Origin of the sequence: uncultured Halomonas sp. (assembly GCF_947501415.1) — a bacterium.
Classification (GTDB): domain Bacteria; phylum Pseudomonadota; class Gammaproteobacteria; order Pseudomonadales; family Halomonadaceae; genus Halomonas.
In genome coordinates, this window is sequence record NZ_CANMVL010000010.1 from 1 (window position 1) to 56,089 (window position 56,089).

54 protein-coding genes (1 of these 54 cut by a window edge) are annotated in these 56,089 nt (G+C 65.6%); 44 read left to right on the plus strand and 10 right to left on the minus strand.

Annotated elements, in window-relative coordinates; all coding sequences use genetic code 11:
• Positions 1-179 precede the first annotated feature (179 nt).
• The 6 genes from Q0894_RS07590 (at position 180) to aroQ (ending at position 6,629) form a co-directional block, all read left to right on the plus strand.
• Positions 180-881, plus strand: a complete 702-nt coding sequence (locus Q0894_RS07590; RefSeq protein ID WP_299233216.1) for an SAM-dependent methyltransferase — start codon at positions 180-182, stop codon at positions 879-881.
• A complete protein-coding gene (locus Q0894_RS07595; protein ID WP_299233221.1) occupies positions 815-1,210 on the plus strand; it encodes a multidrug efflux SMR transporter in 396 nt (131 codons plus the stop codon). The genes Q0894_RS07590 and Q0894_RS07595 overlap by 67 nt, the downstream gene beginning before the upstream one ends.
• Before the next feature lie 32 nt (positions 1,211-1,242).
• On the plus strand, positions 1,243-2,682 hold the full coding sequence (gene dacB / locus Q0894_RS07600) for a D-alanyl-D-alanine carboxypeptidase/D-alanyl-D-alanine-endopeptidase (RefSeq protein ID WP_299233224.1): 1,440 nt from the start codon (positions 1,243-1,245) through the stop codon (positions 2,680-2,682).
• Positions 2,683-2,724: 42 nt separating this feature from the next.
• Positions 2,725-3,096 (plus strand): diacylglycerol kinase, encoded by a 372-nt coding sequence (locus Q0894_RS07605; RefSeq protein WP_299233226.1) that lies wholly within the window; start codon positions 2,725-2,727, stop codon positions 3,094-3,096.
• Positions 3,097-3,175: 79 nt separating this feature from the next.
• Positions 3,176-6,175: a bifunctional [glutamate--ammonia ligase]-adenylyl-L-tyrosine phosphorylase/[glutamate--ammonia-ligase] adenylyltransferase gene (glnE, locus tag Q0894_RS07610; RefSeq protein WP_299233229.1), complete on the plus strand. Its 3,000-nt coding sequence runs from the start codon at positions 3,176-3,178 to the stop codon at positions 6,173-6,175.
• Positions 6,176-6,194: 19 nt separating this feature from the next.
• Positions 6,195-6,629: a type II 3-dehydroquinate dehydratase gene (aroQ, locus tag Q0894_RS07615; RefSeq protein ID WP_132041959.1), complete on the plus strand. Its 435-nt coding sequence runs from the start codon at positions 6,195-6,197 to the stop codon at positions 6,627-6,629.
• 4 nt (positions 6,630-6,633) lie between these two features.
• Here the strand turns inward: aroQ and Q0894_RS07620 are convergent, their stop codons facing one another.
• Together Q0894_RS07620 and Q0894_RS07625 are read right to left on the minus strand one after the other, a co-directional pair.
• A complete protein-coding gene (locus Q0894_RS07620; RefSeq protein ID WP_299233235.1) occupies positions 6,634-7,581 on the minus strand; it encodes an AEC family transporter in 948 nt (315 codons plus the stop codon).
• 18 nt (positions 7,582-7,599) lie between these two features.
• Entirely contained in the window at positions 7,600-8,385 is a 786-nt protein-coding gene (locus tag Q0894_RS07625; RefSeq protein ID WP_299233238.1) for an IclR family transcriptional regulator C-terminal domain-containing protein, read from the minus strand.
• A 139-nt stretch (positions 8,386-8,524) separates the two neighbouring features.
• On the opposite strand from Q0894_RS07625, the gene Q0894_RS07630 reads away from it, so the two are divergent.
• The 10 genes from Q0894_RS07630 (at position 8,525) to Q0894_RS07675 (ending at position 17,939) form a co-directional block, all read left to right on the plus strand.
• Complete coding sequence (locus Q0894_RS07630; RefSeq protein WP_299233241.1) at positions 8,525-9,853, plus strand: adenylosuccinate lyase family protein; 1,329 nt, start codon at positions 8,525-8,527, stop codon at positions 9,851-9,853.
• A gap of 175 nt (positions 9,854-10,028) precedes the next feature.
• Positions 10,029-10,859, plus strand: a complete 831-nt coding sequence (locus Q0894_RS07635) for a CoA-transferase (RefSeq protein ID WP_299233244.1) — start codon at positions 10,029-10,031, stop codon at positions 10,857-10,859.
• Complete coding sequence (locus Q0894_RS07640) at positions 10,859-11,632, plus strand: CoA-transferase subunit beta (RefSeq protein ID WP_299233247.1); 774 nt, start codon at positions 10,859-10,861, stop codon at positions 11,630-11,632. Before Q0894_RS07635 ends, Q0894_RS07640 begins: the two co-directional genes overlap by 1 nt.
• Positions 11,633-11,650: 18 nt before the next feature.
• Positions 11,651-12,853 carry a 3-oxoadipyl-CoA thiolase gene (gene pcaF / locus Q0894_RS07645; protein ID WP_299233250.1) on the plus strand — a complete coding sequence of 401 codons (1,203 nt, stop codon included), beginning with the start codon at positions 11,651-11,653 and terminating at the stop codon, positions 12,851-12,853.
• Between the two features lie 13 nt (positions 12,854-12,866).
• Complete coding sequence (locus Q0894_RS07650) at positions 12,867-14,036, plus strand: alpha/beta fold hydrolase (protein WP_299233253.1); 1,170 nt, start codon at positions 12,867-12,869, stop codon at positions 14,034-14,036.
• Positions 14,037-14,084: 48 nt separating this feature from the next.
• Positions 14,085-14,999, plus strand: coding sequence for a pca operon transcription factor PcaQ (pcaQ, locus tag Q0894_RS07655; RefSeq protein ID WP_299233256.1), 915 nt, complete (start codon positions 14,085-14,087; stop codon positions 14,997-14,999).
• Between the two features lie 101 nt (positions 15,000-15,100).
• Complete coding sequence (pcaH, locus tag Q0894_RS07660) at positions 15,101-15,829, plus strand: protocatechuate 3,4-dioxygenase subunit beta (protein ID WP_299233259.1); 729 nt, start codon at positions 15,101-15,103, stop codon at positions 15,827-15,829.
• Positions 15,830-15,842: 13 nt separating this feature from the next.
• Positions 15,843-16,475, plus strand: a complete 633-nt coding sequence (gene pcaG / locus Q0894_RS07665) for a protocatechuate 3,4-dioxygenase subunit alpha (RefSeq protein ID WP_299233262.1) — start codon at positions 15,843-15,845, stop codon at positions 16,473-16,475.
• 150 nt (positions 16,476-16,625) lie between these two features.
• Positions 16,626-17,459: a 3-keto-5-aminohexanoate cleavage protein gene (locus tag Q0894_RS07670; protein WP_299233264.1), complete on the plus strand. Its 834-nt coding sequence runs from the start codon at positions 16,626-16,628 to the stop codon at positions 17,457-17,459.
• 81 nt (positions 17,460-17,540) lie between these two features.
• On the plus strand, positions 17,541-17,939 hold the full coding sequence (locus Q0894_RS07675; RefSeq protein WP_299233267.1) for a nuclear transport factor 2 family protein: 399 nt from the start codon (positions 17,541-17,543) through the stop codon (positions 17,937-17,939).
• Positions 17,940-17,949: 10 nt separating this feature from the next.
• Here Q0894_RS07675 and Q0894_RS07680 read toward each other — a convergent pair whose 3' ends face one another.
• The gene (locus tag Q0894_RS07680) at positions 17,950-19,659 is read right to left on the minus strand and encodes a sigma-54-dependent Fis family transcriptional regulator (RefSeq protein WP_299233270.1); all 1,710 of its coding nucleotides are present in this window, start codon (positions 19,657-19,659) and stop codon (positions 17,950-17,952) included.
• 313 nt (positions 19,660-19,972) lie between these two features.
• Between Q0894_RS07680 and Q0894_RS07685 the strand changes: the two genes are divergently transcribed.
• The 6 genes from Q0894_RS07685 to Q0894_RS07710 all read left to right on the plus strand — a co-directional run bounded on the left by Q0894_RS07685 (position 19,973) and on the right by Q0894_RS07710 (position 26,174).
• A complete protein-coding gene (locus Q0894_RS07685; RefSeq protein ID WP_299233273.1) occupies positions 19,973-20,344 on the plus strand; it encodes a cytochrome c in 372 nt (123 codons plus the stop codon).
• 4 nt (positions 20,345-20,348) lie between these two features.
• Positions 20,349-20,894 (plus strand): hypothetical protein, encoded by a 546-nt coding sequence (locus tag Q0894_RS07690; RefSeq protein ID WP_299233276.1) that lies wholly within the window; start codon positions 20,349-20,351, stop codon positions 20,892-20,894.
• Between the two features lie 32 nt (positions 20,895-20,926).
• Positions 20,927-22,477, plus strand: coding sequence for an FAD-binding oxidoreductase (locus Q0894_RS07695; RefSeq protein WP_299233279.1), 1,551 nt, complete (start codon positions 20,927-20,929; stop codon positions 22,475-22,477).
• 34 nt (positions 22,478-22,511) lie between these two features.
• Positions 22,512-23,978 carry an aldehyde dehydrogenase family protein gene (locus Q0894_RS07700; protein ID WP_299233282.1) on the plus strand — a complete coding sequence of 489 codons (1,467 nt, stop codon included), beginning with the start codon at positions 22,512-22,514 and terminating at the stop codon, positions 23,976-23,978.
• A gap of 74 nt (positions 23,979-24,052) precedes the next feature.
• The gene (locus tag Q0894_RS07705) at positions 24,053-24,964 is read left to right on the plus strand and encodes a transporter (RefSeq protein WP_299233285.1); all 912 of its coding nucleotides are present in this window, start codon (positions 24,053-24,055) and stop codon (positions 24,962-24,964) included.
• Between the two features lie 118 nt (positions 24,965-25,082).
• The gene (locus Q0894_RS07710; protein WP_299233287.1) at positions 25,083-26,174 is read left to right on the plus strand and encodes an NAD(P)-dependent alcohol dehydrogenase; all 1,092 of its coding nucleotides are present in this window, start codon (positions 25,083-25,085) and stop codon (positions 26,172-26,174) included.
• Between the two features lie 56 nt (positions 26,175-26,230).
• On the opposite strand, the gene Q0894_RS07715 is transcribed toward Q0894_RS07710, so the two are convergent.
• Positions 26,231-27,136 (minus strand): LysR family transcriptional regulator, encoded by a 906-nt coding sequence (locus Q0894_RS07715; protein WP_299233290.1) that lies wholly within the window; start codon positions 27,134-27,136, stop codon positions 26,231-26,233.
• 155 nt (positions 27,137-27,291) lie between these two features.
• Here Q0894_RS07715 and salA point away from each other — a divergent pair, with 155 nt between their 5' ends.
• Together salA and Q0894_RS07725 are read left to right on the plus strand one after the other, a co-directional pair.
• Positions 27,292-28,611 (plus strand): salicylate 1-monooxygenase, encoded by a 1,320-nt coding sequence (gene salA, locus Q0894_RS07720; protein ID WP_299233293.1) that lies wholly within the window; start codon positions 27,292-27,294, stop codon positions 28,609-28,611.
• Between the two features lie 60 nt (positions 28,612-28,671).
• On the plus strand, positions 28,672-29,847 hold the full coding sequence (locus Q0894_RS07725; protein WP_299233296.1) for an ABC transporter substrate-binding protein: 1,176 nt from the start codon (positions 28,672-28,674) through the stop codon (positions 29,845-29,847).
• A gap of 101 nt (positions 29,848-29,948) precedes the next feature.
• Here the strand turns inward: Q0894_RS07725 and Q0894_RS07730 are convergent, their stop codons facing one another.
• Entirely contained in the window at positions 29,949-30,419 is a 471-nt protein-coding gene (locus Q0894_RS07730; RefSeq protein WP_299233299.1) for a MarR family transcriptional regulator, read from the minus strand.
• Between the two features lie 250 nt (positions 30,420-30,669).
• Between Q0894_RS07730 and Q0894_RS07735 the strand changes: the two genes are divergently transcribed.
• From Q0894_RS07735 to Q0894_RS07755, 5 genes are all read left to right on the plus strand, one after another.
• Positions 30,670-32,562, plus strand: coding sequence for an FAD-dependent monooxygenase (locus Q0894_RS07735; protein ID WP_299233302.1), 1,893 nt, complete (start codon positions 30,670-30,672; stop codon positions 32,560-32,562).
• Between the two features lie 294 nt (positions 32,563-32,856).
• Positions 32,857-33,888: a TRAP transporter substrate-binding protein gene (locus Q0894_RS07740; RefSeq protein ID WP_299233305.1), complete on the plus strand. Its 1,032-nt coding sequence runs from the start codon at positions 32,857-32,859 to the stop codon at positions 33,886-33,888.
• Between the two features lie 5 nt (positions 33,889-33,893).
• Positions 33,894-34,421: a TRAP transporter small permease subunit gene (locus tag Q0894_RS07745; protein ID WP_299233307.1), complete on the plus strand. Its 528-nt coding sequence runs from the start codon at positions 33,894-33,896 to the stop codon at positions 34,419-34,421.
• Positions 34,411-35,700 carry a TRAP transporter large permease gene (locus tag Q0894_RS07750; protein WP_299233310.1) on the plus strand — a complete coding sequence of 430 codons (1,290 nt, stop codon included), beginning with the start codon at positions 34,411-34,413 and terminating at the stop codon, positions 35,698-35,700. Before Q0894_RS07745 ends, Q0894_RS07750 begins: the two co-directional genes overlap by 11 nt.
• Positions 35,701-35,867: 167 nt before the next feature.
• The gene (locus tag Q0894_RS07755) at positions 35,868-36,311 is read left to right on the plus strand and encodes a hypothetical protein (protein ID WP_299233313.1); all 444 of its coding nucleotides are present in this window, start codon (positions 35,868-35,870) and stop codon (positions 36,309-36,311) included.
• Positions 36,312-36,397: 86 nt separating this feature from the next.
• Here Q0894_RS07755 and Q0894_RS07760 read toward each other — a convergent pair whose 3' ends face one another.
• Entirely contained in the window at positions 36,398-37,297 is a 900-nt protein-coding gene (locus Q0894_RS07760; RefSeq protein ID WP_299233315.1) for a helix-turn-helix domain-containing protein, read from the minus strand.
• A 160-nt stretch (positions 37,298-37,457) separates the two neighbouring features.
• On the opposite strand from Q0894_RS07760, the gene pobA reads away from it, so the two are divergent.
• Entirely contained in the window at positions 37,458-38,642 is a 1,185-nt protein-coding gene (pobA, locus tag Q0894_RS07765; protein ID WP_299233317.1) for a 4-hydroxybenzoate 3-monooxygenase, read from the plus strand.
• Positions 38,643-38,735: 93 nt separating this feature from the next.
• Here the strand turns inward: pobA and Q0894_RS07770 are convergent, their stop codons facing one another.
• Complete coding sequence (locus Q0894_RS07770; protein ID WP_299233319.1) at positions 38,736-39,638, minus strand: LysR family transcriptional regulator; 903 nt, start codon at positions 39,636-39,638, stop codon at positions 38,736-38,738.
• 105 nt (positions 39,639-39,743) lie between these two features.
• Between Q0894_RS07770 and Q0894_RS07775 the strand changes: the two genes are divergently transcribed.
• The 9 genes from Q0894_RS07775 to Q0894_RS07815 all read left to right on the plus strand — a co-directional run bounded on the left by Q0894_RS07775 (position 39,744) and on the right by Q0894_RS07815 (position 48,693).
• Complete coding sequence (locus Q0894_RS07775; RefSeq protein ID WP_299233321.1) at positions 39,744-40,865, plus strand: muconate/chloromuconate family cycloisomerase; 1,122 nt, start codon at positions 39,744-39,746, stop codon at positions 40,863-40,865.
• A 60-nt stretch (positions 40,866-40,925) separates the two neighbouring features.
• Positions 40,926-41,216, plus strand: coding sequence for a muconolactone Delta-isomerase (gene catC, locus Q0894_RS07780; protein ID WP_023007444.1), 291 nt, complete (start codon positions 40,926-40,928; stop codon positions 41,214-41,216).
• 68 nt (positions 41,217-41,284) lie between these two features.
• Positions 41,285-42,259, plus strand: coding sequence for a catechol 1,2-dioxygenase (gene catA, locus Q0894_RS07785; RefSeq protein WP_299233325.1), 975 nt, complete (start codon positions 41,285-41,287; stop codon positions 42,257-42,259).
• A gap of 81 nt (positions 42,260-42,340) precedes the next feature.
• Positions 42,341-43,708: a Rieske 2Fe-2S domain-containing protein gene (locus Q0894_RS07790; protein ID WP_299233327.1), complete on the plus strand. Its 1,368-nt coding sequence runs from the start codon at positions 42,341-42,343 to the stop codon at positions 43,706-43,708.
• A gap of 13 nt (positions 43,709-43,721) precedes the next feature.
• Positions 43,722-44,210, plus strand: coding sequence for a benzoate 1,2-dioxygenase small subunit (gene benB / locus Q0894_RS07795; RefSeq protein ID WP_299233329.1), 489 nt, complete (start codon positions 43,722-43,724; stop codon positions 44,208-44,210).
• A 24-nt stretch (positions 44,211-44,234) separates the two neighbouring features.
• On the plus strand, positions 44,235-45,260 hold the full coding sequence (gene benC / locus Q0894_RS07800; protein ID WP_299233331.1) for a benzoate 1,2-dioxygenase electron transfer component BenC: 1,026 nt from the start codon (positions 44,235-44,237) through the stop codon (positions 45,258-45,260).
• The gene (gene benD, locus Q0894_RS07805) at positions 45,257-46,051 is read left to right on the plus strand and encodes a benzoate diol dehydrogenase BenD (RefSeq protein WP_282038895.1); all 795 of its coding nucleotides are present in this window, start codon (positions 45,257-45,259) and stop codon (positions 46,049-46,051) included. Before benC ends, benD begins: the two co-directional genes overlap by 4 nt.
• 99 nt (positions 46,052-46,150) lie before the next feature.
• Positions 46,151-47,401 carry a benzoate/H(+) symporter BenE family transporter gene (locus tag Q0894_RS07810; protein ID WP_232912463.1) on the plus strand — a complete coding sequence of 417 codons (1,251 nt, stop codon included), beginning with the start codon at positions 46,151-46,153 and terminating at the stop codon, positions 47,399-47,401.
• A 92-nt stretch (positions 47,402-47,493) separates the two neighbouring features.
• On the plus strand, positions 47,494-48,693 hold the full coding sequence (locus tag Q0894_RS07815) for a benzoate/H(+) symporter BenE family transporter (protein ID WP_299233347.1): 1,200 nt from the start codon (positions 47,494-47,496) through the stop codon (positions 48,691-48,693).
• A gap of 3 nt (positions 48,694-48,696) precedes the next feature.
• Here the strand turns inward: Q0894_RS07815 and Q0894_RS07820 are convergent, their stop codons facing one another.
• Both Q0894_RS07820 and Q0894_RS07825 read right to left on the minus strand, forming a co-directional pair.
• Entirely contained in the window at positions 48,697-49,101 is a 405-nt protein-coding gene (locus tag Q0894_RS07820) for a hypothetical protein (RefSeq protein WP_299233350.1), read from the minus strand.
• An 84-nt stretch (positions 49,102-49,185) separates the two neighbouring features.
• A complete protein-coding gene (locus Q0894_RS07825; protein ID WP_299233353.1) occupies positions 49,186-50,181 on the minus strand; it encodes an LLM class flavin-dependent oxidoreductase in 996 nt (331 codons plus the stop codon).
• Between the two features lie 243 nt (positions 50,182-50,424).
• Here Q0894_RS07825 and Q0894_RS07830 point away from each other — a divergent pair, with 243 nt between their 5' ends.
• Together Q0894_RS07830 and Q0894_RS07835 are read left to right on the plus strand one after the other, a co-directional pair.
• Positions 50,425-50,598 (plus strand): hypothetical protein, encoded by a 174-nt coding sequence (locus tag Q0894_RS07830; protein WP_299233356.1) that lies wholly within the window; start codon positions 50,425-50,427, stop codon positions 50,596-50,598.
• 78 nt (positions 50,599-50,676) lie between these two features.
• Entirely contained in the window at positions 50,677-52,032 is a 1,356-nt protein-coding gene (locus tag Q0894_RS07835; protein WP_299233359.1) for an MFS transporter, read from the plus strand.
• Between the two features lie 41 nt (positions 52,033-52,073).
• Here the strand turns inward: Q0894_RS07835 and Q0894_RS07840 are convergent, their stop codons facing one another.
• Positions 52,074-53,291 (minus strand): homoserine O-acetyltransferase, encoded by a 1,218-nt coding sequence (locus Q0894_RS07840; protein WP_299233362.1) that lies wholly within the window; start codon positions 53,289-53,291, stop codon positions 52,074-52,076.
• 115 nt (positions 53,292-53,406) lie between these two features.
• Between Q0894_RS07840 and Q0894_RS07845 the strand changes: the two genes are divergently transcribed.
• From Q0894_RS07845 to Q0894_RS07855, 3 genes are all read left to right on the plus strand, one after another.
• Entirely contained in the window at positions 53,407-53,928 is a 522-nt protein-coding gene (locus tag Q0894_RS07845; RefSeq protein WP_299233365.1) for a TIGR02281 family clan AA aspartic protease, read from the plus strand.
• 119 nt (positions 53,929-54,047) lie between these two features.
• On the plus strand, positions 54,048-55,112 hold the full coding sequence (locus Q0894_RS07850) for a nitronate monooxygenase (protein ID WP_299233367.1): 1,065 nt from the start codon (positions 54,048-54,050) through the stop codon (positions 55,110-55,112).
• Between the two features lie 78 nt (positions 55,113-55,190).
• Positions 55,191-56,089, plus strand: partial view of a YihY/virulence factor BrkB family protein gene (locus Q0894_RS07855; protein WP_299233370.1) — the 5' portion only. Its footprint extends 112 nt past the window's final position; the window shows 899 of its 1,011 coding nt (coding positions 1-899); the start codon lies at positions 55,191-55,193; its stop codon lies beyond the right edge, outside the window.

A 56,089-nucleotide genomic window follows, 5' to 3' on the forward strand; every position in this document is an offset into this window, starting at 1 on the left:
GCGCCGGCCGCCGGAGCCCGGCGCGACCACCCTCAGGCACTTATTGAAAAAAGCCCCGAGCTCATGATGAGTTCGGGGCTTTTTGCGTTGGTGGCGCTGGCGAGACGATGGTGCAGTTCGAGCGGGGGATAGGCGAGGCTGGTAGAATCAGTGTTCGTTTCGTATCACAGCAGGTCGTCATGCAAGCCACTTCTCGCCGCATCGTTACCAATCAGGCGGGGCCTCACCAGGGCCTCGAGACACGCGTGGCGCGTGCCCTGGAGTATCCGTGGCGCAAGCCTGTCGCCGAGCATACCCGCGAAGCCTTCGCCTCGGCCGCTCGCTGGAGAGAGGCGCGCAGCGACTTGCCATTGATCCTGGATGCCGGTTGCGGGGTGGGCATTTCGACTCGTCAGCTGGCGGAAGCCTTCCCCGACCACGCCGTAATGGGGATCGATCGCAGCGATAGCCGCCTCAGTCGCGAGCATGGACCGCTGCCGGACAATGCGCTGCTGGTGCGAGCCGACCTGGTGGATTTTTGGCGGCTTGCCTTTCAGGCCAACTGGCGGCCGGCTCGTCACTACCTGCTCTACCCGAATCCTTATCCCAAGGCGGCGCTGCTCAAGCTGCGCTGGCATGGCCATCCGGTGCTGCCCTTCATCCTGGCCCTGGGGGGGCGTCTTGAGCTGCGTTCCAACTGGAGACTCTATCTGGAGGAGTTCTCGCTGGCCCTACGGCAGGCTACTGGGGTGGAGACCCTCGTGGAGGCGCACGCCCCCGGAACAACCTATCTGACACCATTCGAGAGGAAGTACCACCTCAGTGGTCAGCCACTGTGGCGGCTGGTGGCCGGGTTGTCGGCCAATCCGGCCCTGGTTCCCGCGCAAGAAGGAGAGTCATGATGGCATTCGTCTATCTGGCCCTGGCCATCGTCGCCGAGGTGGTGGGGACTACCGCCCTGAAGGCTTCGGAGGGCTTTACCCGGCTGGGGCCAAGTGTGGCCGTGGTGGTGGGCTATGGCCTGGCCTTCTATCTGCTTGCCCTGGTGCTGCGCACCGTGCCGGTGGGGATCGCCTACGCGATCTGGGCGGGGCTGGGAATCGTGCTGGTGACCGTGGCAGGCGTTCTGCTCTATGGTGAGAAGCCGGATCTACCGGCACTGCTGGGTATCGCCATGATCATTGGCGGTGTCGCGGTGATCCAGCTGTTCTCTACCGTCTCCGCTCACTGAAGGCCCACATTCACTCGCTTATGAGCCCTGTCATGCGCTGTTGCCTGCGTTCTGCCGTTGCCCTGCTGTTGCTGTGTCTTTCCCTGCCCGCCCATGCTTCCGGCTTCGATACTCTTTCGCGTCTACTCGACAAGGGGTTCCGGATCAGCGCCGAAGCCAGGCTGCTGGATGATGATCGCGTGGTGGCCGCCATCGAGCCGCAGCGTCTGCTTTCCCCCGCATCGGTCAGCAAGAGCTACCTGGCCGCGGCCGCGCTGGATCGCTGGGGACCACAGCACCGCTTCACCACTCGTCTGGTCAGTACACGGGAGCCAGATAGTCACGGGGTCTTGCAGGGCGACCTGATCCTCGAGGGTGGTGGTGACCCGGCGCTGACCAGTGAAGACCTGTGGCGTCTGGTGCAGCGGCTGCATCAGTCGGGAGTGCGCAGGGTAAACGGCAGGCTGATGGTCAGCCAGTGGCGCTTCGGCCCCGTGGAGTGCCTCACCTACGACCGTTGTGAGGCGCGAGAGCGTACTCGTCACGCCTATAGTGCGCTGCTCTCCTCGGCCGGGGTCAACTACGGCAACTGGTGTGTCAATGTGGCACCCGCCGATACGCCCGGCGAGCCGGCCAACGTCACCGGCTGTGATAGCCAGGCGGCCATCCTGGCCATCGACAACGGGGTGGTGACCCGCCCGGACAACAGTGGCACCGAGATCAGCGCGGTGCGCATTACCCGTGATGGCCGCGACGTGATGCAGCTGAGCGGCCAGATCTCCACCAATGCCCATCCTCGCGATATCTATCGGGCCAGCGCCGACCCGGCCGGCCAGATGGCGTTGACGCTGCTGGCGATGCTCGACCAGGCCGGCATCGCCGTGAGTGGCGGGGCGGATACGACCGAGCAGGCACCGCCATCCACGGCGACAACGCTGGCCGCCGTGGATGGCAAGCCGCTGCAGGAGCTGTTGCTTCGCACCATGAACTACTCCAACAACTATATGGCCGATATGCTGGCCTTGAACCTCGTCGAGGCGCCACGCGCTGACCTGCGCTCGGCGGGGGCCGCCATCGAGGCCTTCGTGGCCGGCATTCCCGGCCATGGGCCGGTGACTCTGCTCAGCGGGAGTGGACTGACGCCGGAGAATCGCACCTCGGCGCGTGGCGCCAATGCCCTGCTGGATAGCCTTTATCACCGCCCCTCCCTGTTTCCCAGCTTCGTGGCCGCCCTGCAGTCTCCGGACAATGGCGTCATGCGCTTTATCAGGCGTGGCTCCGATACCTTCCAGCGGCATGTGATGCTCAAGACCGGCACCCTCAACCAGCCGGTGACGGTGAGGGCCGTCAGTGGCTATTTTCGCACCTCAAGCGGCCGCTGGGGCGCCTTCAGCGTGCTGATCAACGGCACCGGCAGTACTCCCTATCTGAGCTGGTCCGAGGTCCTGGACCCCCTGGCGATTGACCTCGAGCGCATGATCGATGACCACTGAACGACCTGGTCAACGCGCCAAGGAAAACACAAGGAAGAGACGATGAAACCCGGACATACCGGCTGGCGTCACCTGGTGAACTCTACCCGCTACTCGATAAAGGGGCTGAAGGCTGCCTGGCGCCACGAGGCGGCGTTTCGACAGGAGCTGGCCCTGTTCCTGCTGCTGCTGCCGTTGGCCGGATGGCTCGGCGATGGGCCGGTGGAGTGGATCCTGCTGCTGGGTAGCGGCCTGGTCGTGCTGGCCGTGGAGCTGCTCAACAGCGCCATCGAGAGCATCGTGGACCGCATCGGCCCCGAGCATCACGAGCTCTCCGGGCGTGCCAAGGATCTGGGGTCTGCCGCCGTCATGATGTCGCTGCTGCTGGCCGGCCTGACCTGGCTGCTGCTGCTGGGTCAGAAACTCTTCGGCTGATACATCGACCCGGCGGGTGCCAGCGGGGGCCTCGCTTCGCTATGCTGGGGGTATTCGCCACCCTGGACGCGAGACGCCGATGCCTCTGCCCGAAGACTTCCTGCCACTGAACGACACTCCCGACCCCCTCAGGGCGCCGCTGGAGCACACCCGGGAGCGGCTCGCCGAGGCGCTGGGGGAGGCCGAGCACCTGGCGGAGATGACCGACCGCGACTCCCCCCTGGAGGACTGGCTCGGTCTCGCCGAGCCGCGTCGCGAGCAGCTGGCCCGGGTACTGGCCATATCGGACTTCGTGGCCGAGACGCTGGTGCGCTATCCCGACTGGCTCATGCACCTGGACGCCAGTGGCGAGCTCGATGCCTCCCCGAATCCCGATGCCCTGCGCGGCTGGCTCGAGGAGCGCCTCGAGGAGGTCGAGGACGAAGCCTCCATGCATGCCGTCATTCGACGCTTCCGCCGCGCGCGCATGGTGGGCATCGTCTGGCGTGATCTGACACGGCCCGGGGATACCGACATGTGGGCCACCTCGGCGGCGGTGTCGCGGCTGGCCGAGACCTGCCTGGAGGTAGCGCTGACCTGGCTGGAGACATTCCTGGAGCCGCGCTGGGGGCGTCCCGCCCTGCGTCGCGATGGCAATGAGCAGCGTCTGGTGGTGCTGGGCATGGGCAAGCTGGGGGCCGGCGAGCTCAACCTCTCCTCGGATATCGACCTGGTCTTCGCCTTTCCCGAGAATGGCGAGACCCAAGGCGGGCGCAAGTCCCTCGAGCATCAGGAGTATTTCACCAGGCTGGGGCAGCGCTTGATTGGAGCCCTGGATGCGGTTACCGCCGACGGCTTCGCCTTCCGGGTCGATATGCGCCTACGCCCCCTGGGCGACGGGGGGCCGCTGGTCGGCAGCTTCAACTCGCTCTCGAGCTACTATCAGGACCAGGGGCGCGAGTGGGAGCGCTACGCCATGCTCAAGGCGCGGCCGGTGGCCGGCGATCTGGATGCCGGTGCCGAGCTGCTGGCCGGTCTGCGTCCCTTCGTCTATCGCAGATATCTCGACTTCGGGGCCATCGAGTCGCTGCGCGAACTCAAGGGCATGATCAATCGCGAGGTGCGCCGCAAGGGCATGGAGGGCAACATCAAGCTCGGCCCCGGGGGCATCCGCGAGGTGGAATTCGTGGTTCAGGCCTTTCAGCTGATTCGCGGTGGGCGCGACACTGAACTGCAGGTGACTTCCTTGAAGACCGCACTGGAGCGCCTGCCCGAGCTGGGACTGCTGCCCGTCGAGGTGGTCGAGGAGCTGATGCCCGACTATGTCTTCCTGCGCGACCTGGAGCATGCGCTGCAGGCCCTGGAGGATCGTCAGACCCAGTGTCTGCCCGACGACGAGCTCGATCGAGAGCGGGTCGCGCTGGCGCTGGACCTGGAGGGGTGGCCGGCACTGATGGCGTGCCTCGACGAAGTGCGCGGCCGGGTGCGTCATCACTTCGATGCGGTGATCGCCGAACCCGAGGAGGAGGTGGAGGAGGTCGCCGACGAGACCGCCGGCGGCATTCCCCTGGAACAGTGGCGAGCACTGTGGCGGGGCGAGCTCGACGAGGAGGAGAGGACCGTGCTCCTGGAGGAGGCGGGTTTCAACGATCCCGCCGCCGCGGCACGACGACTCGGTGCGCTCTATCACTCGCGGCAGGTGCAGGGCATGCAGCGCATCGGCTATGAGCGCCTTGAGGCCCTGCTGCCGCTGCTGCTCGATGCCGTCGCCGTGAGTGACGCGCCGGATACTGCCCTGGAGCGCGTGCTGCCACTCATCGAGTCGGTGCTGCGGCGCACCGCCTATCTGGCGTTGCTGCGCGAGAACCCCGATGCCCTGGGGCACCTGATGACGCTCTGCTCGGCGAGCCCGTGGATCGCCGAACAGCTGGCCCGTTACCCGATCCTGCTCGACGAGCTGCTGACGCCCGATACCCTTTATACGCCTGCCGACAAGATGCGGCTCGCCGACGAGCTGCGCCAATCCCTGGGCCGTATCCCCGAGGAGGACGAGGAGGCCCAGCTGGAGGCCCTGCGAGTCTTCAAGCACGCCCAGACGCTGCATGTGGCCGCGTCGGATATCGCCGGGACTCGTCATCTGATGAAAGTGAGCGACTACCTCACCTATATCGCCGAGGTGATCCTCGAGGCGGTGTTGTCCAGGGCCTGGAAACATCTCACTCGCAAGCACGGCTTTCCTCTGCTGGCCGATGGCAGCCGCGCCGATGCGACGCCGGCCTTTCTGATCGTGGGTTATGGCAAGCTCGGCGGCATCGAGCTGGGCTACGGCTCCGACCTGGACCTGGTGTTTATCCACGATGGCGCTCCCCAGGGTGAGACCGATGGCAAGCGCGTGCTGGACAATGCGATCTTCTACACGCGACTCGGTCAGCGCATCATCCATCTGCTCACCGCGGTGACGCCCGCGGGTACGCTGTTCGATGTGGATATGCGGCTGCGCCCCTCGGGCAATTCCGGCCTGCTGGTCACCTCGCTCAAGGCTTACGCGGATTACCAGCGCCGTGAGGCCTGGACCTGGGAACACCAGGCGCTGGTGCGTGCTCGGGTCGTGGCCGGGGATGCACGGCTGGCCGAAGGTTTCGACGACGTGCGTCGCGAGATTCTGGGGCGTGAGCGTGACGTGGCGCTGCTGCGTGAGGAGGTCACCAAAATGCGTCACAAGATGCGCGATCATCTGGGTGGCAAGAGCGCGGAGGGAGAGTTCGATCTCAAGCACGATCCTGGCGGCATGATCGACCTCGAGTTCCTCTGTCAGTACGCCGTGCTGGCCATGGGGCATGAGACACCGGCACTGCTCGAGTGGAGCGACAACATGCGTATCCTCGAGACGCTGGAGGCCAGCGAGCGCCTGCCGGCCGGGGAGTGCCAGCGCTTGCGGGAGGCCTATCTGGCGCTGCGCAGCGCCGCCCATCGTGCCTCGCTTACCCGTGAGCCGGCACGCGGTCGCGACGAGGCCTTCAAGGATCATCGCCGGGCAGTCATCGAGGCGTGGCAGCGGCTGCTGGAACCGCCGGAAGAGGCGGCAGAGCCCAAGGATTGATTACCAAGGATATCTATCAATGAACAAGGCACTGGTACTGCATGGTCCCAACCTCAACCTGCTGGGCACCCGCCAGCCCGAGGTCTATGGCCATGAGACCCTGGACGACATCAATAACACGCTCCATGAGCAGGCGGCCCTGGGGGGCTGGGAGATCACCTGTCGGCAGAGCAATCATGAGGGGGAGCTGATCGACTGGATCCAGGCGGCGCGCCTGGACGGCACCGCGGCGATCATCATCAACCCGGCGGCCTATACCCACACCTCGGTGGCGATCCTCGACGCCCTGAACGCCTTCGACGGCCGGGTCATCGAGGTCCACCTCTCCAACGTGCACCGGCGCGAGAGTTTCCGCCACCACTCCTATGTCTCGCTGCGTGCCGATGGTGTGATTGCGGGGTTGGGGAGCCAGGGCTATCGCGCCGCCCTGGAGGCGGTGATGCGGTCGAACTAGGTGACTAGATGGGCAGCAGGCCGGCCTGGGTCAGCAGCCAGATCGACAGGCTGATGGTAAGAAAGGAGGCCAGGGTGCCGACCATCAGTGCGGCGGCACTGGTATCGCCCTGGTCGAACTGCTTGCCGAACAGCGGATAGACGCTGATCATCGGCGCGCAGGCGAACAGCAGGCCGCCCGCAATCATCATCGGGTCTGGCTCGGGAAGCAGTAGCAAGAAGGCCAGCACCGCCAGGGGGTGCAGCAGCAGCTTGCCGATCACTATCTGCCCCATATCGGCCGCCATGCCACGCACCTTCAAGCCATGCAGCATGCCACCGATGGTGAACAGGGCTGCCGGCCCGGCCGCCTCGGCGAGCATATCGATGGCCTTGGCAAGTGGGGTGGGCAGCTGCCAGCCGGTCAGGGCCAGGGTCACGCCGGTCAGCAGGCCGATCAATACCGGGTTACGGGAGAGCCTGGCGAGCGTCTTGTGGACGACCCGGGAAAGCCCGCCGCCGTTGTGGCGGCTGGCCTCGGCCAGGGTGAGGGCCATGGGAATGATCAGCAGGGTTTCCACGACCATGTTCAGCGCCATGAAGATCGCCGCCGGTGGGCCGATGACCATCACCGCAACCGGATAGCCGATAAAGCCGCTATTGGCCGCCGACATGCCCAGGGCGTGAATGGCCGCGGCATCCAGCGCATGGCCGCGCCAGCGCGCCAGGGCGATCCCCACGGCGAAAACCAGTAACGATCCAAGGCCATAGGCCAGCAGGTAGCCGATATTCAAGGCTTCTTCGAGCGGGGTGGCGGTCAGGGCTCGAATCAGCAGCGAGGGCAGGGCGAAAAACATCACGAAGGTGGCGATGCCCTGCATATTGTCGCGACTCAGCAGCCCGGAAAACGCCGCCAGGAAGCCGGCACCGATCAAGATAAAGATCGGTAGCGTGATCGTCAGAATCTCCAGCATGAGGCCTTCCTTGGCAGATCAGCTGATGGTGGTGCGAATCTCTTGCGCCTTCTGCTGTAGCAGCGGCAGATACTCCTGTATCAGGGTATCGTGATCGATCCGGGCGGCATTGGTGCTGATATTGATGGCGCCCAGTAGCTTGCCATTGGCATCGAAGGCGGGAACTGCCAGTGAGCGTAGTCCGGAGTCGAGCTCCTGGTCGGCGATGGCGTAGCCCTGGCGGCGCACCTCGAGGATGCAGCGCTTCAGTTCTCCCTTGTCGGTGATGGTCTTGTCGGTATGTTTCTCCAGCGTGACGCGGGCGAGCCAGGCATCCAGCTCCGCCTCGGACAGCTGGGCCAGCAGCACACGGCCCATGGAGGTATGGGCCGCGGGCAGGCGGGTACCGACCGACAGGGTGATGGCCATCAAGCGATGTGGCGAAGAGGAGCGGGCCACATAAGTTATCGCCTCGCCGTCGAGCACGCCCAGCGAGGAGGACTCGCCGCACTGCCGGGTGATATCTTCCAGAACCTGCTGGATCACGCTGCGGTAGTTGTTGCTGGACAGGAAGGCATAGCCGAGCTGCAGCACCTTGGGGGCCAGCTCGAAGACGCGCTGCTGCTTGCGCACATAGCCCAGGGCATGCAGGGTCAGCAGGAAGCGCCGGGCGCGGGCCCGGTTCATGCCGGTGCGCGCGGCGACCTCGCTGAGCGTCATCCGCGGATGCGCCTCGTCGAAGGCCAGGATCACCTCCAGCCCGCTGGCCAGGGCGGTGACGAAGTCACGATCATCGGGACTGAGAACCTCTTCCTCGGGTGTCATCGGCGTTCCATCAAGGGCTTGCTGAGTTGCTCATGGTGTGTCTCCAATCTAGCATAGCGTTCGAATCGCGAACACTTGTACGGTATTGGGCTTTCGTCGGTTGGCCCAGCTCTCATCCCCCTGAACCCGGGAGATCACCATGCCTGCCTCCTTGCTGCAGCACCCCTTCATGAGCCAGTCGGCACTCGCCGAGACCGATTCAGAGAACATGGTCCAGGCCATGCTGACCTTCGAGCTGGGCCTGGCGGAGGTTCAGGAGGCGCGCGGTGCCGTGCCCGCCGGGGCAAGTCGTCAGATGCGCGATATCCTCGCCGCGCACGCCTTCGATGTGGAGGCGATCGCCGCGGGCATCGCCAGCGGTGGCAACGCAGCGATCCCTTTCGTCAAGCAGGGGCGGGCGGCATTGCCCGATGAGCTCAAGCGCTACTTCCACCAAGGTGCCACCAGCCAGGACGTGGTGGACTCGGCACTGATGCTGCTGTTGAAGCCGCGCCTGGCGGCACTGGATCTTCTGCTGGTGCGTTGCCGCATCGCCGCCATCACGCTGATGGAGGCCCATGCCGGCACGGCGATGGTGGGGCGCACGCTGATGCAGCAGGCGCTACCCATCACCTTCGGTGTCAAGGTGGCCCACTGGGCCACCGGCCTGGAGCAGGCCCGGCGGCGCCTGGCCGGCGTTGAGTTGCCTGTGCAGTTCGGTGGTGCCGTGGGGGTGCACTCGGGCTGGGATGACGCGGGGCTCGACTTCATGGATGCCCTGGCCGAGCGCCTGGGCCTGAGCGCGCCGGTGTTGCCCTGGCATACCGACCGCCAGCCGGTCCATGCCCTGGGCACGGCCCTGGATGCCGCCGCCGGCGCCGTCGAGAAGTTGGCCCTGGACGTATCCCTGCTGACCCAGACCGAAGTCGGGGAGGTGGCCGAGCCCTCGGCCCCCGGCATGGGTGAATCCTCCTCCATGCCCCACAAGCGCAATCCGGTACGTTGCGCACTGATTCGCGGCGCCGCCCGCCAGGTACACGGCCACGCCTCGGTGCTGCTCAACGCCGCCGCCCAGCCGCTGGAGCGCGGGCTCGGTGAGTGGCATGCCGAGTGGGGGCCGCTGGTCGACAGTGCCCTGCTGCTGGAGGGGGCCCTGGAGCAGGCCGCCGCGCTGCTCGAGGGGCTGGAGGTGCACCCAGAGGCGATGCGGCGCAACCTGGCCGCTACCGGCGGCGGGATCATGGCCGAGCCGGTGGCCAAGTTGCTGGCGCCGACCCTCGGCACCGATGCCGCGAAGCGGATCAGCGCCGAGGCCGCCGAGACGGCGCGCCGGCAGGGCACTCCCTACGCCGAGGCGCTCAATGAGCATCCCGAGGTCCAGGGGCGGCTCGATGCCGAGGCGGTGGCGCAGGCGACGGACCCGGCCTTATACCTTGGTAGTAGCCAGCGTCAGGTCCAGCGTGCCAAGGCCTGGCTGAACGCTGGTTAACACCCTGAGATAAAATAAAAACTGACCCGTGAACACGCAGGGGAGGCATTGCCTCCCCTGCGTGCTATCTGGGCCCTGGATTGACGATGCGGAGTGGTGGGAGTAATTTGTTCGTATCGCAAATCAAAGTACGCTATTCGAACTTTGGCAAGAACAACCGCCAGGAGATAGACCCATGGCTGAGTTCCTGAGCCTGCATGATGCGGTGGCGCGCTACGTCGAGGACGGTGCTACCGTGGCCATGGAGGGCTTTACCCACCTGATTCCCTTCGCCGCGGGCCACGAAGTGATCCGCCAGAAGAAGCGTGACCTGACCCTGATACGCATGACGCCCGACCTGGTGTATGACCAGCTGATCGGCGCCGGCTGCGCCAAGAAGGTGATCTTCTCCTGGGGCGGTAACCCCGGGGTGGGCTCCTTGCATCGCCTGCGCGACGCAGTAGAAAAGGGTTGGCCTCATAAGGTCGAGATTCTCGAGCATAGCCATGCCGCCATGGCCTGCGCCTTCGAAGCCGGTGCGGCGGGGCTGCCACTGGCCGTGTTGCGTGGCTATGTAGGCAGTGAACTGCCGAGCGTTAATGACCAGATCAAGTTTATCGAGTGCCCCTTCACCGGCGAGCGCCTGGCCGCGGTGCCCTCGGTGCGCCCGGACGTCTCCATCGTCCACGCCCAGAAGGCCGACCGCGCCGGCAACGTGCTGGTGGAAGGCATTGTTGGTGTGCAGAAGGAGGCCGTGCTGGCGGCTGCCAAGAGCATCGTCACCGTCGAGGAGATCGTCGACGACCTGCGCAGCGAGCCGGGTTATCACCCTAACGCCTGCATCATCCCGGGCTGGGCCATCGACGCCATCGCCGTGGCCGAGAAGGGCGCGCTGCCCTCCTATGCCCACGGCTACTACCCGCGCAACAACGCCTTCTACAAGGAGTGGGACGCCATCGCCCGGGATCGCGATACCTTCACCGCCTGGATCGAAGAGAATGTCATGAACGCAGGGGGGAACGCCTGATGAGCCTCGACTATACCTCCGCCGAGATGATGACCGTCACCGCGGCCCGCGCCCTGGAGAACGGCACCACCTGCTTCGTTGGTATCGGCCTGCCTTCAGAGGCAGCCAACCTGGCGCGCCTGACCCACGCCCCTGACGTGGTGCTGATCTATGAGTCCGGGACCCTGCAGACCAAGCCCGATGTGTTGCCGCTCTCCATCGGCGACGGCGAGCTGGCCGAGACGGCCCTGACCACCGTGGCGGTGCCGGAGATGTTTCGCTACTGGCTGCAGGGCGGCAAGATCGATGTGGGTTTTCTAGGCACCGCCCAGATCGATCGCTACTGCAACCTCAACACTACCCTGATCGGCGACTACCGAGAGCCGAAGGTACGCCTGCCGGGTGGCGGGGGAGCGCCGGAGATCGCAACGAATGCCGGTGAAGTGTTTATCACCCTGAAGCACTCCAGGCGTGCCTTCGTGGACGAGGTCGACTTCGTCACCACGCTGGGCTTCGGTCGCGACGGCAAGGGCCGTGAGGGCGTACCCAATATCGGCAAGGGGCCGACCCGGGTGATTACCGACCTCTGTGTGATGAAGCCCGACCCCGAGACCAGAGAATTGGTCGTGGTCTCGCTCCATCCGGGAGTCACCCCCGAGCAGGTCCAGGAGGCCACTGGATGGGAGATTCGCTTCGCCGAGGTGCTTGAGAATACCCCCGAGCCCAGCGAGAAGGAGCTTGAGATCCTGCGCGAGCTGAAAGCGCGTACCGAACGAGCCCATGCCGGCCAGTAAGCCGATCAGGAGAGTCATATGAGCGACGTATTCCTCTGCCATCCACGCCGCACCGCCGTGGGCCGCTTCGGCGGTACCCTTGCAAGCGTGCGCCCCGACGACATGGCCGCCACCATCTTCAAGGCGGTATTGGCCGAGGCGCCGGGCCTTGAGCCTGCCGCCATAGAAGAGGTTTTCATGGGTTGTGCCAACCAGGCCGGTGAGGACAACCGCAATGTGGCACGCATGTCCGCGTTGCTGGCGGGCCTGCCGACCTCGGTGCCGGGTACTACCCTGAACCGCCTGTGCGGCTCCGGCATGGATGCGGTGGGCACCGCCTTCCGCGCCATCAAGGCCGGCGAGATGGAGCTGGCCCTGGCCGGCGGCGTGGAGTCCATGTCCCGCGCGCCCTACGTGCTGGGCAAGGCCGACAGCGCCTTCTCCCGGGGCCAGAAGATCGAGGACACCACCATCGGCTGGCGCTTCATCAACCCGCAGATGAAGAAGGCCTACGGCGTCGACTCCATGCCGGAGACTGCCGAGAACGTGGCCGAGCAGTTCAAGATCTCCCGCGAGGACCAGGACGCCTTCGCGCTGCGCTCCCAGCAGAAGGCCGCCGCCGCCCAGCAGGCCGGCCGCTTCGCGCTGGAGATCACCGCCATCGAGATCCCGCGTCGCAAGCAGGAGCCGCTGGTCTTCGACCAGGACGAGCACCTGCGTGAGACCACCCTCGAGAAGCTCGCCGGCCTGCCCACCCCCTTCCGCGAGGGCGGCAGCGTCACCGCCGGCAACGCCTCCGGGGTCAACGACGGCGCCGCGGCGATGCTGGTGGCAAGCCAATCGGCCGTCGAGGCGCACGGTCTGGCGCCCATGGCGAAGATCCTCGGCATGGCCACCGCCGGGGTCGAGCCGCGCATCATGGGCTATGGCCCGGTGCCGGCGGTCAACCGCCTGCTCGAGCGGACCGGTGTGTCGCTTGACGAGATCGACGTGATCGAGCTCAACGAGGCCTTCGCCGCCCAGGCCCTGGCCTGCATGCGCGACCTGGGCCTCGAGGATGACGACCCGCGGGTCAACCCCAACGGCGGCGCCATCGCGCTGGGCCACCCGCTGGGCATGTCCGGGGCGCGCCTGCTGCTGACCGCCGCCCATGAACTGCAGAAAAGTGGCAAGCGCTACGCCCTGTGCACCATGTGCGTGGGCGTGGGGCAGGGCATTGCTACGCTGATCGAGCGGGTATAACAGGAGACTTCCCATGGCATTTCTGACTATCAACGGACGCAGCGTCGCCTATCGCCTGCTCGGCGCCGAGGCCAACCCTCTGGTGGTGCTGGCGCACCCGCTGGGCATGAGCCAGGCGGTGTGGGACGACGTACTGCCGTCGCTGCTGCCGCGTTACCGGGTGCTGACCTGGGACCTTCCCGGCCATGGCGCCAGCCAGGCCTGGGGCGACGCCCCCATCACCCCGGCCGATCTGGCCGCCGAGGCCCTGGCGCTGGTCGAGCATGCCGGTGCCGAGCGCTTTCACTTCGCCGGCACCTCCATCGGCGGTGTGGTGGGCCAGGCGCTGATCGCCGAGCACGGCGAGCGCCTGCTGACTGCCACCCTGACCAACACCGGGGCGGTGATCGGCAACGCCGAGCTGTGGAACACCCGCGCCGGGCGCGTGCGCCAGGAGGGCCTGGCGGCGATGTCCGAGGAGATCGTGCCGCGCTGGTTCGCCCCCGCCTGTTTCGAGGCCGAGCCGGCCCTCAAGGCGGGCTGGTGCACCCAGATGGGGCGCGGTGACGACGAGGCCTACGCCAAGCTTTGCGAGATGCTGGGCCGCGACACCTTCGATGGCAGGCTCGCCGGGAAGGGTGTCAAGGTGCAGCTGCTGGGCGGCAGCGAGGACCTGGCGACACCGCCGGCGACCCTCGAAGCCCTGGCCACCGAGCTCGACGGCGCGCCCCTGGAGATCCTCGAAGGCGTCGGCCACGTCCCCTCCGTGGAGGTGCCGGGCCTGTTCGCCGCGAAGCTGCTGGTGGTGATGGCGGTGGATCTGGGCGATGTGGGCGCCAATGGCGTGGACTACGCCACCGGCCTTGCGACCCGCAAGCAGGTGCTGGGTGAGGAGCATGTGACGCGCTCCACCGAGAACGCCACCAGCCTGGACGCTCCCTTCCAGCAGATGATCACTCGCCTGGCCTGGGGCGAGCTGTGGAGCAACGAGGACCTGACCCGCCGCGAGCGAAGCATGATCACCACCGGCATCCTGGCCGCCCTGGGCCGCGAGGAACTGACCCTGCACCTCAAGACGGCCAAGCGCATCGGGCTGACCGAGGCCGAGCTGCGCCAGGTGCTGATGCATGTGGCCATCTACGGCGGCGTACCGGCGGCGAATCATGCATTCGCGCTGGCCAAGGAGCTGGGCTGGGGCGAGTAGCCCCGTTCAGCCGCCGGCATGATCGATGCCCCTCGGCAGGAGGCCTGAATGCTCAACGCGCGAATCAAGCTCCGTCATATTCAGACCTTCCTGGAGGTGGCTCGCCAGCGCAGCTTTGCCCGGGCTGCCGAGCGGATGTCGATCACACAGCCGGGGGTCTCCAAGACCATTCGGGAGCTCGAGGAGATCACCGATGCCAGTCTCTTCGAACGTACCCCCCGTGGTGTCTCCCTGACCCAGGCCGGCCTGACCCTGCTGAGGCATGCCGGCCCGGCGCTGCGTGCCCTGGAAGAGGGGATTGGAGCGCTAGGCGAGGGGCACGCCGGTAGCTGGTTGCGCGTTGGTGCCCTCTCCACGGTGGAGAGCCGATTACTGCCGGAGGCGATCTTGCGTTGGCAGGCGAGCATGGAGGGGGAGAGTGGTGTCAATGTGGTCACCGGGCCCAGCGCCTTTCTGCTCTCTCGACTGCGCCGCGGCGAGCTTGATTTGGTGGTGGGACGGATGACAGAGGCGCGGGAGATTCTCGACCTCGCCTTCGAGCATCTCTTCTATGAGCGCCTGATACTGGTGGTACGAGTCGGCCATCCGCTCGCCGGCGAGACATATCTGAAACCGCAGCAGCTGATGCGCTTCCCCTGGGTGCTACCGCCTCCTCAGACCACGCTGCGCCAGCGGGTGGACACCTTCTTCGTGCGTCATGGTCTAGAGTCACCGGCGAGCCAGCTCGAGACGCTTTCCCTTCCACTTAGTCGGTACTACGTCCAGGGGAGCGATGCCGTCTGGGTGGCACCGGAGGAGGCTGCATGCGAGGCGCTCGGCTTGGGAGAGCTTGCCGAGCTGGCTCTGCCACTGGAGGAGCGAGGGGGATCGGTGGGGTTATGCATCAATTCCAGCCTGGCGCCCTCGCTGGCGCTGGAGACATTTTGTGAGACGTTGCGAGGAGTGGCATCAGGCGACCCATAACCTATGGGTTATGTGTGGGGCGCAAGGTGTCAATTGGCAGGTCGCGTTACTACCGTCAGACTGGTTTGGGTCAATGTAATCCCCCTTGAGAGAGGAACGAAATGCAATATGACAGCAAGCGATTCGTCGAGCGCGACCGCAACTGGCACCCGCCGGCCTATGCCCCGGGGTACAAGACCTCCGTGGCCCGGTCACCGCAGCAGGCTCTGGTCAGCATGCAGAAGCCCACGGTGTCGGAGCTATCCGGCCCTGACTTTCGTCAGCTGCGCATGGGCCCTCACGATAACGATCTGCTGTTGAACTTTCGTCAGGACCAGAGCCAGGGGCTACCCCAGGGCGAGCGCATCATCATGTTCGGCCGCGTGGTCGACCAGTTCGGCAAGCCGGTTCCTCATACCCTGGTGGAGATGTGGCAGGCCAACGCCGGTGGTCGCTACCGCCACCGGAATGATAGCTACCTGGCGCCGCTGGACCCCAGCTTCGGTGGCGTGGGGCGCACCCTGACCGATGAGCAGGGCTGGTATCGCTTTCGCACCATCAAGCCGGGCCCCTACCCCTGGCCCAACGATCCCAACAGCTGGCGCCCCTCGCACATTCATGTGTCGGTGATGGGACCCTCGATCTCCACGCGCCTGATTACCCAGATGTACTTCGAGGGCGATCCGCTGATCCCGCTGTGTCCCATCGTCCACACCCTCAAGGACCCCGAAGCCGTGGAGACCATGATAGGTCGCTTGGACATGGCCCGCAGCAAGCCCATGGACTGCCTGGCCTATCGCTTCGACCTGGTGGTGCGCGGCGAACTGCAGACCTACTTCGAAAATCAGTAACAGGGGTGACGAGATGAACCAGCCGAATTCCCGACCCACCAGCGAACTGATGCTGCGTGAGACCGCCTCCCAGACCGCCGGCCCCTACGTACATATCGGCCTGGCCCTGGCCGCCGCCGGCAACCCGACCCGCGACGAGGAGATCTGGAACGAGATGGCTCGCCCCGAGGCCGAGGGGGAGCATATCGAGGTGGTCGGCACGGTGATCGATGGCAATGGCGACCTGGTCCGCGACGCCTTTATCGAAGCCTGGCAGGCCGATAGCAACGGCGAGTATCAGCCGGAATTCGACCTCGAGAAGCCGTTCAATAGCTTCGGGCGAACCGCTACCACCTTCGATCATGGCAGCGAGTGGTCACTAACTACCGTCAAACCGGGCCCGGTGGTTCATGCCAGTGGTCAGTCCCAGGCACCGCATATCAATCTGTCGATCTTCGCCCGCGGCATCAACATTCACCTGCAGACGCGCCTCTACTTCGAGGATGAGGCCGAGGCCAACGCCGCCTGTCCGGTGCTGTCGCGCATCGAGTCACCGACCCGCCGCCAGACCCTGATCGCCCGGCGCGAGGAGGTCGACGGCAAGGTGCGCTATCGTCTCGACATTCGCCTGCAAGGCGAGGGTGAAACGGTCTTCTTCGACTTCTGACCCGGCGCCCTGGACCTCCAGGGCTCCGGTCATCCGCGCCGCCCACCGGGGCGGCGTTCGGCGTCTTCGGCGCCGAGCACACGCCACGGGGGGAGGCGCCCCCTGATGATATTGAGCCACGGTACCGCTTCGGTACCAAGAGAGGTCACCATGTCCAACCCCTGCATCATCTGTGTCGCCATCACCGGCAGCCTGCCGCGCAAGGAAAACAACCCGGCCGTGCCGATCACCGTAGAGGAGCAGATCGAGAGCACCCAGGCGGCCTTCGAGGCTGGGGCGACCATCGCCCACTGCCACGTGCGTAACGACGACCAGACGCCCAGCTCCGACCCGGAAAAGTTCGGCCGTCTGCTGGAAGGTCTGAACAAGCACTGCCCCGGCATGATTGTGCAGCTCTCCACCGGCGGTCGTTCCGGGGCCGGCGAAGAGCGGGGCGGCATGCTGCCGCTCAAGCCCGATATGGCCAGCCTCTCGGTGGGCTCCAACAACTTCCCCAACCGCGTCTACGAGAATCCGCCCCAGCTGGTCGACTGGCTAGCCGAGGAGATGCTCAAGTACGACATCAAGCCCGAGATCGAGGCCTTCGACCTGTCGCACATCCATCAGGCGGTCAACCTCTCGAAGCAGGGCAAGCTCAAGGCCCCGCTCTACGTGCAGTTCGTGATGGGCGTGAAGAACGCCATGCCGGCCGACAAGCCGACCTTCGACTTCTACATCGAGACCCTCAAGCGACTGGCGCCCGATGCCCAGTGGTGCGGCGCCGGTGTCGGTTCCAACCAGCTCAAGCTCAACGAGTGGTCCATCGCCGCTGGCGGCCATACCCGCACCGGCCTCGAGGACAACGTGCGCCTCGACCGCGACACCCTGGCGCCCTCCAACGCGGCCCTGGTGGAGCGTGCCGCGGCGCTGTGCGAGAAGTACGAGCGTCCGGTGGCGACCTGGCAGCAGGCCCGTGAGATCCTCGGCCTGCCGCAACCCGCCTGATCCACCTGCATGGGCAGCACGCCGCCTGTCGTCTCACGGCAGGCGGCGTTCATGTGATTGCGATACCCAGAGGAGAAGAGGATGGGCACGACAGCCGACGAACGCACGCCCGATCATGACGAGATCGTACGCGTGGTGCAGTGCTATGTGGACGGCTTCCAGGGCCGTCTGGACAAGCTCCAGGAGGCCTTCCACGAGGATGCCTGGATCCTGGCCCTGGATGCCGAGGGCGGCTTCAGCAAGGACCTGATCAGCGACCGCTTCGCGCGCTGGGCGGCCAGCCACCGGCAGGTGCGCGGGCGCGTCATCCAGGTGACACAGGCCGGCGAGGTGGCCAGCGTGCTGCTCGGCTTCGACAACACCGAGAATCTGGCGGACTCCTGGGTGGACGTGCTGGCCCTGATCAGGCTCGACGGCGTCTGGAAGATCACTCACAAGAGTGCCGTGCACAGCAGCCGGGCGGATTGGGCGAAGCCCTGACCCCTCGGCCTCAGCGCAGGTCGTACTTCTTCAGGCGGTAGGCGTAGGCGGGGCGTGTCATGCCCAGCCGGCGGGCGGCAGCGGCGATATTACCGTCGCTGTCCGCCTGTGCCGCCACCAGCATCTCCCTCTCGATATCTTCCAGGGTCAATCCCGCATCGAACAGCGCCTGGATATGCCGGCGGGGCGTGAACTCCGTGCTCGAGTCGTCTGCCGACGCCGAAAGCCGGCCACGTTCATCCAGCCCCTGGCCCTTCTCCCGCTGCAGCGTCGGAACCCGGTAGTCGCCGAACAGCGCACGTTCGGTGATGTGCTTCTGGTCATCGGTGAGGATGACGCCGCGCTCGATGCAGTTCTTCAACTCGCGCACGTTGCCGGGCCAGGCGTACTGGGCGATGGCCGAGCGCGCCTGGTCGGAGAAGCCCAGGGTGCGACGCTGGTAGTGGTGCTCGCAGCGGGCGAGGAAGTGTTCGGCGAGGGCGGGGATATCCTCACGACGCTCACGCAGGGGTGGCACCGTGAGCGTGAAGGCGTTGAGGCGGAAGAAGAGGTCGCGTCGAAAGTGACCCTCCTCCACGCGCTGGAGCAGGTCTGCGTGGGTCGCCGCCACCACCCGCACATCCACCTCCTTCACTCCCTGGCCGCCGACTCGCTCGATCTGGTGTTCCTGCAGGGCGCGCAGCAGGGCGGCCTGGGCACGCGGCGAGAGCTCCGCGAGCTCGTCGAGGAACAGGGTGCCGCCGTGGGCGCGCTCGAAGCGCCCGAGGCGTGACTGCATCGCGCCGGTATAGGCGCCCTTCTCGACGCCGAACAGCTCCGACTCGATCAGTTCCGGCGGGATGGCCGCACAGTTGATGGCGATGAAGGGCCCCGCGGCTCGCTGGCTCTGCTCGTGGAGCCGGCGAGCGAGGATCTCCTTGCCGGTGCCCGTCTCGCCGAGCAGCAGCACGGGTACCTCCGCGGCGGCGGCGCTGTCGAGCATGGCCAGCATCTCGCGGAAGGCGGGTGCTGCGCCGATGGGGCCCCAGTCATCCTCGTGGCGCCGGCGGGTGAGGTCTCCCTCCAGGGTCGCGACCCGCGCCTGCAGCTCATAGAGCTCGTCGATCAGCGGCGCTTCGCGAAGCACGGCCGAGAAGGCCTGGTGGTCGGGCCACTCCTCGGCAAACTTGCCGATGATGCGACAGCGGGCATCACCACAGCCCAGGCACTCCACTTCCCGATACTGTACCTCGCGTCCCAGCAGCTGTGTGGCATAGCCGGAGGCGTAACCCAGCAGCGTCCAGCATACCGGGCTGCTCTGCGTGTCCCGGCCACGCCAGACCTCCACCTCGAAGGAACCTTTCCAGATGAACTCGCTGTAGAAGCGATCGTTCTCCAGGTCGATATCCAGCTGGCCGGGCACCGCCTTGACGTGCCCCTGCAGGGCGTGCAACTGCGGGCCCGCCAGGAAGCTGTCTCGCAGCCCCAGCCGCTCGCCGCGCAGGGACTCGCCAAGCTCGGCATCCTGCAGGCCGGAGTAGTAGCCCAGGCGGATGAAGACGCCACGGGCGCGCTCCACCCCCAGGGTGGTGACGAGCTCGTTGCGAAAGAAGGCCGATGCCTGCAGCGACATCAGAATCATGCGTTGCTCGCCGAGCCAGATCTGCCCCTCTTCCGGGAGGAAGCGCAGGGCATCCATCAGGTCACGGGCGCTGGGGTACTGGGGGGTACTTGAAGGCATGGAAAGCTCGTCGATAAGGCGCGGCGTCAGGATATCACCCATGCTGAGTCGAGAGGCGACGCCTCGGATGATGATTTGCGCAGGGGTGATGAAATGGTTAATCGATTTTAGCGAACGCGTGTTCGTATCGCGAACGCTGGATGTCGAAAGTTTGCCTAGTGCCTTGAATATCTGGCTTTTTCAAATTCCGGCACGCTTCTTGACAGGTATATTGGGCAGGTCTCCGGTGCTAACCTATTGATTATACTAAAGTCTAAGGGGGCGCCGGCCCTGCGACGACAAGCCCATGACGACCAGACGGGTGACATTGATCATGCAAAACACAACAACGGTGCTTTCCCGGCACCTACCCTCACGTACCCTCGGGGCGCTGGCCCTGTTCGGTGCCCTGCTGCTCCCCCCGGTGGCGGCCAACGCCTCGGACGCCCGCGAGCCCGACGAGGTCTACCGGCAGGTCTGCGCCCACTGCCACGCCCCGGACAAGGCCGTTGGCCCCGAGATCACCATGGCCTTCCCCGAGGCAGCCTGGGAAGCGCGCGGCAACTATATCCGCAATACGGTGCGCCATGGCCGCGCCGCCATGCCGGCCTTCCGCGCGGCCAAGATCAGCGACCCCGAGCTGGAGGCCCTGATCGAGGCTCTGGTGCGCGGTGACATGGCGACCACGGCGGCCAGCGAGGAGTAGTGCCATGAACCTGACGCGTCGACAACTCATGAAGAATAGCCTGCTGCTGGGGGCCGCCATGCCGCTCTCCCTGGGCGCCGCCTGGGCCGCCGACAGCGGGTTCGCCGAGGCCCCGGTGCACGGCCCGATCCGCCTCTACGGCGCCGATCGCTCCACCACCGAGCTGGGACTGGGGCTGCGCCAGCAGGGCTGGGCCCCTAGCTACGAGGGGCGTCTCGATCCGCTGGCACTCAACGCCCTTCCCGCCGGCAGCCTGGCGACCGGCTTCACCGACGAGGCGGGCCTGGTGCTGCTGACCAGCCTGCTGGCCGGTCGCGGCCGCGTGCTGGCACTGGGCCGCCATGAGGCGGGGCGCCACCAGCTGCTGAGCCATCGCGGGCCCCTCACGGCGCCGCTGGCGGGTGAGGCGGGCAGCTGGCAGGCCGCGCTGGGGCGGGAATATGCCCGCCTGGCACAGGCGGCGGGTAGCGCACGCCAGACCCGGGATCTCAGGCGTCCGGCCGGCGAGGCCACCAGCGCCACCGAGCTGAGTTTCCTGGTTCGGCTGTAAGCCCCTGAACATAACAAGCGAGAGACGATTCCATGAGCACCACACAGCGCATTCTTCCCAAGGGCGTGTCCGAGGCAGACTTCGATGCGGCCCTCGCCCGTTTCCGCGAGATCCTCGGGGCCGATAGCGTCCTGACCGAGAGCGACCAGCTGGCGGCCTACAGCAAGATCATGATGGCCGGCGATGACGCGGACTACATTCCCTCCGCGGCCCTGCTGCCGACCACCACCGAGCAGGTGCAGGAGATCGTGCGCACCTGCAACCAGTACAAAGTACCGATCTGGACCATCTCCACCGGCAAGAACCTGGGCTACGGCTCCGCCGCCCCGGGGGAGACCGGCCAGGTGATGCTCGATATGCACCGCATGAACCGCATCCTCGATGTGGACCCGGAGGTGTGCACGGCGCTGCTCGAGCCCGGGGTGACCTACCAGCAGCTCTACGACTACATCAAGGAGAACGACCTCAAGCTGTGGCTGGATCCGCCGGCCCCCTCGGCCATTGCCGGACCGGTGGGCAATACCCTGGACCGTGGCGTGGGCTACACCCCCTACGGCGAGCACTTCATGTTCCAGTGCGGCATGGAGGTGGTGCTGGCCAACGGCGAGGTGATTCGTACCGGCATGGGGGGCATCGAGAACTCCAGCTCCTGGCAGGTCTTCAAGTGGGGTTACGGTCCCTATATCGACGGCCTCTTCACCCAGTCGAACTACGGCATCGTCACCAAGATGGGTCTTTGGTTGATGCCGGAGCCGCCGGCCTATCGTCCCTTTATCATCCAGTACCAGGACCCCGAGGACATCGAGGAGATCGTCGATGTGCTGCGCCCGCTGCGCATCGCCCAGATCATCCCCAACGCCGTGGTGATCGTGCATACCCTGTGGGATGCGGGCACCCATGTAGTGCGCAAGGACTACTACGACGGCAGCGACTCCATCCCGCGGGAGGCCATCGAGCGCATCAAGGCCGACGAAGGCATCGGCGAGTGGAACGTCTATGCGGCCCTCTACGGCACCCCGGAACAGATCGAGGTCAACTGGAAGATCGTCGAGCAGGCCTTCGGCGCCAGCGGCAAGGCTAAGATCATGTACGGCGAGGAGGCCGAGAAGCGCGGCGGCGGCTTCGAGTATCGCTCGGCACTGATGAAGGGCGACATGAATCTTCAGGAGTTCGGCCTCTACAACTGGCGTGGGGGCGGTGGCTCCATGTGGTTCGCCCCGGTCTCCCAGGCCAAGGGCAGCGAGACCAAGGACCAGACCGAACTGGCCCAGCAGATCCTCGGCAAGTACGGCTTCGACTACGTCGCCGAGTACATCGTCGGCTGGCGCGACATGCACCACGTCATCGACCTGCTCTACAACCGTCAGGACCCGGAGGAGACGAAGCGCGCCCACGACTGTTTCGCCGAGCTGATCGACGAATTCGCCAAGCGTGGCTACGGCCTCTACCGCACCAATACCGAGTTCATGGAGCAGGTGGCCGGCACCTTCGGCGAACCGCTGCGCGAGGTGCACAAGACCCTGAAGAATGCCCTGGACCCCAACGGCATCCTGTCACCCGGTAAGTCGGGTATTCGTCAGTAACCCTGGCCCGCGAGTTTTCAGAGGAGAGTGAACCATGAGTACTGCATATCGCGATTTCCACCTCCAGCCGATTGCCGGCGAGTGGCGCGAGGGCTCAAGCGGACGCACCACCGCGGTGACCAACCCCTATGATGGCAGTGAGCTGCTGGATATCCGCCTGGCGGATCGCAGCGATCTGGATACCGCTTTCCTGGCGGCCGAGAAGGCCCAGGCCGCCTGGGCGGCGACCCCGCCCGCCGAGCGCAGCGCCCTGCTGCAGCGGGTGGTGGAGATCTTCGATGCCCGCAAGGAGGAGATCATCGACTGGCTGATCCGCGAGTCGGGCAGCACCCGGCTCAAGGCCAACGTCGAGTGGGGCGCGGCGCGCGGCATCACCCAGGAGGCCGCCAGCATGCCGGGCCGGGTGCATGGCATGACTCTGGCCTCCAACGTGCCGGGCAAGGAGAACCGCGTCTACCGCAAGCCGCTGGGCGTGGTGGGGGTGATCAGCCCCTGGAACTTCCCGCTGCACCTCTCGCAGCGCTCCATCGCCCCGGCGCTGGCGCTGGGCAACGCCGTGGTGGTCAAGCCGGCCAGCGACACCCCGGTCACCGGCGGCCTGCTGCTGGCCAGGATCTTCGAGGAGGCCGGGCTGCCCAAGGGGCTGCTCAGCGTGGTGGTGGGCGCCGGCAGCGAGATCGGCGACGCCTTCGTGGAGCACCGCGTGCCGCGGATGATCTCCTTTACCGGCTCGACCCCGGTGGGGCGGCGCATCGGCGGGATCTGCAGCGGCGGAGAGCATATCAAGAAGGTGGCGCTGGAGCTGGGCGGCAACAGCCCCTTCGTGGTGCTCGACGATGCCAATATCGACCAGGCTGTGAACGCCGCGGCCATGGGCAAGTTCCTCCACCAGGGTCAGATCTGCATGGCCATCAACCGCATCATCGTCGACGAGCGTCGCTACGACGACTTTGTCGCGCGTTTCGTGGAGAAGGTCAGGGGGCTACAGGTGGGCGACCCCGACGACATGGCCACGGTGGTCGGGCCGATCATCAATGCCAAGCAGCGCGAGGGCCTGGAAGCCAAGATCGCTACCGCCAGGCAGGAGGGGGCCACCGTGCTGCTGGAGGGCGAGGTCGACGGCCAGCTGGTGCCGCCCCATGTGTTCGGCGATGTCACCCCGGAGATGGAGATCAGCCGCGAGGAGATCTTCGGACCGCTGGTGGGCATCCAGAAGGCGCGCGACGAGGCGCATGCCCTGGAGCTCGCCAACTCGAGCGAGTATGGCCTCTCCAGCGCGGTCTTCACCGCCGACCTGGCCCGCGGGGCACGCTTCGCTCAGGGCATCAAGGCGGGCATGACCCATGTGAACGACATGCCGGTCAACGACGAGGCCCATGTGCCCTTCGGCGGCGAGAAGAACTCCGGCCTCGGCCGCTTCAATGGCGACTGGGCCATCGAGGAGTTCACCACCGACCACTGGGTCAGCGTGCAGCACACGCCGCGCGGCTATCCCTTCTGAGTCGAACCCCACGTCACGCCTGCCGCCCGCATCGCGCGGGCGGTGGGCCATGCCAACAACAGAGACAAGACGCCATGACACTGCAACACAGCTTCCGGCTGGCGGCCCTGCTGGGCACCACCCTCGTCGCCACGCCGGCACTCGCCGTCAACGGTCACTACGTGCCGGGCATCGAGGGGCTGAGCGCCGCCGCCGCGCCTCCCGCGGGCCTCTACTACCGGGCCTACCTGATGCGCTACGACATCGACAGCTTCCGTGATGCCGAGGGTGATGCCGCGCCGGGCAACAGCGGCTCGGTCAATGCCCTGGCGCATCGCTTCATCTGGATGACCGGCAAGACCTTTCTCGGGGCCGACTACGGTGTCGAGACCATCATCCCGATGCTCGATGTCGAGCTCGATTTGGAGACCCCGGCCGGCCGCCAGAGCTTCGACGACTACGGGGTCGGCGATGTGTTCGTCGGCCCGGTGATCCTGGGCTGGCACGGCGAGCAGTGGGACGCCACCTTCGCCGCTGGTCACTGGTTCGACACCGCCGACTTCGATGCCGACAACCCGGCCTCGGTGGGCAAGGGGTACGGCACCACCATGTTGACCCTGGGCGGCATGCGGCACCTCGATGCCGACAGGACCTGGAGCGTCTCGGCGCTGTCGCGCTACGAGATCAAGACCGAGCAGGACGACACCGGCATCACCCCGGGGGACAGCTGGCTGGTGGAGTGGGGCATCGGGCATCGTCTGGCCAACGGCCTGGAGCTCGGCCTGGTGGGCTACGACGCCTGGCAACTCGAGGCCGATGACGGCGCGGCGACCGACGCCAAGGCCGAGCGTCACGCCGTCGGTGCCGAGGCGGGCTACCTCTGGCCCACGGTCGGGGTGATGCTCAAGGGCGCCGTCTATCACGAGTACGATGCCGAAGGCGGTGGCCTCAAGGGCCTGGAGAGCGAGGGCGACGCCATCCGCCTGCAGTTGACCAAGTTCCTGTGAGCCTTCCCCGGCCGCCAACGGGTGGCGGCCGGTGGCATCACCGGAGCGCTACCAACCCCGCTCGACCATCGGCCGAGCTGGGACTTCGATGAAGGCCAGTCGATAAAGGAGAGTACCCATGCAGATTCAAGCGGCAGTGACTGCCGAACAGGGAAGCGACTTCGAGTGGCAATCGGTCGAACTGGCCGAGCCCGGCCTGGGCGAGGTCCGTGTGCGTATCGTGGCCACGGGGGTGTGCCACACCGACGCGGTGGCCCGGGACCTCGGCATCGCACCGTTCCCCATCGTGCTGGGCCACGAGGGTGCCGGGGTGGTGGAGGCCCTCGGCGAGGGGGTAAGCGGTCTCGAGGTGGGCGACCACGTGGTGCTGTCGTTTGCCCACTGCGGCGGCTGCGGCCACTGCCTGACTGGCCACCCCACCGTCTGCGATACCTTCAACGAGCTCAACTTCGGCGGCGCCATGGATGACGGCGGCCATCGCCTGGCCCGTGACGGCGAGGACCTGGCCACATTCTTCGGCCAGTCATCGTTCGCCAGTCACGCCGTGGTCAACGCCCGCAATGCGGTGAAGGTGGACTCCGAGGTGGACCTGGCGCTGCTCGGCCCGCTGGGCTGTGGCATCCAGACTGGCGCCGGCACGGTGCTCAATCGTCTCAAGCCCGAGTTCGGTTCCAGCCTGGTGGTCTATGGCTGTGGCGCGGTGGGGCTCTCCGCCATCATGGCGGCGCGCATCGCCGGCTGCCAGCAGATCATCGCAGTGGATGTGCATGAAAGCCGCCTCGCGCTGGCCCTCGAGCTGGGGGCGACCCATACGATCAACGGCCAGCGGGAGGAGACCGTCGAACGTGTACGGGAGATCACCGGTGGTGGCAGCCATTACGCGGTGGAGAGCACCGGGGTGCCGGCGGTGGTGCGCCAGTCGCTGAACGCGCTCAAGCCGCTGGGTGTCTCGGCGATCGTCGGCGTCACCCCCGAGGTGACCCTGGACGTGCACCACGACCTGATGGCCGAGGGCAAGTCGATGATCGGCGTGATCGAGGGCGACTCGGTGCCGCGGTTCTTCATCCCGCAGCTGGTGGCCTACCACAAGGCGGGGCGCTTCCCCTTCGATAGGCTGGTGAAGTTCTATGCGCCGGAGCAGATCAACGAGGCCTTCGAGGACTCGAAGAACGGTATCACCGTCAAGCCGGTGCTGAAGATCAGCGGCTGATTCCACGCCTGTGATCATCACGAGGCGGCATCTGCCCCGGCAGGTGCCGCCTCGTACTATTCGGAGAACATCGCGAAGAGCAGGCCGCGCAGCCAGCGGTTGCCGGCGTCGCGATGGTAGCGGCGGTGCCAGAACAGGTTGATGGGGATCTCGGGGAAGGGCAGGGGGTGCTCCTGCACCGCCAGGCCGAAGCGCTCCCGGGTCGCCTCGGCGAACTTGTCGGTCACCGTGACCACCAGGTCGCTCTCGCTGATGATGTAGGGCACCGCAGCGAAGTGGGGCAACTGCAGACGGATCGGGCGCTCGATGCCCGCGCGGCCGAGCCGCTCCTCGACGATGCCGTGTCCGGTGCCCTTCGCCACCACCACCGCGTGGGTGGCGGTCCTGAAATCGCTCATGTCGAATCCGCCCCCTGCCAGGGGGTGGTCACTCCGCATCAGGCAGACATAGCGCTGCACGAAGAGCCCCTGCTGGTAGAAGCCGGCACCCAGCTGGGGGATCAGGCCGACGGCCAGGTCGATCCGCCCCTCCTCCATCTCCCGTTTCAGGTCCTCGTTATGGCTGCGCACCGTGCTGAGCCGGACGCCGGGTGCCTCCCTGGCGAGGTGCTCCAGCAGCCGCGGCAGGAAGACGATCTCGCCGATATCGGTCATCGCCAGCTGGAAGGTGCGCTCGCTGGTGGCCGGGTCGAAGTCATCGCTCAGGTTGAGGGTCTCATGCAGCCTGGCCAGCGCCTCGGCGATGCCCGGGTGAAGCTGGTCTGCCCGCGGCGTCGGCGAAAGCCCCCTGGATGTGCGCTCGAAGAGCTCATCGTCGAGCAGCCGCCGCAGCCGCTTGAGCGCATGGCTGACGGCGGGCTGGGTCACGCCGAGGTATTCGGCAACCCGCTGAGTGCTGCCCTCACGGTAGAGCAGGTCGAACACCACCAGCAGGTTTACGTCGATATCCGTCAGCCGCAGCATGCCTTGTCTCGCTTAGTTGACTGTCTTAAAAGCAATATTACTTTCATTTATTTGAACTATGAAAGTGGCTGCGTTGTGTGAATACCGAAGTGGCTCTAGCCTGCGTCCATCACCCGATGCCATGACAAGAACAGCACCCTGACGGAGAGCACCACATGCCCCATCACAAGACCGCGTCCCCCAGCGATTCCCGCCTGTCCATCGCCATCATCGGTGGCGGCATCGGCGGCGTGGCCTTCGCCGTGGCCCTGTCTCGCTTCTCCGACCTCGACGTGCAGCTCTTCGAGGCGGCGCCCCAGTTTTCCGAGATCGGCGCCGGCGTCTCCTTCGGCCCCAACGCCGTGCGCGCCATCCAGCGGCTCGGCCTGGAGGCGGCCTATCGGCGCATCGCCGACGCCTCCCCGGCGCCCTTCGAGGACGTCTGGTTCGAGTGGCGCCGCGGCCGCGACGATGGCTACCTGACCGCCACCCTGGCGCCCGGCTGCGGGCAGTCCTCGGTGCATCGGGCGGACTTCCTGGATGCCATCGTCGCCCATCTCCCCGAGGGGATCGCGCATTTCGGCAAGCGCTGCGTCGAGGTCACCCAGCAGGGGGAGGGCGCCACCGCCCACTTCGCCGACGGCTCCTCCTTCACCGCCGATATCGTGATCGGCTTCGACGGCATCAAGTCGGCGGTACGCGCCAACGTGCTGCCCGTCGAGACCCATGGCGAGATCGCCCCCTTCTGGAGCGGCACCTATGCCTATCGCGGCATGATCCCCACCGCCCAGCTGGAAGAGGCCCTGGAAGCCAGGGGCGCCGACCGGCGCCTGGCCCTGGTGCCCCAGATGTATCTGGGCACCGATCGCCATATCCTGACCTTCCCGGTCAAGCAGTCGGAGCTGATCAACGTGGTGGCCTTCATCACCGACCGCTCCACCGCCGAGCCGAAGCTGCCCGAGGGGGAGGAGTGGGTCCAGGCCGTCACACAGCAGGAGATGCTGGATGTCTTCACCGACTGGGGAGCGGCGTCCCGGGCGATCCTCGAAAGCATCCCCGAACCGACCCGCTGGGCGCTGCACGAGTTGCCTGAACTGCCCCGCTACCACCGCGACCGGGTGCTGCTCGTCGGTGATGCCGCCCATGCGCTGGTGCCCCACCAGGGCGCCGGTGCCGGCCAGGCGCTGGAAGACGCCCATGTGCTGGCCAGCCTGCTGGGGGACGAGGGTTGCACCCGGGAGAGCGTCGAACAGGTGCTGGCGGCCTTCGAGGCGGTTCGTCATGGGCGCACCTGCCGGGTACAGCGCACCTCCCACGAGGCGGGGAACGTCTACGAGTATGCCGGCGAGGGCATCGGCGACGACGAGGCGAAGCTGATCGAGAACCTCGAGACCCGCTTCGACTGGCTGTGGAACCACGACCCCGAGGATGACGTGACCGAGGCGCGTCGCCGGCTGGGCTGGCAGCAACGGGTGGGGGTGGCACAGGAAGCCTGAGTGATAAGAAAAGAGCGTGCTGCTACGACGCCAACAACATGTCCCTGAGATGAGAGTGTCATGACGAAATCGAAGAACAAGATCCTGATGTCGCTGCTGGGGGCTGGCCTGCTGCTGAACGGCCAGGCCGCCATGGCCGAGGAGCGCACACCGTTCAAGCTGGGCCTGATGCTTCCCTACACCGGTACCTACGCCGCGCTGGGCGAGGCCATCACCAATGGCCTGAAGCTGGCTGTCGATCAACAAGGTGGTCAACTCGGGGGGCGTGACGTCGAGTATGTCGAGCTCGATTCCGAGGCCAACCCTTCCAAGGCGCCCCAGAACATGAGTCGCCTGGTCAAGGGCGATGGTGTCGACGTCGTCATCGGCCCGGTGCACTCCGGCGTCGCCATGGGCATGCTGCGGGTCGCCAAGCAGACCGGCGCCATCACTATCATCCCCAACGCCGGGCTAGAGGCGGCCACCAACCAGCTGTGCATGCCCAACGTCTTCCGAACCTCACACAACATGTGGCAGGACAGCTATCCCATGGGCAAGGTGGCCTTCGATCGTGGCCATCGTCGGGTGGTGACCATCACCTGGGACTATGCCGGGGGAAAGGAGGACCTGGCCGCCTTCGAGAACGCCTTCACCGAGCAGGGCGGCGAGATCGTTGAGCAGATCCTGGTGCCCTTCCCGAGCACCGAATTCCAGAGCTACCTGACGCAGATCGCCAGCCTCAAGCCGGACGCCGTCTATACCTTCTTCGCCGGGGGCGGCGGGGTGAGCTTCGTGCGCGACTATTCTGCCGCGGGCCTCAAGGAGAGCATCCCGCTGTTGGGCTCGGGCTTCCTGACCGAGGGCAATCTCGCGGCACTCGGTGACGCCGGTGAAGGGGTGCTGACCACCCTGCACTATGCCGAGACCCTGGAAAGCGAGGAGAATCGGGCCTTCGTCTCGGCCTATGAGGCGGCTTATGGCGAAACGCCCGACGCCTATGCGGTACATGGCTTCGATACCGGCGCCATGCTGGCTCAGGCACTCGAGGCGGTGGGTGGCGACACCGCGGACCGCGATGCCCTGATCGATGCCTTGGCCGTGGTAGAACTGCAGAGCCCCCGTGGCCCGCTGCGCTTCTCCGATTCGCATCACCCGATACAGAATATCTACCTGCGCGAGATCCGTGACGGCCGCCACGCGGTAGTGGAGGTCGCCCACGAAGGGCTCGAGGCGCCGGATGCCGACTGCCGGATGTGACCGGCCGGCGGACTCAGCATGCTGAAGCGGCGGGCCCTCGGGCCCGCCGCTTCATGATGCATTGACGCTGCTCGGCAGCGGCCGCCGCGGTGGTGGCGGAGTCAGCCCGCCTGGCGCACCGGCACGCGGCTCAGGTGGTTGTTCTCGTCGGCCAGTCGCCGCAGCAGTCGACACAGGATCTCGCGTTCGTCACTTTCGAGCGGGGCCAGGATGGCTTCCTGCACCTCGTCCACGGCCGGCGCGGCAGCATGGCGTAGCCGTACGCCGTCCTCGGTCAGGGTCACCAGCATGGCGCGCCGGTCCGCGGGGTTACGCTGCCGGGTGACCAGGCCGCGCTCCTCTAGCTTGCGCACCACCACGGCCACGGTATTGCGGTCCAGCGCCGTATGGCCGCCGAGGGTGATCTGATCGACCGGCCCCTTCTCCTCGAGGGCGCAGAGGAGGATGTACTGCAGCTGGGTCAGATCATGGGCCTCGCACTTGCGCAGGAAGATCGCGACGCTGATCTGGTGGCAGCGCCTGAGCAGGTTGCCGGGAAACTGACTGGCTTCTGAGAAAGGGGCTGCGGTCATGGTCTGGGTCTTTTCAAGGAGGTAAGGAAGCTGGCCGGCCGGGCGTTACAGTATCCGATGGACCGCCAGGCTGGCGCTAACTTAGCAGACTGCGCGACTCGGGGCGCCCGGCCTTGGCGGAAAGTCGTATTGTTCGTCGCGATATTAATCACAATACTGATTAATATCGCCGTGGCGAATTGCCACAGTAGACACATCCGACCCCCTGATGGACCCCAACAACGACCCGTGACAAACGGGATGGAGCAAAATGATGCAGTACTTCCTCGACGGTTACCGCAGCGGCGACCCACGGATCCAACCCCTGGCCGAAGGACGCAGCGACCCGCAGGGGCCGCTGCCGGAAGAGGTGGATGTGCTGATCGTCGGTACCGGCCCGGCGGGGCTCTTGCTGGCGGCCCAATTGTCGACCTTCCCGGAGATCGTCACCCGCGTGGTGGAGAAGGCCGACGGGCCGCTGGAAGTGGGGCGCGCCGACGGCATCGCCTGCCGCACCGTGGAGATGTTCGAGGCCTTCGGCCTGTCCGAGAAGCTGACCACCGAGGCCTACTGGATCAACGAGACCCACTTCTGGGGACCGGCCCCCGGTGACAAGTCGCGGATCACCCGCCACGGCCGCGTCCAGGACGTGCGTGACGGCCTCTCCGAGTTCCCCCATGTGATCGTCAACCAGGCCCGCCTGCTCGACTTCCTGCTGGAGTACATGCACGACTCCCCCAGCCGCCTGGGGGTCGACTATGGCCACGAGACCCTCGAGGTGAAGGTCCCCGAGAATCCTGACGAGCGCGTCACGGTGCGGCTCAATACCCCGGAGGGCGAGAAGAGCGTTCGTGCGAAGTACGTGGTCGGCTGCGACGGCGCGCACAGCGTGGTGCGCGACTCCATCGGCCGGGTGCCCCAGGGCCACGGCGAGGACAAGGCGTGGGGCGTGATGGACGTGCTGGCGGTGACCGACTTCCCGGACATCCGCTTCAAGTGCACCATCCAGTCCGCCGAGGCGGGCAATATCCTGCTGATCCCCCGCGAGGGCGGCTACATGGTCCGGCTCTACGTCGACATGGGCAACATCGCTCCGGACGCCTGGCTGACCAAGGAGGAGGTGCTGGCCAAGGCCCAGGCGGTGCTGGCGCCTTACACCTTCGAGGTGAAGGAGACCGCCTGGTTCTCCGTCTACCGCGTCGGCCACCGGGTCACCGACAAGTTCGACGACGTCGATGACGATCAGGTGGAGAGCCGCACCCCGCGGGTCTTCATCGCCGGCGATGCCTGCCACACCCACACCGCCAAGGCCGGTCAGGGCATGAACGTGTCGATGCAGGACACCTTCAACCTGGGCTGGAAGCTGATCTCGGTGCTCGAGGGGCGTAGCCCGGCGAGCCTGCTGCACACCTACAACGCCGAGCGGCACGTCATCGCCGAGAACCTGATCGCGATGGATACCCGCTGGTCGCGGGCGATCGGCGCCGCCCAGGACTCCGACGACCCCGAGGCCGCGATGAAGGGGCTGGCCGAGGTGCAGCGCCAGTTCGTTACCAACAGCGAGTTCACTGCGGGGTTCGCCACCCACTACGCGCCGGACCTGCTGACCGGCGACGACACCCACCTGCACCTGGCCACCGGCTTCCCGCCGGGGCGCCGCTTCCACTCCGCCGAGGTGATCCGGCTCGGCGATGCCAAGCAGGTCCACCTGGGGCATGTCCATCGCGCCGACGGTCGCTGGCGGCTCTACGCCTTCGCCGACATGGTCGATCCGCGCAGTCCGGGTTCGCGGTTCAATGCCCTGATGGACTACCTGGCCAGCGACGCCTCACCGATCCGCCGCTTCACCCCGCAAGGGGCCGACCCGGACGCGATCTTCGACGTCCATGGCATCATCCAGCAGTCGCACCTCGAGGTGGACTGGGTCGACATGCACGATGTTCTCAAGCCGCACAAGGGAGCCCTCGGCCTGCAGGACTACCAGAAGGCCCACGCGCCGGTGCTGGGGACGGATGAGGACATCTTCGACCTGCGCGGCATCGACCGCGGCGCCGGCGCGCTGGTGGTGGTGCGCCCCGACCAGTACGTCTCCCTGGTACTGCCGCTGGATGGGTTCGACGAACTCGATGCGTTCTTCTCCGCCTTCATGGTGGAGCCGAGCTGAGCCGCTCCCCCCGGCATTGCCGGGGGCGACTCGGGCAACTGGACCCACGACGCCTCGACAGGATTATTCGAATCGTCCAACTTTACTGGCGGTTTGTCCTGATCGAGGCGTTTTCGGTTGCCCGGGCGTGGCAGAATCTTGAGCAGGCGCCCTATCCTAGACCAAGGTCCATTTTTCAGGGCCAGGCGGGTAGGGTAGCTTGCCTATATCCCGAACGTGTATTCGGGATGCGAACTTTCGATAAGTCCATACAGCGATCGATAAGTCCATACAACAATGCCCCGGAGGACTCCCATGAAACGCGTCCTGACACGTTGCCTTCTGACCGCGTCCATCGCCGGCCTGACCGCCGCTTCCGCCGCCCAGGCCTCCACCACCCTGCGCATGGCGCACTTCTGGCCCGGCGCATCGGGGGTCAACCAGGATATCTTCGAGGAGTGGGCGGCCACCCTGGAGGAGGAGTCCGGCGGTGAGCTCAAGGTGGAGATGTTCCCCTCCGGCACCCTGGCCAAGCCGGACTCCCTCTACGAGGCGGCGGCCAACGGCATCGCCGATATCGGCGCCACCGCCCAGGGCTATACCGCCGGGCGTTTCCCGCTCTCGCAGATCGTCGAGCTGCCCGGGGTGGCCACCACGGCGACCCAGGGCGCCTGCGTGCTGCAGACCCTGTATGACGAAGGGCACCTGGGGAGCGAGTACGAGGATACCCGGCCGCTGTTCTTCTTCACCACCGGGCCGGGCGGCATCCACACCATCGATACCGATGTGCAGGTGCCGTCGGACCTCGAGGGGCTGCGTATCCGCCGGCCCACGGCGGTGGCGGGGGAAATGCTGGAGAACATGGGGGCAAGCCCCGTGGGCATGCCGGCGCCGGACATCTACACCTCCATGCAGCGCGGCGTGATCGACGGCCTGAGCTTCCCCTGGGAGGGGCTGAAGGGCTTCCGCATCAACGAGCTGGTCAGCTACCACACCGAGGTGCCCTTCTATACGCTGATCTTCGTGGCCACCATGAACCAGCGCACCTATGACGGCCTGAGCCCCGAGCAGCAGGCGGTGATCGACGCCAACTCCGGCATGCAGTGGGCCGAGAACGCCGGCGTGGTCTTCGACCGCCTCGACGTGGAAGGCAAGCAGGAGGCCAGGGACGCCGGTCACACCATCCGCGAGATCGAGAACCCCCTGGAGCACCCGGACTGGCAGAAGCCGCTCCAGGATGGCATCGACAGCTACCTGGCCGAACTCGAGGAGCGTGGCCTGCCGGGGCGTGGGGTCTACGAGGCGGCGCTCGCCGCCAGCGCGTCCTGCGCCGCCGATCAGGAGTAAGGGGCGTGCAGTTCACTCTGGAAAGGGCCAGCCACTGGCTGGCCCTTGTCTGTCGTATCGTGGCCGGCCTCGCCCTGGTGGCACTGCTGGGCGTGACCATCGCCGATGTCGTCACCCGCTATCTCTACCGGATCACCGAGGGGGCTATCGCCCTACGTGTCTCCGGCAGCGTGGAGCTGGTCAGCTACCTGATGCTCTGTTCCCTGCTGGCTGCCATGGCGGCCAACGTCGAGAAGAGTCAGGTAGTGGTGGAGGCCTTCTCCCATGGACTCTCACCCAACCTCAAGAACCGCCTGCACGGCGTCTATCTGCTGGGCTTTGCGGCCCTGGGGCTGGTGCTGTTCCTGGGGCTGCTGGACTCTGCCTCCGCCGCCGCACGGCATGGCGAGGTGACCCAGGACCTGCGGATGCCCATGGGGCCCATCTATTACGCCGCCGCCGTGCTCAGCCTGCTGCTGGGGCTGCGCAGCCTGCTGCATGCCGTGCTGAGTGCCGTCTTCGCTGCCGATCAGGAGGCCGCCCATGGGGAGTGAGATGATCGGGGCCATCGGCCTGGGCGCACTGCTGCTGCTGATGGTGCTGCGGGTGCCGGTAGCGCTGGCCATGCTGGTCGTCGGGGTGGTGGGTTTTGCCCAGGTGATCAGCTGGGGAGCGGCAATCGCCCAGCTAAAGACCGTGCCGGTGGAGGTGCTCTCCAACTACAGCTTCAGCGCCGTGCCGATGTTCATCCTGATGGGGGTGCTGGCGGCCCACTCCGGCATGGCCGGCAAGCTGTTCCACTCCACCCGGGTAATCTGCGGCGGCTGGAAGGGTGGCCTGGCCATTGCCGCGGTGGGCTCCTGCGGGATCTTCTCGGCGATCTCCGGCTCGTCGCTGGCCACTGCCAGCACCATGACCCGGGTCGCCCTGCCGGAGATGGAACGCTACGGCTACAACCGGGGTCTGGCCACCGGCGCACTGGCCGCCGGCGGCACCCTGGGGATCATGATCCCGCCCTCCATCGCGCTGCTGATCTATGCCATCCTTACCGAGCAGTCGGTGGGGGACATGTTCATGGCCGGCCTGGTGCCCGGCCTGCTGGGCCTGGTGATGTATGCGCTGACGGTCAGCGCGGTGATGCGCGTGAAGCCCTCGCTTGCCGTGGCCGGCGAGCCCACGGCATGGAAGCAGAAGCTGGCCTCGCTCTCGGGGCTGGTCCCGTTCTTCGCGGTATTTCTGGTGATGATCCTGGGGATCTATTTCGGCGCCTTCACCCCTACCGAGGGGGCCAGCGTCGGTGCCTTCGCCACCCTGCTCTACGCCCTGGCCAAGGGCATGCGCGGGGCCGAGCTATGGCGCAGCGTGCAGGAGACCCTGGCGCTTTCCAGCGTGGTGTTCTTCATGCTGGTGGGGGCCGAGACCCTGGGTTACTTCATCTCGGTGTCGCGGATCTCCTTCTCCATCACCGACGTCCTCTACGGCATGGAGCTGTCGCCCATGGTGGTGGTGCTCTGCATCCTTGCGCTCTACTTCGTGCTGGGGATGTTCATGGACGCCATCGCCATGCTGGTGATCACGGTGCCGGTGGTGTTCCCGATCATCCAGGCGCTGGGCATCGATCCGGTGTGGTTCGGCATCATCACCGTGCTGACCGTGGAGCTGGGCCTGATCACGCCACCGGTGGGGATGAACGTCTTCGTGATCAAGGCGATGGCGCCCCATGTGGGGCTTGGCGAGATCTTCAAGGGGGTGGCGCCCTTCATCGTCTCGGACTTCCTGCGCCTGGCGCTGCTGATCGCCTTCCCGGTGCTCACCACCCTGTTCCTTCTCTAACTGCCGGGAGCCTCACGGCCGCCGGGTCGCGGGGTATGGCATAACCTGGAAGTTATAGGAGTGTGTGAAATCCTCATTTGGCAATCGGCCCGTGCCGTACCATCCTGCAGACAGTGAAACTCGCTTGGTGGCCGGCACTGCCGGTACGACCGACCCGGAGGTGTGACATGAACGACAAGCAGATCGAGTGTCAGGGCTGGCTGGCACGGCTCGAGGAGCGCCTCTTCGAGGCGAGCATGCCCCAGGTGGTGCAGGGCATGCGCCACGAGGCCAACGTCGACTTCCGGGAGCTGGTGCGTGACCTGAATGCGCCGATGGCGCCGGCTTTCGAGCGTGAGGTGTCGCGGACCCTGAATCGCGGAGCCGAGCGCGACCTGATTCCCGCCGAGACCCTGATGCCCGAGATGATGGTGCGCTTCGGCCTCTCTCCCGACGACTATGGTCCTGAGCAGGCAACGCAGTTCGGCGAGCTGCAGACGGTCTGCAACCGTTGTCCCGTGGTCGGTCGCTGCTGGAAGGCGATGCGTGCCGGCGAGACTCGGGAGACATGCCGCGGGTTCTGCCCCAACGCCCAGGCATTTGACAGCAAGTCCCTGCAAGCGACCGGCTGAGTCAATGACACCAGCAAGAAGCGCCCCCGCAAGTCATGGCTTGCGGGGGCGCTGTCGTTTCAGGGCACCTGTCTCAGGACACGGTGTCATGACGATGCGTCGGGCTGGCGGCGGCGAAAGTCCCGCGGGGCGAGGCCGGTCAAGCGCTTGAAAAAGCGCGTGAAGTAGGCGGGTTCCGAGAACCCCAGGCTGTCGGCCACCTGGCCGACGGTCATGTTGGTGTAGGTGAGCTGTCGCTTGGCCTCCAGCAGCAGGCGCTCATGCAGCAACTGCAGGGCGCTGCGGTTGGCAAGGCGTCGGCACAGCAGGTTGAGGTGGGCGCTGGTCATGCCCAGCTGCTCGGCGAACCTCTCGATGCTGGGTTGCTGACGAAACTGCTTCTCTATCAGGGCCTGGTAGTTCTGCAGATGGGTCAGTCCGCGGTCCTGAGGATGCGGGAGTTTCGTGTTACCGGCGGTGATTCGCCTGTCGGCGAGGCGGGAGATCTCGATAAACAGCGCCTCGGTGAACGCTTCCAGGATGCGTTCGCGGCCGGGGGCGGGGGCTCGATACTCATCTCCCAGCTGGTCCACCAGGGTCGCGATGCGCCGGGCGGGTCGGGCTGCCTCGAGAGGGTAGGCGGTAGCCAGTGACATCGCGCCGGCCTGAGTACCCAGGCGCTCCTCCAGCCGTTCGGCCAGGGGGCTTGCCAGGGTGATGATATGGCCCTGGGTATCCGGCGAGAAGTGGAAGCCATGGATGCTCATGGCCGGTACCACGATAACCAGCGGGGCCTCATGGGAGCGGTGGCTCCCCTCCAGCTCCAGGCTGACGCGGCCGGCAGAGAGGTGGAGAAGGTGCAGCAGGTCGGTATGGCGATGCGGGTGGATCTTCCAGTCGTGCAGCCGGCTGCGCTCGGGGATCGACTCCCAGTGGAGCAGGTCCGGCGTCGGCCAGTGGCGCGTCTCGCCATACAGCTTGAAGACCGGGACGGCATTGGTGGACATGGAGGTCTCCGGCGGTTCGTTTCGACTAAGGTCGGTAGGTGATGTTGGGATTATCCAGGTAACACTGCCAATATTGCCTTATATGGGCGAGGGTTTCAGTGAAAAATACAATCCACATAGCGAACAGATGTTCACCACTGCCTGACAACGGAGTCTCCCCATGAAGACACAGGTCGCGATCATCGGTGCCGGCCCCTCTGGCCTGCTGCTGGGCCAGTTGCTCAACCGACAGGGCATCGACAACATCATCCTCGAGCGCAAGTCCGGCGAGTACGTGCTGAGCCGCATTCGTGCCGGTGTGCTGGAGCAGGGCATGGTCGACCTGCTGCGCGAGGCGGGTGTCGACAAGCGCATGGACGAGGAGGGCGAGGTCCATGACGGCGTGGAGCTGGCGCTGGACAAACGGCGCGTGCGCGTCGACCTGGCCGGGCTGACCGGCGGCAAGACCGTGATGGTCTATGGCCAGACCGAGGTGACCCGTGACCTGATGGAGGCGCGAGAGGCGACCGGCGGCACCACGATCTATGAGGCCGACAACGTCCAGCCCCACGACCTGGAGAGCGACAGTCCCTACATCACCTTCGAGAAGGATGGCGAGACCCATCGCCTCGACTGCGACTACGTCGCCGGCTGCGACGGCTTCCACGGGATCTCGCGAAAGTCGATTCCCGAGGGGCGCATCAAGGAGTTCGAGAAGGTCTATCCCTTCGGCTGGCTGGGCCTGCTCTCCGATACCCCGCCGGTGGCCGAGGAGCTGATCTATGCCCGCCACGAGCGCGGCTTCGCCCTGTGCAGCATGCGTTCCTCGACCCGTAGCCGCTACTACATCCAGGTGGGCCTGGACGAGAAGGTCGAAGACTGGTCCGACGAGCGCTTCTGGGAGGAGCTCAAGCGCCGGATTCCCGATGACGTGGCCGACAAGCTGGTCACCGGTCCATCACTCGAGAAGAGCATCGCGCCGTTGCGCAGCTTCGTGGTGGAGCCGATGCAGTACGGTCGCCTCTTCCTGGTCGGCGATGCCGCCCATATCGTGCCGCCCACCGGTGCCAAGGGGCTCAACCTGGCGGCCAGTGACGTCAACACCCTCTACCGACTGATGGTCAAGGTCTATCAGGAGGGGCGCACCGACCTGATCCCCAACTACTCCGAGACCTGCCTCAAGCGGATCTGGAAGGCCGAGCGCTTCTCCTGGTGGATGACCTCCATGCTGCACAAGTTCTCCGAGGAGGAGGACTTCAATACCCGCATGCAGCAGGCCGAACTGGACTACGTGACCGGCTCCGAGGCGGGGCTGACCACCATCGCCGAGAACTACGTGGGCCTGCCCTACGAGTCCCTCGAGTGACGTAAACGCTTCTCCGCATCACGACGAGACCCGGGCCCGCATGGCCCGGGTCTTGTCGTGGGTGGGCACCGGCGGACGGCATCTTCCGGCGTTTCAGGGGTAGCGGCCGCGGCGGCGGTTCTCCACCAGTACCTCGAGAATGCGGAAGGCCTCCTCCATGACCGGGGAGGGCGCCTCGCCGCGGCGGCGGCTGCAGATCACCGCTGAGGTGAGGCTTGGATCGGCCAGGTAGACGTAGGAGATGCCGTCGCGCTGGACGCGCCGGACCTGCTCCGGCACCAGGGTGATGCCCACCTCCGAGGCGACCAGCCCCAGCGCCGTCTGCAGTTCGTTGGCCTCCTGCACCACCTCCACCTTGAGCGCCTTGCGGCGGAACAGGCCCAGCACCATGTCGGCCATGCTCGGCCGTGGCTTGGCGGGAAACAGGATCAGCGGGTAGCGGGCCAGCTCCTCGAGGGTCGGGGTGGTGCCCTCCAGCGGGTGGCCGCTGGGCAGGGCGGCGATCAGCGGCTCGTCGAACAGCACCTCCTGCTCCACGTCCGGGTCGTCGATGCGCAGGCGGCCAAAGCCCAGGTCGATGCGCCCCGCCTTCAGCGCCTGGATCTGCTGCACCGTGGTCAGCTCGGCCAGGGTCAACTCCACATCATCCTTTTGTCGTAAATCGCGCACGAGCAGGGGCAGCTGTCCGTAGAACACCGAGGGTACGAAGCCGATGCCGAACATGATGCGCTTGCTTCGGGCCATGCGTCGCGTGGACTCCAGGGTGGCGTCTACCTTCTCGAGTATCTGGATGGCGTGCTGCCGGAAGAACTGGCCTGTGGGGGTCAGGCGCAGGCCGCGGGAGCCCCGTTCGAACAACTCGGCGCCCACTTCATTCTCTAACTTCTTGATCTGCCTGGATAAAGGTGGTTGTGACATGTGCAGGCGCTCGGCGGCGCAGGTCAGGTTCAGCTCTTCCGCGACCACACAGAAGTACCTGAGATGGCGCAATTCCATGATACCTCCTGGGTATGGCAGGGCACCCAAACAATATTGGTTCGGTCTTCCACCTGCAATCAAACTGCCACGCAATCACCAGATCCCCTGACTTCGGAGCCTCCCATGTCATCCGTGATCGAAAGCATCGAGACGCTGCTGGTCGACCTGCCGACCATTCGTCCCCACAAGCTCTCCATGACCACCATGGCCTGCCAGACCATGGTCATCGTGCGCATGCGTCACAGCGATGGTATCGAGGGCCTCGGCGAGGGCACTACCATCGGCGGCCTCGCCTATGGCCCGGAGAGCCCCGAGAGCATCAAGTGCAATATCGATACCTACCTGGCGCCGCTGCTGATCGGCCGGGCCTCCGGTAACGTCAACGCCCTGCGCGCCCTGCTCAATCGTCATGCCCGCGGCAACATGATCGCCAAGTCGGCACTCGAGACCGCGCTGCTCGACGCCCAGGGCAAGCGCCTGGGCCTCAGCGTGGCCGAGCTGCTGGGCGGCGCCCGCCAGACACACCTTCCGGTGCTCTGGACCCTGGCCAGCGGCGATACCGCCAAGGATATCGAGGAGGCACAGCTGCGCCTCGAGCAGCGTCGCCACTGCGACTTCAAGCTGAAGATCGGTGCCAACCCGGTGGACCAGGATGTGCGCCACGTGGCCGCCATCAAGGAAGCCCTGGGTGATCGCGCCAGCGTGCGCGTCGACGTCAACCAGGCCTGGGACGAGTCCACCGCCGTCTACGGCATCCAGGCCCTGCAGGATGCCGGCATCGAGCTGATCGAGCAGGCCATCCCGGCCCGCGAGCATGCCGGCCTGATCCGCCTGGCCGATCGCTTCAACGTACCGATGCTGGCCGACGAGGCGGTGCAGGATGCCCGCGATGGCCTCGACCTGGTCCGCGGCGGCTTCAGTGGTGCCTTCGCCCTCAAGATCGCCAAGTCAGGTGGCCTGCAGGGCGTGCTGGAGCTGGCCCACGTGGCCCAGGCCGCGGGCATCGGCCTCTATGGCGGCACCCTGCTCGAGGGCACCATCGGCACCGCCGCCTCCCTGCATGCCTGGGCCACGCTGCCGGAGATGGCCTGGGGCACCGAGATGTTCGGCCCGCTGCTGCTCAAGGATGACATCGTCGTCGAGCCGCTGACCTATCGCGAGTTCGGCGTCGAGCTGCCAAAGGGGCCGGGGCTGGGCATCACCCTGGACGAAGACCAGCTGGCCCACTATTCCCGCAAGGGCTGAGTCCCCGACAACCGAGTCCCGCAAGTACTCCGGTGTGCTTGCGCTGAAGAGGAGAACGTCATGCTGTTTCAGGTGGAAATGACCGTCAAGCTGCCGCCGTCCATGCCGGCTGAGCAGGCCGCCGAGATCAAGGCGACCGAGAAGGCCTACTCACAGGAGCTGCAGCGCTCCGGCAAGTGGCGTCACCTGTGGCGCGTGGCCGGCAGCTACTCGAATGTCAGCATCTTCGACGTCGAGGACAACGCCGAGCTTCAGGAGCTGGTCAGCAATCTGCCGCTCTTTCCCTACATGGAGATCAGCGTCAAGCCGCTGTGTCGTCACCCGTCCTCCGTGCGCGAGGACGACTCCTGAGTCACGGATGAAGCCAGTCAGTTCCGTCGAGCGGAACACAACCATATAACGAACGAGGATAACCGACCATGACCGTGAAGATTTTCGATACCCCCGAAGTTCAGGACTTCCTGAAGACCATCGCCGGCTTCGACCAGGAGGGCGGCAACGAGCGCGCCAAACAGATCGTCCATCGCCTGATCTCCGACCTGTTCAAGCTGATCGACGATTTCGACGTCAGCGAGGAGGAGTACTGGTCCGCCGTCAATCTGCTCAACGCCCTGGGCAGCCAGACCCAGTTCGGCCTGCTCTCTCCGGGCCTGGGCTTCGACCACTTCCTCGACATGCGTCAGGACGCCATCGACGCCGAGGCCCAGCGTACCGGCGGCACCCCGCGCACCATCGAAGGCCCGCTCTACGTGGCCGGCGCCCCGGAAGCCGAGGGCTTCGCGCGCATGGACGACGGCCAGGACCAGGACGGCGAGGCCATGTGGCTGACCGGCCAGGTGCGTGATGTCGACGGCACCCCGATCGCTGGCGCCAAGGTCGAGATCTGGCATGCCAACTCCAAGGGCGGCTACTCCTTCTTCGACCAGACCCAGAGCGAGTACAACCTGCGCCGTACTATCTATACCGACAGCGAAGGCCGCTACACCGCGCGCAGCATCATCCCGTCCGGCTACGGCGTGCCGGAAGGCGCCCCCACCGATGTGGTGCTCAAGTCCCTGGGCCGCCACGGCGAGCGTCCGGCGCACATCCACTACTTCGTCTCCGCGCCGGGTCACCAGCACCTGACTACCCAGATCAACCTGGCCGGCGACCCCTACACCTACGACGACTTCGCCTTTGCGACCCGCGAGGAGCTGGTGGTGCCGGCCAACCGCATCGAGGAGCAGGACGAGATCGCCAAGCGCGAGATGGACGGTCCCTTCTCCGAGGTGGTGTTCGACGTCGAGCTCTCCAGGACCGACAAGGCCGAGCTGCAGACTCGCCATGCCCGTCCGCGCGCCAAGGAAGACGAGCAGGACCAGGCCAGCCAGCTGGCGGGTACCGCCAAGGTCTGATCGACAGGCCATCCCTTGATGACGGCGGGCCACCCCCTGGGTCCGCCGGACCAATACGACAAGATACCGAGGATATGGATCATGACCAGCAAGCTTGATCAACTCGAGGAGCGCGTCCGCGGCGCCGTCCAGGACGACGCCGAGAAGGGCGTCTTCCGCTGCCATCGCAGCATGTTCACCGACCCGGCCTTCTTCGAACTGGAGATGAAGCACGTCTTCGAAGGCAACTGGCTGTTCCTGGCCCACGAGAGCCAGATCGCCGAGCCGGGCGACTTCATGACCGTGACCATGGGCCGCCAGCCGGTGGTCATCACCCGCGACAAGCAGGGTGAGCTGCACGGCCTGATCAACGCCTGTGCCCACCGTGGCGCCACCCTGTGCCGCAAGAAGCGTGGCAACAAGGGCACCTTCACCTGCCCCTTCCATGGCTGGACCTTCAAGAACGACGGCAAGCTGCTCAAGGCCAAGAACGAGAAGGCTGGTGCCTACCCGGATGGCTTCAAGAAGGACGGCTCCCATGACCTCAAGCGCCTGCCGCGCTTCGAGAACTACAAGGGCTTCCTGTTCGGCAGTCTGAGCGATGACGTCAAGCCGCTCGAGGAGTATCTGGGTGAGACCACCAAGATCATCGACAACATCGTCGATCAGGCCCCGGAAGGCCTGGAGGTCCTGCGTGGCACCTCGTCCTACACCTTCAACGGCAACTGGAAGCTGGGGGCCGAGAACGGCGCCGACGGCTACCACGTCAGCTCCGTGCACTGGAACTATGCCTCCACCATGGATCGCCGCAACTACGACGCCGGCGGCACCAAGGCGGTGGACGCCGATGGTTGGTCCAAGAGCCAGGGTGGCTTCTACTCCTACGAGAACGGCCACATGCTGCTGTGGACCCGGCTGCTCAACCCCGAGGTGCGCCCGGTCTACCAGCAGAAGGAGTGGATCGAGAAGGAGTTCGGCGAGGCGCGTGCCGATTCCATCGTCAACCAGACCCGCAACCTCTGCCTCTACCCCAACGTCTATCTGATGGACCAGTTCTCCACGCAGATTCGTGTGATTCGACCGATTTCCGTGGATAAGAGCGAAGTCACCATCTATTGCTTCGCGCCCAAGGGCGAGTCGGCCGAGAACCGCCGCTTGCGTATCCGTCAGTACGAAGACTTCTTCAACGTCTCGGGCATGGGCACGCCGGATGACCTGGAGGAGTTTCGCAGTTGCCAGGAAGGCTACAACGGGTCGCTGGCCGAGTGGAACGACCTCTCTCGCGGCGCCAAGCAGTGGATCGAGGGCGCCGATGAGAACGCCCAGGCGATCGGCATGAAGCCGCTGCTCAGCGGTGCCTCACCCGAGGACGAGGGCCTCTACGTGCTGCACCACAAGCACTGGGTCGAGGAGATGCTGCGCGCCATCGAGAAAGAGCGCAGCCAGTTTATCGCCACCGCGTCCGCCTAAGGGGAGCATCGCCATGAGCATCAGTTATCAGGATATCCAGGCCTTTCTGTACCGCGAGGCACGCCTGCTCGACGAACGCCAGTGGGACGAATGGCTGGAGTGCTACCACAAGGACGTCGAGTTCTGGATGCCGTCCTGGGACGACAGCGACCGGCTGACCGAGGACCCGCAGTCCGAGATCTCGCTGATCTACTACCCCAACCGCGAGGGTCTCGAGGACCGGGTCTACCGGATCAAGACCGAGCGCAGCAGCGCCACCCTCCCGGAGCCACGCACCACGCACCAGGTCAGCAACCTCGAGGTACTCAAGGAAGAGGGCGACACGCTGGAGCTGCGCTTCAACTGGCACACGCTGGGCCACGTCTACAAGACGAACTTCAGCTACTTCGGGACTGCCTTCTATACGTTGGACGTGTCGGGAGAGCAGCCGCTGATCACGCGCAAGGTGGTGCAACTCAATAACGACTATATCCATCAGGTCATCGATATCTATCACATCTGACCCGGTGCGGGAGGAGATTCGACCATGAGCTATACCATTGCCCTCAACTTCGAGGACGGCGTCACCCGATTCATCGGCTGCAAGGAAGGTGAAACGGTCCTCGATGCGGCCTACCGGCAGAAGGTCAACCTGCCCATGGACTGCTCCGACGGTGTCTGTGGCACCTGCAAGGGGCACTGCGAGCAGGGTGAATTCGACATGGGCGACGAGTACATCGAGGAGGCGCTCTCCGACGAGGAGGCTGCCGAGGGTCAGGTCCTGACCTGCCAGATGGTGCCTTCCTCGGACTGTGTCATCCAGGTACCCGTCGCCTCGACCGTGTGCAAGACGGCGGTAGGCAAGGTTGATGGCACGGTAGCCGCGGTCGAGCAACTCTCCGAGGACAGCATCGAGCTGGTGGTGGACCTGGACGATGGCGCCGAGCTCAGCTTCCTGCCCGGCCAGTACGTGCATATCGACGTGCCGGGCACCGAGGTGCATCGCTCCTACTCGTTCAGCTCCCTGCCGGGCGAGAAGCGCGCGACCTTCCTGATCCGCAATATCCCCAATGGCGTGATGAGCAGCTACCTCGGCGAGCGTGCCGCGGTGGGAGATCGCCTGGCACTGACTGGTCCCATGGGCAGCTTCTATATCCGTGATGTCACCCGTCCGGTGCTGATGCTGGCCGGTGGCACCGGCCTGGCTCCCTTCCTCTCCATGCTTGCCCAGCTGGTCGAGAAGGGCTGCGAGGCGCCGATTCACCTGATCTACGGTGTCAACAAGGATGACCATCTGGTCAAGGTGGATGCCCTGGAGGCCTTCGCCGGGAAGCTTCCCAACTTCACCTACTCCACTGTGGTGGTGGACGAGGCCAGCGAGCATCCGCGCAAGGGCTATGTGACCCATCATATGGATGCCGAGGTGATGCACGATGGCGACGTCGACGTCTACCTGTGCGGTCCGCCTCCCATGGTCGATGCGGTGCTCAAGCACTTCGACGCCCAGGGCATCGTGCCGCAGAGCTTCCACTACGAGAAGTTCACGCCCAACGAGGCGGGGAGCAAGGCATGAGCCGCCTCACCGACGGTCGTTTCAACGGCAAGGTCATGGTGATCACCGGTGCCGCCCAGGGGATCGGGCGGCGGGTCGCCGAGCGAGCCGCCGCCGAGGGCGCACGCCTGGCGCTGGTGGATCGCGCCGATCTCGTTCAGGAGGTGGTGGCCGGCCTGGTGGAGCAGGGCGTTGACGCCATTGCGCTGCAGGCCGACCTGGAGACCTGGGAGGGTGCCGCCGAGGTGATGGCGAAGAGCGTCGAGCACTTCGGGCGCATCGATATCCTGATCAACAACGTGGGCGGGGCGATCAACTTCAAGCCGTTCACCGAGTTCAGCGCTACCGAGATCTCGGCCGAGATCACCCGCTCGTTGATGCCGACCCTGTGGTGCTGCCGTGCGGTGCTGCCGACCATGGTGGAGCAGGGTGGTGGTGTCATCGTCAACGTGTCGTCTGCCGCGACGCGCGGGATCCATCGTATCCCCTATTCGGCGGCCAAGGGCGGCGTCAACGCCATGACCGCCTCGCTGGCCTTCGAGTATGCCGAGCATGGCATTCGCGTGGTGGCCACCGCTCCCGGCGGCACCGAGGCGCCGCCCCGGAAGATTTCCCGGGGCACGCCGGAGCCGCGCAACGAGACTGAGCAGGCGTGGTTCCAGGCACATATCGACCAGACCAGGCAGAGCTGCCTGTTCGGCCGCTACGGCACCCTGGACGAGATGGCCGCACCGATCCTGTTCATGGCCTCCGACGATGCCAGCTACATCACCGGCAGCGTGCTGCCGGTGGCCGGTGGCGACCAGGGCTGATACGGAAAAGAAGGGCGGCCCGATGGGCCGCCCTTTCATGTCGGCCATGAACGCCCCGTGCCTTTCCAAGAGCAACGATAATAATCCCCTGGAGCACACATGAAACACATCGAGAAGGGCGTCGGCCTCGCATCGGCGCCGCGCGACTTCCTGCGAGACTTGAACGCGGATAACCTCAGTGCAGGGCTGGTGGCCGGTATCTTCGGCCTCAGCGCCGGTATCATCCATATCAGTGCCGGCACCGCCGCAGGTCTCCCCCAGGAGTTCACCCTGCTGTGGGTGATCAGCTACCTGTTCATCAACGGGCTGTTCGGTCTCTTCCTGCCGGCCTACTACCGGCTGCCGCTGCCCATGGCCAACTCCATTCCCGGCGCGCTGCTGTTTGCCGCCATCATTCCCATCGTGGGCCTCAATGAAGCCCTGGGGGCCACGCTGATGGCGGGTGCCATCGCGCTTGTCGTCGGCCTGGCGGGCTGGATGCGAATCGTCATGTGGTTGATCCCGATGCCCATCGTCATGGGCATGGTGGCGGGCGTGCTGCTCAAGTTCGGGACCAACATGGTGATGCCGCTGCAGAATGCCATGCTGCCGGCTGCCGTCATGATCCTCTCGTTCTTCTTTTCCGCCCGCTACCTGCGCCGGGTACCGCCGCTGGTAGTGACGCTGGTGGTGGGGGTGGCCTACATGGCCCTCTCGGGTGCGGATTTCTCCAGCGTGGAGTTCTCCTTCAGGCTGCCCGAGTTCATCATGCCCGCCTTCACCCTCGAGGCCTTCCTGGCCTATGGGCTGCCGCTGGCGCTGATCCTGGTCGGCATGGAGACCCCAGCCGGCGTGGGGCTGGTCAAGGGCATGGGCTACAAGGAGGCGCCGGCCAATGGCATCACCGCGCTGGGAGGCTTCGGCACCATGGTCTCGGCCTTCTTCAACCTGCACAGCACCTGCATCGCCGCGCCCATGACCGGGATCTGTTCCGGCCCCGAGGCCGGGACCCATGACAAGCGTTGGGTGGCCGCGGTGATCGTCGGCATCATCTTCGTGGTGGCGGCGCCCTTCTACGGCTTCGTGTTCAGCCTGATCGAGGCGATGCCCAGCTACTTCATCGCCATCATCGCGGGGCTCGCGCTGCTCCGTGTGATCAGCTCCGCCATGCATATCACTTTCTCCGGCAAGCATGAGGTGGGGGCGATGTTCGCCTTCCTGATTGCCGTCTCCGGAGTCCAGATCTTCGGTGTCGGTGCCTCCTTCTGGGCGCTGGTGCTGGGGGCCGGGATCTCGATGCTGGTGGAATTCCGGGATTTCGAGTTCTCCCGCGAGAGCAAGGCGGCAAGGGCAGCCGGCGAAGCCGCCTGAGCCCGCCTTAGGCAACGTTTATCCTCCTTGGCCTGAATCTGCTTCGGTAGTTCAGGCCTTTTTTCGACAGACAAGCTTCAGGGCTATTCACCATGTCGCTATTCAAGGACGCTTCGATACCCGCGGTCACCGCCGGTTTCGTGGCGGTGCTGGTCTCCTACTCGGGGCCGCTGGCGATCTTCTTCCAGGCGGCGCAGAGCGCCGAGATCTCCACGGCCATGATGACCTCCTGGGTGTGGGCGATCTCGCTGGGTGCCGCCGTGTCGGGCATCGTGCTCAGCCTGTGGCTGAAGGTGCCGGTGGTGACCGCCTGGTCGGCCCCGGGCACGGCACTGCTGGTCACGCTGTTCCCCGGCCTGTCTCTGGCCGAGGCGGTGGGTGCCTATCTCACCGCGGCGGCGGTGATCTTCGTTATCGGTATCACCGGCTCCTTCGATCGCATCATCCGCATGATCCCGCCAGGCATCGCCAGTGCGATGATGGCCGGCATCCTCTTTCAGTTCGGGGTCGGGGTCTTCGAGTCGTTCGCATCGGTGCCGGCGCTGGCGGCGGGGATGCTGCTCGCCTACCTGTTCTTCAAGCGCGTGACGCCACGCTACAGCCTGGTGCTGTTGCTGGTGGTGGGGGTGGTGCTGGCCGTCGTGCTCGAGGGTGCTAGCCTGGAAGGGGTGTCGCTCACACTGGCCCAGCCCCAGTTCATTCGCCCCGAATGGAGCTGGAATGCCACCCTGAGCCTGGCCATTCCGCTGGTACTGGTCAGCCTGACCGGCCAGTTCCTGCCGGGCATGGCGATCATGCGTAGCTCTGGCTACAACACGCCGGCCAGGCCGATCGTCACCGTGACCAGCCTGACCTCCTTCGTCACTGCCTTCTTCGGCGGCATCACCACGGTGATCGCGGCGATCACGGCGGCGATCTGCACCAGCAAGGAGGCCCACGAGGATCCCGACAAGCGCTACGTGGCCGGGGTCGCCAACGGGGTCTTCTACCTGATCGGCGGCACCTTCGCCGGCACCATCGTGCTGCTGTTCACCTCGCTGCCCGGCGAGTTCGTGGCGGTGCTGGCGGGCCTGGCGCTGATCGGCGCCATCACCAGCAACGTCAGCGCCTTCGCCGCCCACAAGGACCACCTGGAGGCCTCGGTGATCACCTTTATCGCTACGGCCTCGGGCATGAGCTTCCTGGGGCTCGGATCGGCCTTCTGGGGAGTGGTGGCAGGGGCGCTGGCCTACCAGCTGTTACATCACCCGTGGCGCCAGGCCAGTCGGGAGGCTCGGCGAGAGGCCGCCTGACACTCAGCGCTTGTCCTTCTCGTCAGGTTTTACCTCGTAATCCCCCTCCAGCACCTGCTGCTCGCGATGGCTACCGCTGGAGGTGTGCGTCTCCCGATAACGGGTTTCCTGATAGTGGAAGCTGGTGCCGTCCACGTCCTCGGCCTGTTCGGCGCGCATCTGTTCCATACGCTTCTTCAGCCGGTGGCGCAGCAGCGGCATCAGTGCCCAGCCCACCAGCAGGAAGATCAGGCCGAGCACCATGGCCACGATCATCAGGGTGCCGAACAGCAGCCAGGCGAGCAGCATCTTGAGGCTGTCGAGCAGGCCGCCACCCCGACTCTGGCGGGCGCGCTGCTGCCATGTCTGGGCGGCGCGCCAGGCGGGATTCTGGCGGGGGTCGCGGTGGGGACCTTGGGTATCGGGCATCTGACTCTCCTGAGGGGCGGCGTCGGTGCGCCGCGAAATGTGCTGCCCCTTGGAAGGCCAGAAGGCAGGTTCGTTCCTTTCAGGCTAGCCCTTCCACACCTCGGCCACGATCTCGTAGCTTCTCAGCCGGTCCTCCAGGGCATAGACGTCGGTGTTGAGCATCAGCTCATCGGCGCCGGTCTGTTCGAGGAAGGCCTCCAGCCCCTGGTGCACGGTCTCGGGGCCGCCGACGATGGCGGCGCCCAGGAACTGTTGCAGCTGAGCCTCCTCGATAGGCGACATCTCCAGGTGCTCCACCGGGGGCTTGGCGCTGGTGCGTCGACCACGAATCATGCCCAGGAACTTCTGGCGCATGGTGGAAGCCAGGTAGTCGGCGTGGGCATCGGTCTCGGCGGCGACCACCGGCAGCCCGACCATGGCGTGGGGGCGCTCGAGGACCGCAGAGGGCTGAAAGTTGTCGCGGTAGAGGCGCAGCGCCTCGAACAGATATCCCGGGGCGAATTGGGCGGCGAAGGCGAAGGGCAGGCCGAGGCGTGCGGCGAGCTGTGCGCTGTAGCCGCTTGAGCCCAGCAGCCAGAGGGGAACATGGGTGCCCTGGCCGGGAACCGCGAGCACCCGCTGGTCGGGTCGTGGGTCACCGAGAAAGCCCTGCAGCTCCTCCAGGCGTTGCGGGAAGTCGTCCACCCCGGCATAGGGATCACGGCGCAGCGCCGCCATGGTGGCACCGTCGGAGCCCGGTGCGCGGCCCAGCCCCAGGTCGATACGCCCGGGGTAGAGAGTTTCCAGGGTGCCGAACTGTTCGGCGATCACCAGGGGAGGGTGATTGGGCAGCATGATGCCGCCGCTGCCGACGCGGATACGCTGGGTGGCACCGGCCACATGGCCGATCAGCACCGCGGTGGCGGCGCTGGCGATGCCCTCGATGCCGTGATGTTCGGCGAGCCAGAAGCGGGTAAAGCCCAGGCGCTCGGTCAGCTGGGCCAGAGCCACACTTTCACGGTAGCTGTCGGCGGCGCTGCCACCCTCGCGGATGGGGGCAAGATCGAGAACGGACAAGGGAGTAGCGGCGAGGCGAGACATGACGGCTCCGATTTAGGGGGCGAAAAAAGTTAGCCTGCTGAGAGTATTGATGGGGGCGGAACATCTTCGATGCAATGCCGGTCTTTTCGAGGCCGATTCGCCGAGCGGAGAAAAGAAGCCTCGTCAGATCGGTCCCAGTGTGTTCAGTCAGCACATCCCTGACGGTGAGGTCATCTCGTCGCTGGCCTACCGCTGGCCCAGGCCGTAAGCTTTGGGTATCTATGGTGAAATCGGACTTCCGCCATGCCTCCCATCACTGTTACGGATGAGCGTCGCCGTCGGGGAGCGACTCGAAGGCGACACTCCGCCGCCCGGTATACCCGCTTCGACCGTTGGCTCGATCGCGTGGTCGATATCGCCGTCATCATCGCCTTGCTGGTGGGGGGCGTCGCTCTGTTGCTCTCCTTGCTGCGCTAGGGCGGCTGGCCTTCGCCATCTCGTGCGGTGGATAAGGGGCTGCTATGGTGGGGACCCTTCATCCACAGGGACGCTGCGATGAGCACGACCGACAGCACGCCGCTACCAAGAGTCCGCGCCTCTCGCCGCGAAATCTTCGGCTGGGCGATGTTCGACTTCGCCAACCAGGCCTACACTCTGCTGATCATCACCGTGGTCTTCGGTGAACTGTTCACCACGGTGATCGTCGGTGAGCGCGGGGGTGACTACCGGCTGGCCAACTTCCTGTGGAGCCTGGCACTGGCCATCAGTTACCTGCTGGTGGTGGTCACCGGGCCGCTATGCGGGGCGGTGATGGACTACCGTGCCGAGAAGAAGCGCTTCCTGTTTGCCAGCTACCTGGCCACGGTGGCCGCCACCGCCATGCTCTACTTTGTGGCGCCGGGTTACGTGCTGCTAGGCCTCATGTTGATCGTAGTCTCCAACTACGCCTACTCCATGGGCGAGTCATTTATCGCCGCCTTCCTGCCCGATCTCGGGCCGCCGGAGGATCTGGGCAAGATCTCCGGTTTCGGCTGGGCGCTGGGCTACGTCGGGGGGCTCTTCGCCGCCGGCTTCACCCTGGTGGCGCTGGGGGAGGCGACGGCGGAGAATTTCGAGCGTATTCGCTGGGTGGGGCCCTTCGCTGCCGGTTTCTTCCTGGTCACCGCCATTCCTACCTTCCTGTGGGTGAGGGAACGTGGCACGCCGCAGCCCGCCGGCAGGCCCTACCGGGATATCGCCCGGGAGCGTGTCTCGACGACCCTGCATGAGCTGCGGCGCTTTCGGGACCTGGCGACCTTCCTGGTTTCGCTGCTCTTCTCCATGGCCGGGGTCTACATCATCATCGCCTTCGCCTTTATCTATGGTGCCCAGGTGATCGGCTGGGACGAATCGATCCGCAATCTGATGTTCATCATCGTGCAGGTCACCGCGGCGGCCGGTGCCCTGGGCTTCGGCTTTATCCAGGATCGTTTCGGTACCAAGCTGACCTACCAGTTCACTCTGGTGCTGTGGGTGGCGGCGATACTTGCCATCTGGGCCACCCCCGAGGTCACGGCTCTGCTCAATGGGCGCTTCGGACTCGGCTGGGAGGCCCAGCACCTGTTTCTCTTCGTCGGCTGCCTGGCGGGGCTCTCGCTGGGCTCCAGTCAGTCCGCCAGCCGTGCCCTGGTGGGGCTCTTCTCGCCGACCCGCAAGGCCGCCGAGTTCTTCGGCTTCTGGGGGCTGGCCAACAAGCTGGCCGGTGTCTTCGGCATCATCGCCCTGGGGCTGCTGCAGTCGGTGGTGGGACTGCGGGCCTCGATACTGCTGTGTGCGGCGCTGTTTATCGTTGCCATCCTGATCTGCCTGTTCGTCGATCAGGCCCGAGGACAGCGCGTTGCTGAGGCCTGGGAGACACGCAATGGTCGTTGAAGGGGGGGGCCGGTCCGTTCCGGCCCCCAGGGCAGTAAAGATCAGCGGGCCAGGAAATCGCTTAGCTCGTTCCCGGCCTGATCGATAGCGAGCACGCCGTCGAGGTGACCACGGGTTCCCTCAAGCGGGATTAGCTTCACCGGCGTGCCGTCAGCCGCTATTAGCTCGGCGGTGCGCTTGACGCTTTGAGGGGCGAAGACCAGGTCATCTTCGCTGTAGAGCATCAGCGTTGGTGCCTCGATGGCCGCCAGTCCAGCCTCCAGGCTCTCCCCATGGCCTGCCATGAACGTCTGATTGGCTCTGACCAGATAGAGCAGATGATTGGCATCGGCCACTTGCGCGCGAGCGGTTGCGATATCATCCAGTGTTTGTTCGATAGCGTAACGAGCCTCCAGACTACGGGAAGGGTCGGCGTTCTCCTCGGCCCAGCTGCGGTCGAAGGTCTCGTTGGCCCACTGCCAATGGTTGGCATTTAGGGTAACCAGCTTGAGCGATTCACGAAGGCCATCCAGCGGCGGTGTATCCGAATAGTAAGCCCCGTCATTCCAGTTGGCATCTAGACGGATAGGAGCCGCCCAAGCACTGAGTGTGGCGAGTAGCCAGGGGTCGGTCATTCCGGAGCCAATCACCGGAATCAGTCGCTCTACCTGCTCCGGGTAGCGGCTCGCCCACTCATAGGCTTGCAGCGCCCCCATGGAGGCGCCCATCACGGCATGCAGCCGCTCGATGCCCTGACTCTCCAGTAGCGCCTTCTGAACGTCGACAAAATCACCAATGGTGACCACCGGGAAGTCGAGGCCCCATGGCTCTCCGGTTTCGGGACGAATGGATGCCGGGCCTGTCGTCGTTACGTTGGGGGCATGAGCATTGAGATTGACCAGGGTATCGGAAGCGATGATGTAATATTTATCCGTATCCAGTGGCTTGCCGGGACCGATGATACTGTCCCAATACCCCCTGGCGCCGTCCTCGTCATAACGACCGGCTGCCTGGCTGGTGCCCGAGAAGAAGTGGGTGATCAAGATAGCGTTGTCCTTCTCCTCGTTAAGGGTGCCATAGGCTTCCCAGCCCACCCTGACCGGAGCGATGGTGTCACCTCCACGGGTGGTGTACTCCTCCATCAAGAATTCCTGCTTCTCTACCAGGCCGTCCCAGGCCTGAGCGCTAAGCGTCAGCAACAGGGCGGTGACAGTGCACAGGCCGGTGGCGAAGGGGCGGTACGAACGTATAGGGCGCGAGAGACGGCGACTGTCCTGCATGGCGCGTTATCCTTGTGATTATCTTGTTGTCGAGATGAAGCTCAACCATTGGAGCCGCCGGCGTTCAGAGTGTCAATGTAACCACAATTTTCACCATCGTTTCCGGAGGCCGGGCATGACTAACGACAAGCAGTCTGTACGCCGTACCGGGCTTGGCATGATGCTGCTGTTCTGGGTGCTGTTCATCGCAACCGGTACCTGGTGGTTCCAGGGCCTTGTGGAGCGCCAGCGCAACCCCAACAGCCATCTGGTCAGCGCCGTGGAGGAGGGGGTGCCGGTGGTGCTCGAGCGCAATCGCGGTGGCCACTTCGTGGCCACCGGGCGAGTCAACGGCGAACCGGTGGAGTTCCTGGTGGATACCGGTGCCACCTACGTGGCACTGCCGCGGCAGATGGCCGAGCGGCTGGGGCTCGAGGCGACCGGTAGCGCCTGGTTCAATACCGCCAACGGCCGGGTACGCGGTGACCTCACCCTCCTCGATGAGGTCAGCCTGGGCGGCTACGTGGCCCGTGATGTGCGTGGCTCCGTCAGCCTGGGGCTGGAGGGCGATACCGCCCTGCTGGGCATGAGCTTCCTCGACCATTTCGACATCCGCATCCGGGGTGCCCAGATGGTGCTGGAACCAGCCGCAGACTGAGGCGTTGACCATCTCGCAACAGCCACCGCGCCGACCTTTGCTGAAGAGGCTGCGCTGTGCCCAATGTCGTCTTGCCGCGAACAAGAGGGGGCACGCAGACTGTAGCGACACTCATCCCCGTGACGGAGCCTGACATGACCCTGTCGCCATCTCTGCATCAGCGTCTCGGCATCGAGCTGCCTATCCTCCAGGCACCCATGGCCGGTGCCCAGGACAGCGCCCTGGCCATCGCCGTGGCGCGAGCCGGAGGGCTGGGGGCGCTGCCCTGTGCCATGCTCTCGCCCGAGGCCATGGGCGAGGAGCTCGCGGCGTTCCGCGCCGCCACCTCGACGCCACTCAATGTCAACTTCTTCTGCCATGCCCCACCCGTGCCGGACCCCGTGGCTCAAGCGCGCTGGCACAAGGCGCTCGCGCCCTTCTTCGCCGAGTTCGGCCTGGATATCGATGCCGTGACCCAGGGGCCAGGGCGTCGCCCCTTCGACCATCAAGCCTGTGATGTCCTTGAACCCTTTCGGCCCGAGGCAGTGAGCTTTCACTTCGGTCTGCCCGACGCCGCCCTGCTAGAGCGGATCAAGGGTTGGGGCGCCACGGTGCTCTCCACGGCCACCACGGTGGAGGAGGCTCGCTGGCTCGACGCTCAGGGTGCCGATGCGTTGATCGTTCAGGGGCTGGAGGCTGGAGGGCATCGCGGCATGTTCCTGAGCGGTGAGATCACGACCCAGATGGGTACCCTTGCCCTGTTGCCCCAGGTGCGTGATGCCGTCGACCTGCCCCTGATCGCCGCCGGGGGGATCGCCGATGCCAGCGGGGTGGCGGCGGCCCGGGCGTTGGGTGCCGATGCCGTGCAGGTAGGCACCGCCCTGCTGTGCTGTCCCGAGACCACGATCTCGGCGATCCACCGTCACGCGCTTCAATCGGAGGCGGCGCGTCATACGGCGCTGACCAACCTTTATAGCGGTCGTCCGGCCCGAGGCATCGTCACCCGGCTGATGCGAGAGCTGGGACCCATGGCCGAGGTGGCCCCGGCCTTTCCCCTGGCCACCTCGGCAATCGCGCCGCTCCGCGCTGCCGCCGAGGCCAAGGGCAGCGGCGACTTCTCGCCACTCTGGGCCGGGCAGAACGCCAGTCGCTGTCGTGCCATCCCCGCCGCCGACGTCATCGTCGAGCTTGCCGCCGGGGTGTGAATCTTCCGATAGCAACTGGCAACATCGATAAATGAGCAAGGAGAGCGCTATAGCTTCCCCACAGCAACGGAGGTGCCTATGGCGAAGCAGACACATGGGCGTTGCGCCAGCAAGCCCGGTCAGATCCCCGCGGGTGGCTGGCTGGATATCCTGTGGCGCGTCAAGCAGGAGGTCGCCCAGGATCTTGTCGCCATGATGGCCGCCGGTATTGCCTTCAATGCCATGCTGGCGCTCTTCCCGATGATCGCGGCCATCATCTCGATCTGGGCACTGGTGATGGATCCTCAGGACCTGGCGGGTCAGATCATTCAGCTGAGCCGTTACCTGCCGCCCGAGGCCTCCAGCCTGATCAACGATCAGGCACGTAAGATCGGCGAGAGCACCAGTACCGGCCTCAGTCTCACGGCACTGGGCAGCGTGCTGGTGGCGATGTTTATCGGCTCCAAGGGCGTGCTGTGGATGGTGATGGGGCTAAATGTTGTATATGGAGAAGACGACAGACGCGGAGCGCTGCACCGCGGCTTGATCGTCGCGGGCCTGACGCTGGGGCTGATCCTCATGCTGCTGGTCACCGTTGCCTTTGTCGCCTTCTTCCCGCTGGCTATCGGCATGCTGGGGCTGGATACCCTGCTGGTAAGGGCTGTCGCCTGGCTGCGCTGGCCAGCACTCCTGGTGGTGATGATGCTGGTGATCGCCGTTTTCTACCGCTTCGGGCCTTATAGGCGGTCGCCACGCTGGAGGTGGCTCAGCGTCGGCTCTGTCGTCGCCACCTTGATGTGGCTGGCCGGCTCCATTGGGCTGTCGCTCTACTTCGGTCGCGTGGTCAGCGTAAGCGAAATCTATGGGTCACTGGGCGCGGTGGTGATGCTGATGCTGTGGTTCTGGCTCTCGGCCTTCGTGGTGCTGCTCGGGGCAGAGTTCAACGCGGAAATGGAGCGCCAGACCTATCGTGATACGACCGTCGGTGAGCCTCGTCC

Excerpts from the sequence above, each read along its gene's own strand:
- catA (WP_299233325.1), top strand. The coding sequence starts at position 41,285 with ATGACCGTGAAGATTTTCGATACCCCCGAAGTTCAGGACTTCCTGAAG.
- benD (WP_282038895.1), top strand. The coding sequence starts at position 45,257 with ATGAGCCGCCTCACCGACGGTCGTTTCAACGGCAAGGTCATGGTGATC.
- Q0894_RS07770 (WP_299233319.1), bottom strand. The coding sequence starts at position 39,638 with ATGGAATTGCGCCATCTCAGGTACTTCTGTGTGGTCGCGGAAGAGCTG.
- Q0894_RS07845 (WP_299233365.1), top strand. The coding sequence starts at position 53,407 with ATGACTAACGACAAGCAGTCTGTACGCCGTACCGGGCTTGGCATGATG.
- Q0894_RS07590 (WP_299233216.1), top strand. The coding sequence starts at position 180 with ATGCAAGCCACTTCTCGCCGCATCGTTACCAATCAGGCGGGGCCTCAC.
- Q0894_RS07790 (WP_299233327.1), top strand. The coding sequence starts at position 42,341 with ATGACCAGCAAGCTTGATCAACTCGAGGAGCGCGTCCGCGGCGCCGTC.
- Q0894_RS07680 (WP_299233270.1), bottom strand. The coding sequence starts at position 19,659 with ATGCCTTCAAGTACCCCCCAGTACCCCAGCGCCCGTGACCTGATGGAT.
- pobA (WP_299233317.1), top strand. The coding sequence starts at position 37,458 with ATGAAGACACAGGTCGCGATCATCGGTGCCGGCCCCTCTGGCCTGCTG.
- Q0894_RS07690 (WP_299233276.1), top strand. The coding sequence starts at position 20,349 with ATGAACCTGACGCGTCGACAACTCATGAAGAATAGCCTGCTGCTGGGG.
- Q0894_RS07675 (WP_299233267.1), top strand. The coding sequence starts at position 17,541 with ATGGGCACGACAGCCGACGAACGCACGCCCGATCATGACGAGATCGTA.
- Q0894_RS07695 (WP_299233279.1), top strand. The coding sequence starts at position 20,927 with ATGAGCACCACACAGCGCATTCTTCCCAAGGGCGTGTCCGAGGCAGAC.
- Q0894_RS07830 (WP_299233356.1), top strand. The coding sequence starts at position 50,425 with ATGCCTCCCATCACTGTTACGGATGAGCGTCGCCGTCGGGGAGCGACT.
- Q0894_RS07725 (WP_299233296.1), top strand. The coding sequence starts at position 28,672 with ATGACGAAATCGAAGAACAAGATCCTGATGTCGCTGCTGGGGGCTGGC.
- pcaH (WP_299233259.1), top strand. The coding sequence starts at position 15,101 with ATGCAATATGACAGCAAGCGATTCGTCGAGCGCGACCGCAACTGGCAC.
- Q0894_RS07810 (WP_232912463.1), top strand. The coding sequence starts at position 46,151 with ATGAAACACATCGAGAAGGGCGTCGGCCTCGCATCGGCGCCGCGCGAC.
- aroQ (WP_132041959.1), top strand. The coding sequence starts at position 6,195 with ATGAACAAGGCACTGGTACTGCATGGTCCCAACCTCAACCTGCTGGGC.
- Q0894_RS07635 (WP_299233244.1), top strand. The coding sequence starts at position 10,029 with ATGGCTGAGTTCCTGAGCCTGCATGATGCGGTGGCGCGCTACGTCGAG.
- Q0894_RS07705 (WP_299233285.1), top strand. The coding sequence starts at position 24,053 with ATGACACTGCAACACAGCTTCCGGCTGGCGGCCCTGCTGGGCACCACC.
- Q0894_RS07740 (WP_299233305.1), top strand. The coding sequence starts at position 32,857 with ATGAAACGCGTCCTGACACGTTGCCTTCTGACCGCGTCCATCGCCGGC.
- Q0894_RS07605 (WP_299233226.1), top strand. The coding sequence starts at position 2,725 with ATGAAACCCGGACATACCGGCTGGCGTCACCTGGTGAACTCTACCCGC.
- Q0894_RS07700 (WP_299233282.1), top strand. The coding sequence starts at position 22,512 with ATGAGTACTGCATATCGCGATTTCCACCTCCAGCCGATTGCCGGCGAG.
- Q0894_RS07750 (WP_299233310.1), top strand. The coding sequence starts at position 34,411 with ATGGGGAGTGAGATGATCGGGGCCATCGGCCTGGGCGCACTGCTGCTG.
- benB (WP_299233329.1), top strand. The coding sequence starts at position 43,722 with ATGAGCATCAGTTATCAGGATATCCAGGCCTTTCTGTACCGCGAGGCA.
- Q0894_RS07685 (WP_299233273.1), top strand. The coding sequence starts at position 19,973 with ATGCAAAACACAACAACGGTGCTTTCCCGGCACCTACCCTCACGTACC.
- Q0894_RS07730 (WP_299233299.1), bottom strand. The coding sequence starts at position 30,419 with ATGACCGCAGCCCCTTTCTCAGAAGCCAGTCAGTTTCCCGGCAACCTG.
- dacB (WP_299233224.1), top strand. The coding sequence starts at position 1,243 with ATGCGCTGTTGCCTGCGTTCTGCCGTTGCCCTGCTGTTGCTGTGTCTT.
- Q0894_RS07825 (WP_299233353.1), bottom strand. The coding sequence starts at position 50,181 with ATGTCTCGCCTCGCCGCTACTCCCTTGTCCGTTCTCGATCTTGCCCCC.
- pcaF (WP_299233250.1), top strand. The coding sequence starts at position 11,651 with ATGAGCGACGTATTCCTCTGCCATCCACGCCGCACCGCCGTGGGCCGC.
- Q0894_RS07715 (WP_299233290.1), bottom strand. The coding sequence starts at position 27,136 with ATGCTGCGGCTGACGGATATCGACGTAAACCTGCTGGTGGTGTTCGAC.
- Q0894_RS07835 (WP_299233359.1), top strand. The coding sequence starts at position 50,677 with ATGAGCACGACCGACAGCACGCCGCTACCAAGAGTCCGCGCCTCTCGC.
- pcaQ (WP_299233256.1), top strand. The coding sequence starts at position 14,085 with ATGCTCAACGCGCGAATCAAGCTCCGTCATATTCAGACCTTCCTGGAG.
- Q0894_RS07840 (WP_299233362.1), bottom strand. The coding sequence starts at position 53,291 with ATGCAGGACAGTCGCCGTCTCTCGCGCCCTATACGTTCGTACCGCCCC.
- Q0894_RS07640 (WP_299233247.1), top strand. The coding sequence starts at position 10,859 with ATGAGCCTCGACTATACCTCCGCCGAGATGATGACCGTCACCGCGGCC.
- Q0894_RS07650 (WP_299233253.1), top strand. The coding sequence starts at position 12,867 with ATGGCATTTCTGACTATCAACGGACGCAGCGTCGCCTATCGCCTGCTC.
- Q0894_RS07820 (WP_299233350.1), bottom strand. The coding sequence starts at position 49,101 with ATGCCCGATACCCAAGGTCCCCACCGCGACCCCCGCCAGAATCCCGCC.
- Q0894_RS07710 (WP_299233287.1), top strand. The coding sequence starts at position 25,083 with ATGCAGATTCAAGCGGCAGTGACTGCCGAACAGGGAAGCGACTTCGAG.
- benC (WP_299233331.1), top strand. The coding sequence starts at position 44,235 with ATGAGCTATACCATTGCCCTCAACTTCGAGGACGGCGTCACCCGATTC.
- Q0894_RS07775 (WP_299233321.1), top strand. The coding sequence starts at position 39,744 with ATGTCATCCGTGATCGAAAGCATCGAGACGCTGCTGGTCGACCTGCCG.
- Q0894_RS07630 (WP_299233241.1), top strand. The coding sequence starts at position 8,525 with ATGCCTGCCTCCTTGCTGCAGCACCCCTTCATGAGCCAGTCGGCACTC.
- Q0894_RS07760 (WP_299233315.1), bottom strand. The coding sequence starts at position 37,297 with ATGTCCACCAATGCCGTCCCGGTCTTCAAGCTGTATGGCGAGACGCGC.
- glnE (WP_299233229.1), top strand. The coding sequence starts at position 3,176 with ATGCCTCTGCCCGAAGACTTCCTGCCACTGAACGACACTCCCGACCCC.
- Q0894_RS07670 (WP_299233264.1), top strand. The coding sequence starts at position 16,626 with ATGTCCAACCCCTGCATCATCTGTGTCGCCATCACCGGCAGCCTGCCG.
- Q0894_RS07625 (WP_299233238.1), bottom strand. The coding sequence starts at position 8,385 with ATGACACCCGAGGAAGAGGTTCTCAGTCCCGATGATCGTGACTTCGTC.
- catC (WP_023007444.1), top strand. The coding sequence starts at position 40,926 with ATGCTGTTTCAGGTGGAAATGACCGTCAAGCTGCCGCCGTCCATGCCG.
- Q0894_RS07620 (WP_299233235.1), bottom strand. The coding sequence starts at position 7,581 with ATGCTGGAGATTCTGACGATCACGCTACCGATCTTTATCTTGATCGGT.
- salA (WP_299233293.1), top strand. The coding sequence starts at position 27,292 with ATGCCCCATCACAAGACCGCGTCCCCCAGCGATTCCCGCCTGTCCATC.
- Q0894_RS07755 (WP_299233313.1), top strand. The coding sequence starts at position 35,868 with ATGAACGACAAGCAGATCGAGTGTCAGGGCTGGCTGGCACGGCTCGAG.
- pcaG (WP_299233262.1), top strand. The coding sequence starts at position 15,843 with ATGAACCAGCCGAATTCCCGACCCACCAGCGAACTGATGCTGCGTGAG.
- Q0894_RS07815 (WP_299233347.1), top strand. The coding sequence starts at position 47,494 with ATGTCGCTATTCAAGGACGCTTCGATACCCGCGGTCACCGCCGGTTTC.
- Q0894_RS07735 (WP_299233302.1), top strand. The coding sequence starts at position 30,670 with ATGATGCAGTACTTCCTCGACGGTTACCGCAGCGGCGACCCACGGATC.